Genomic DNA, 56,794 nt, shown 5'->3' on the forward strand with positions numbered 1-56,794 from the left:
CATCGCCGCGATCAACCAGGACTACGGCTGCCGCTGCACCTTCGAGACCAAGTTCACCGAAGTGCTGATGGCGCAGGACGCCGCGCTGGATGCGGTGAAAAAACTGAAGAAGTGGATCAAGCCGCAGAAGCGCCACCTCGATCCTACCCAGTTCCCGCTGGCCAAGGCCTGGACCTTCCCGCAGCCGGTCGGCGTGATCGGCATCGTGGTGCCGTGGAACTTTCCCCTGGCCATGGCCATCCAGCCGCTGATCTGCGCCTTCGCCGCCGGCAACCGCGCGATGATCAAGATGTCGGAGAACTCCAACCACCTGGCCCTGCTGCTCAAGGAAGTCTCGCCCCGCTACTTCCCGCTCGACAAGCTGGCGTTCTTCGAGGACGGCAACGGCCGCGGCCCGGTGTTTACCACCCTGGCCTTCGACCACATCTTCTTCACCGGCTCGCCGGGTACCGGCAAGGCGGTGATGGCCAATGCCGCGAAGAACCTGACCCCGGTGACCCTCGAACTGGGCGGCAAGTCGCCGTGCATCGTGGCCCCCGATTTCTCCGCCAAGACCGCCGCCGAGCGCGTGCTCTGGGCGAAGATGCTGAATGCCGGACAGATCTGCACCAACGTCGATTACCTGCTGCTGCCGGCGAACAAGGTCGAGGAGTTCGTCAGCGCGGCCCGCGCCCTGTTCAACCAGCGCATTCCGGACATCAACAGCGGCGACTACACCGCGGTGATCGACCAGCGCTCCTACGACCGGCTGGAGGCCACCCTGGCTGACGCCGTGGCCAAGGGCGCCCGCGTCATCGACCTGTACCAGGGCCCCGCGCCGAAGGACGGCATGCGCCTGATGCCGACCCGCCTGGTGCTGGATGTAACCGATGACATGCTGATCATGCAGCGCGAAATCTTCGGCCCGCTGCTGCCGATCCGCACCTACCAGAGCAAGGAAGAAGTCTGCAGCTACATCAACGAGCGCCCGCGTCCGCTGGCCCTGTACATCTACAGCAACGACAAGGCGCTGCAGGACTACTACCTGAACAACACCATCTCCGGCGGAGTCGGCATCAACGAATCGGTGATCCAGGCCGGCCTGCACGACCTGCCGTTCGGCGGTTCGGGCAACAGCGGCATGGGCCACTACCACAGCCTGGAAGGCTTCCTGACCTTCTCCAAGCTGCGCCCGGTGTTCAAGCAGGGCCCGGTGCGCGGCATCGACCTGTTCCTGCCGCCCTACGCCGGCTGGTCGACGCGCATCCTCGACTTCATGCTCAAGATGAAAAGCTGAGGCCGCAGCCTGCCTGAGCCCGGTCGCTGAGCAGGAGCCTGCGGCGCATGCCTGAAAACACCCGCTTCGATCACGACTACCTGATCATCGGCTCCGGCTTTGGCGGCTCGGTCGCCGCGCTGCGCCTGGCGGAGAAAGGCTGGAAGGTCGCCGTCGCAGAACAGGGCCGGCACATCGGCCGGCCCGAGATCGAGGCCGGCAAGCGCAGCCTGCGCAAGCTGCTGTGGCTGCCGCAACTGGGCCTGCGCGGCTACTTCGTGCAGCACCTGTTCCGCCATGTCGCCATCGTCGGCGGGGTTGGCGTGGGCGGTGGCAGCATCGTCTGGGCCGCGGTGATGCTTGAGCCCAAGGAATCGTTCTATAACGATCCCTGCCTCAAGGCCCTGGGTCTGGACCTCAAGACTGAACTGGCACCGCATCTGGCCACCGCAACCCGCATGCTCGGTGTCACGCTCAATCCGCGGCAGTCCGAACAGGACCATTTTCTGCGCCAGACCGCCGAACGCATGGGCGTGGCAGATACTTTTGCTGCCGTTCCCAACGCCGTGTATTTCGGTGAACCGGGGGTTACGGCAGCCGATCCATTCTTTGCCGGCGAAGGCCCGCCGCGTGAAGGCTGCACTTTTTGCGGCGGCTGCCTGACCGGTTGCCCGACTGGCGCGAAAAACAGCCTGTACTGGAACTACCTGTACCTGGCGCAAAAGCGCGGCGTGAACATCCTTGCCGAAAGCAAAGCCGAGCGGATTGAACCCTTACCCGCGGGTGGCTATCGCGTAACCCTGGTCGATGCCGTCAGTGGCCGCGAACTGCGCACACTGACTACCCGCAATCTGGTGCTGTCTGCCGGCGTGGTCGGCACCCTCGAACTGCTCTACAAGAACCGTGACCACTACCGCACCCTGCCCAACGTCTCCGCGACCCTCGGTCAGCTGGTACGTACTAATTCCGAAGCCGTAACCGCCGTGCTGCACCCGCTCGGCAGTGACATGACGCGCGGCACCGCGATTTCCACCGATTTCCACCCGGACGCATCCACCCACGCCACGCAGAACCGCTTAGACCGCGGCTACCGCTTCATGCGCAGCTACATGGGCCCGCTGGTGGACGACCCCCTGCCCTGGCGCCGTGCGCTGAAAACCGTCGGAGCCATCCTCTGCTCACCGCGCCTGCTGGTCAGCAACCTGTTCGCCAGGGATTGGGAGAAACGCATCACCGCCTTCACCATCATGCAGGACCTCGACAACCATATCGGTTTGCAGTTTCGCCGGCCCTGGTACTGGCCGTTTCGCAAGACGCTGGTCAGCGTTGCCAATCCTGGACACGAAGCGCCCAGCTATCTGCCGATTGCCAACCGGCTGACCCGCGAATACGCAGCCGTCAGCGGTGGCACACCGATGAATGTCATCCTCGAATCCATCGGCGGCCTGTCCACCACCGCGCACATTCTCAGTGGCTGCCCGATGAGCAGCTCGGCGGAGGATGGCGTGATCGGCACCGACCATCAGGTGCATGGCCATCCGGGGCTGTTCGTTGTGGATGGCGCGAGCATTCCCGGCAATATCGGCGTCAACCCGAGCCTGACCATCACCGCCATGGCCGAACGCTTCGCCGCCCTGCAACCGGCCGCCAGCGACGTTTCGCCGCCGCCAGCGGCAGCACGCACAACCTGACTGCGCCGCGGCTTAACAGTTATCCTTGCCGGCACCACCGCCGAGCCGAGCAATCCATGAGTGCACCTGACCAGTCAGTGCCGCCGCTGCGCCCTCTCGAACGCCTCTGGCTGTGCGAGGCCATGCGCCTGCGCGAGGCCCGCGGCGAACGCCTGGACGACCGCGAAGCCAACCGCCTGGCGCGCGCCGGCGGTGGCGACCTCGCGCAACGCATCCAGCGCCGCGCGCTGTGGCTGGCCACGCGCGATGGCCAGCTGCAGGCCTTGCACGGCTACCGCCATGCCGCGCGCCTGGCACTGCTGCTGCTGGCCCTGGTCGCCCTGCTCTCCGGCGGCGGACTGGCCTTCGCCGCCCTGGGTGACGGCAGCCGCCCGGTGAATGTGTTCTGGGCCCTGGGCAGCCTGCTGGGGATCAACCTGCTGATGCTCCTGCTGTCGCTCGCCAGCTTCGCCCTGGGCCGCGACAACGGCCTGCCGCTGCGCCTCTGGCACTGGCTCAGCGACCGCCTGGCGCGGGATGCACAGCAGGCGCAACTGGCCCCGGCGCTGCTCCTGCTGCTGCAGCGCCAGCGCCTGGCCCGCTGGGGCATGGCCCTGCTCGGTAACGGGCTGTGGTCGCTGACCCTGCTGGCCGCGCTGGCCATGTTGCTGTTGCAGCTGAGCACGCGGCGCTACGGCTTCGTCTGGGAAACCACCCTGCTCGGCAGCGACAGCTTTGCCCGGCTGATCCACGCCCTCGGCGCGCTGCCGGGCCTGCTCGGCTTCGCCCAGCCGGACAGCCTGCAGATCCAGGCCGGCGGTGACCTCGCGCAGGGCGACCCGGGGGCCCGGCAGGTCTGGGCCGGCTGGCTGCTGGGGGTGTTCGTGGTGTTCGGTTTGTTGCCGCGCCTGCTGCTCGCACTGGGCAGCCTGCTGGCCTGGCAGCACGGCCTCAAGCGCCTGCGCCTGGACCTGTCACTGCCGGCCTACCAGCTGCTGCGCGGCGAACTGCAGCCGGACAGCGAACCCCTCGGCATCATCAGCCCGGCCCCCGAACTGCCCGGCCTGCAGGCGGGCGGCCACGCCGAAGGCGGCAGCGGCGCGCTGCTGGTGGCCATCGAGCTGGACGGCCAGCGCCCCTGGCCACCTGCGTTGCCGGCAGGCGTGGCCGACGCCGGCAACCTGGACAGCCGCGAGCAACGCCAGCACCTGCTCGACCAGCTCAGCCGCTTTCCGCCGGCACGCCTGCTGATCGCCTGCGACCCGCGCCGCTCGCCCGATCGCGGCAGCCTGGCGCTGCTCGGCGAACTGGCCCGCAGCGCCGCGGCCACACGCATCTGGCTGCTGCCCGCCGAACCCGGCGCGAGCCTGGACCCCGAGCGCCTCGGCGACTGGCACGCGGCGCTGCAGGCATTGCAGTTGCCCTGCGCCGACCGCGCGCCCTGGCACTGGCTGGAGCACGGCGATGACTGAGCCGCTCAAGCTCGCCGTGGTCGGCCACACCAATGTCGGCAAGACCTCGCTGCTGCGTACCCTGACCCGCGATGTCGGCTTCGGCGAGGTGTCGCACCGCCCGAGCACCACCCGGCACGTCGAAGGCGCGCGGCTGTCAGTGGAGGGCGATGCCCTGCTCGACCTGTTCGACACCCCCGGACTGGAAGATGCCATCGCCCTGCTCGACTACCTGGAACGCCTGCAGCGCCCCGGCGAACGCCTCGACGGCCCGGCGCGCATCCAGCGCTTTCTCGCCAGCAGCGAGGCGCGCCAGCGTTTCGAGCAGGAAGCCAAGGTGTTGCGCCAGCTGCTCGCCAGCGATGCCGGGCTGTACCTGATCGACGCCCGCGAGCCGGTGCTGGCCAAGTACCGCGACGAACTGGCAGTGCTTGCCGACTGTGGCAAACCGCTGCTGCCGGTGCTCAACTTCGCCAGCGCCGGCCAGGCCCGGGAAGACGCCTGGCGCGCGGCCCTGGCCCGCCTCGGCCTGCATGCGCTGGTGCGTTTCGACAGCGTGGCACCGCCGCTGGACGGCGAGCGCCGCCTGTACGAGAGCCTCGCCCTGCTGCTGGAACGCTCGCGGCCGCAGCTGCAGCGGCTGGTCGACGACCACCAGGCCAAGGCCCTGGCGCGCCGGCACAGCGGCCGCCAGCTGATCGCCGAACTGCTGATCGACTGCGCCGCCTGCCGCCAGCAGGTGGCCAGCGGCGCGGCGCTGGAAAGCGCCGCCATCGCCGCCCTGCACGACGCCGTGCGCCAGCGCGAACAGCGCTGTGTCGAGGCGCTGCTGCGGCTGTACCGCTTCCGCCCCGAGGATGCCCGCGCCGGCCACCTGCCGCTGCTCGACGGGCGCTGGGGCGACGACCTGTTCAACCCGGAAACCCTGCGCCAGCTCGGCCTCAAGCTGGGCAGCGGGGTGGCGGCCGGTGCCGCCGCCGGCGCCGGCCTCGACCTGCTGGTCGGCGGCCTCAGCCTGGGCGCCGCGACCCTGCTTGGCGCAGTGGCCGGCGGCGGCGTGCAGACCGCGCGCAACTACGGCGCACGGCTGCTCGGCAAGCTCAAGGGCCGGCGCGAGCTGAGCATCGACGACGACATCCTGCGCCTGCTCGCCGTGCGCCAGTTGCACCTGCTCGACGCCCTCGGCCAGCGCGGACACGCCGCCCTGCAGCCGCTGCGGCTGGACACCGGCAGCGCCGGCCTGCGCGAGTGGCAGCGCCTGCCCGCCGCCCTGCACAAGGCCCGCGCGCATCCCGAATGGTCGTCGCTCAACCCCGGCCGGCAGCTGGACAGCGCCGAACGCCAGGCGCAGATCAGCGCGCTGACCGTGGCGCTGGAACAGGCTCCGCAGAGCGGCTGAAGCCCTGGCGCCGGCCAGCTGGCGGGTTGCACCCGCCCTACAGGAACCACCCGAAAACACGCCCCCGCTCCTCGCATAGGGCGGGTATAACCCGCCAGAGGCGGCACCCTCGCGCCAACTGCTAGACTCGCCCGCCATTCTCCCCACCTGCAGCCGGAGCATTTCGTGACTACCCGCCACCACACCCATGCCGGCGTCGCGGCCCTGCTGGCCATGACCATGGCCCTCGCCCCGCTGGCCATCGACACCTACCTGCCGGCCTTCCCGGTGATCGCCGGGCACCTCGGGGTCAGCGTGCACCAGGTCTCGCTGAGCATTTCGGTGTACGTGTTCATGCTGGCGCTGGGGCAACTGGTCGGCGGCACCCTGTCGGACCATCACGGCCGCGCGCCCATCATGCTCAGCGGGCTGGCCATCTTCGCCGTGGCCAGCCTGCTGATCAGCCAGGTCAGCGCATTGCCCGAACTCCTGCTGCTGCGCGCCCTGCAGGCCTTTGGCGGCGGCTGGGCGGCAGTCTGTGTGCCGGCGCTGGTGCGCGACCGTCTTTCCGGCCGCGAGGCCGCGCGCTTCTTCAGCCTGATCGGCCTGCTGATGGTCGGGGCACCGGCCCTGGCGCCCTCCATCGGCAGCCTGCTGCTGGGCCAGTTCGGCTGGACCAGCATCTTCCTGTTCACCGGGGTCTACGCCCTGGTCGTGCTCGGCCTGCTCAAACGGCTGGTGTTCCGCCATTACCAGCGCCCGCTGCCCGCCGAGCGGGTGAGCACCCTGGCCCGCTACCGGGCGGTGCTCGCCACCCGCCCGGCGCTGCGCTTCATGCTCACCGGCGCACTCGCCTTCTCGGTGATGATGCTGTTCATCACTCACGCCTCGTTCATCTACCAGGAACACTTCGGCGTCGGCCCGACCCGCTTCGCCCTGCTGTTCGGCGCCAACGTCATGCTGATGCTGGTGATGAACCTGCTCAACCGCCGGCTGCTGCACCGGCACGCGCCGGAACGCATCCTGCGCTGGGCGCTCACCGCCCAGGGCGGCGGCATCATCCTGCTGCTGGCGGTGCTGGCGCTGCGCCCGGAACTGGCGTTCTTCGTCCCGGCCATGGTCATCGCCGTCGGCACCCTCGGCGCCGTCTCGCCGAACATCCAGGCCTGCTACATGGAATTCTTCCCGCAGAACGGCGGCACCGCCGCCGCGCTGATGGGTGCCACCCAGTTCTCCCTGGCCGGGCTGATCTCCGCCGCCTCGGCCCTGCTCCAGGAAAGCGTCACCGCCATCGTGCTGGCCATGGGCGGCTGCTCGCTGCTGTGCCTGCTGCTGGTCTGGACGCACAAGCTGCCGGAGCCACCGACGGCGCGATGAGAGGGCCGCTCGGCCCCGCTATGGCGGCCAAGCTGCGCGTTGACCATCCTGCGCACACCCACGCAGCGATTGGCCAGCGATGCGCGGGTTGCCCAGCCCGGGCCTGGCAGATTGTCGCACCCGCTGTACCGGGTGCATGATCCGCCAACCTGCCTGCACCAGACCAACCCGTGGAGAAGAAGCATGATCAAGGTAAGCGTGATGTACCCGAACACCCCCGACGCCCGATTCGACCATGAGTACTACCGCGACAAGCACATGCCGATGGTCAAGGCGCTGATGGGCGCCAACTGCGCGTCCTACAGTGTCGACAAGGGCCTCGCCGGAGGTGCGCCGGGCACGCCGGCAACCTATGTCGCCATGTGTCACCTGTTCTGCGACTCGCTGCAAACCTTCCAGGCCGGCTTCGGCCCGCATGCAAAGACGATCGCCGCGGACGTCGCCAACTACACCGATATCGCGCCGGTGATGCAGATCAGCGAGGTGGTGGTTGGCTGAGGGTGGTTGAGCGTCGGCCACCCAGCCTGCGCCGTAGGCTGGATAACGCCGAAGATCCAACCCACCGCCAAAGCGCAGAGCGCAATGCAGAGTGCAATAAAGAATAAAGGGGTGGAGTGATTAAAAATAAATCACCGCCCCCTTTTAGTTGATCCCTTTGATTATTATCTGCTGAATTCAGCTGAAGTGGCCGTTGATTATGCAATCGTAGAATGATATTTTCCGCGCCCTAATAATAATCAGGAAACCACATGAAACAGTCAAAATCTTTTCTCACAATCTCCCTAGGAATCGCCCTGATTTCTGGTTGCGCGACCATCATTGATGGAAAGTCCGAACCGGTGACGTTCAACTCCGAACCTGAAGGGGCGACAGTGAATGTGGCCGGACGTGTGATGGGAAAGACCCCAGTAACCGTTCAAGTTGAGCGTGATGAGAATCTAGCCGTCACTTTTACGAAGGATGGCTACAAGCAGTACCAGACCCAACTAGGCACAACTACGAATGGCTGGTTCTGGGGGAATATCGTGCTTGGTGGTGTCTTCGGATCAACTACCGACGCCTCGACTGGCGCAATGTATGAGTTCTCGCCAAATCAATACTTCGCCACGCTCAGTCCAGACACTCCGCTGGGAGTATCAACGTCAAAACCACGCCAGATTAAGGAAATTATTGTGGGTGATGGCGCGAAGTTTCGCCATGAGTTGGCTACCGGTGGTGGTGAGACTACCGAAACTGTTTTGTTCCTTATTGGTGTGAACCCCACCGATAAGCCAACCACAATAAAATCTCTAGCCAAGATTTCAGAGAACACCCCGAACGACCTCGAATTTGCGAACTCGATTATCGCGGTCTACGAAATTAAGTAAGGCTGGATAAAGAGCAGATAACAGAAATAAAGGAGTCTAGAGAAAAAATAATGGGGTCGGAGTGAATAAAACAAAATCACTCCGTCCCCTTTGGTTTTTTCGTTTCAGTCCCCGCTCATGCCCGTTGCCTGGATGACCAGTCGCCCCTGGTCATCCACCAGCAGCCGGTCCCGGCAGGTGTAGCGCCGGCTCAGTGACACATCCCAATAGGATTTCTTTTGATGGTAGATGACCCAGTCGGTCCCCTCTTCATCACGGATCACGCTGTGGTGCCCGGGACTGAAGATGCCGGGCTTGCCATCTGCCGCCGAGGTGGTGCGCAGGATCGGGTTGTCCGAGTGCTTGGCAAAGGGGCCCAGCGGACTGCTTGATGTTGCGTAACCCAGTGCGTACTCGCCGAACATGGTCTCGCCGCCTGAATACATCAGGTAGTAAGTGTCGGCGTGCTTGTACATCCATGCGCCTTCCGTGATATCCAGGAAAAAGCCCTGCTCCCAATCATCCGTCGGTTCCAACAACAGTTGCGGCGCGCCGACTTTGCTCAGCGGCGAACTCATTCTCTGCACAAGAATGTTTTCCTTGCCTTTATTTCCGGTTAGCCGGGCCATAATTATATCGAGCAGGCCGGATTTGTAGTCCACCGACGAATAGTACAGATAGTACTGGCCATCTTCGGAGTACATATGCGCGTCAATCGCGTTCTCGATCAGTATGCCCTTGTCCTCGAACGGGCCGGTTGGGCTGTTCGAAGTTGCAATGCCGATATCCAGCTGATTGGAATAGTACAGATAAAACATTTTCGACAACGGATCGTAAAACACATCCGGAGCCCAGAGCGTTACTGAATCTGCCTGGAAGATATTCTCGACCTTGTCCCATGTGTGCATGTCTGCGGAGACATATGCGTCGTAATGATCCGAGCCCGCACTCATGCTGCCGTCAAGATACGTTCCATACAGATAATACTTGCCCTGGTAGCGAAGCATGTGCGGATCTGCCAGATTTTCCGCGGCAAGAATTGGATTACTGACTTCCTCAGGTACTTCCATTGCGCTCAGCACAGATGTATTGAGCGCAAGCAGCGTTATTAGCGTTATATATGCGAAAGTACGTTTCATCATTTCTCTTCCTGAGTTTATGCTGAAAAGCAAAGGGGTCGGCGTGATTAAAAATAAATCACGCCGACCCCTTTTGATTTTGTGTCTTGTTTGATTTGCGCAAACGCCTCAGGCTTTTACCCGTGACGCGCCGAGCAGTATCACGTTGACGTTGCCCCTGGCCTGAATACTTGCATAAAGAAGATAGGGCGCGAGAAACATCATCCCACCGAAAAACGCGACAACAGCCAACGCGATACCGGTTCCAGAGAACTGATTCCTCCACGCGACCCACAGGGCGGACAGCATCAGGAATGTCGTGAAATCAGCGTTGAACTGCCCAGGCCAGGTCATCGCAAGCAGATCATGGAAGAACACCGGCAGAAGATTCCAGCCGTGATTGACGCCAACCATCATCGTGTAAGTGCCCAGGCACACAACCACCACCACCAGATAGATACGAAATGCCTGCATAACGCCTCTCCTTTGAGTTCCTGCACACGCCAGATTTTGCCGCCCGGGGACCAGTCAGCCTAGAGGGCGCGGAGTGAATATACATCAAGTGCTGCGGCCCCTCGGCTGGTGCCGAAGCGCTGGATGACTCCGGCCAGCCACCCTGCAAAACCGGGCAGGTGCAGGATGGCCGCGGGGTTCAGGCCAGGCTCTTGCTCACCACCTCGAAGACATCGGCCGACAGCCCGCCGTTGCCGAGAATCCGCTCCAGTTCGGCGCGCATCAGTTGCTGGCGATCGGCGGTGTATTTGCGCCAGCGCGTCAGCGGGGCCAGCTGGCGCGCGGCGATCTGCGGATTGAAGGCGTTGAGGGTGATCACCTGGTTGGCCAGGAAGTGGTAGCCGGCGCCGTCGGCGCGGTGGAAATTCACCAGGTTCTGCCCGGCGAAGGCGCCAATCAGCGCGCGCACCTTGTTCGGGTTCTTCAGGGTGAAGGCCGGGTGCGTCATCAGCTGCTGCACGCGCTCCAGGCCGCCCGGCAGGGTGCTGGCAGCCTGCACGCTGAACCACTGGTCCATCACCAGCGGGTTGTCCTGGAAGCGTTCGGCAAAGCTGGCCAGCGTGGCGGCCTTTTCCTCCGCGAACGGTGAATTGACCAGCACGGCCAGGGCTGCCAGGCGCTCGGTCATGTTGTCGCAGGCTTCATATTGCTCAAGGCAGGCCGCCAGCACCTGGGGCCGCTCGCTGAGCATCAGGTAGGACAGCGCGACGTTCTGCAGGGCGCGCCGGGCAAAGTGCGCCGCTTCGGCCAGGTAGGCATTCTCGCGGGACTGCACGCGGGCATCCTGGTAGCGCTGCCAGAGCGGCTCGAACAGTTCGCTGGCCAGGCGCTGGCGGGCGAATTCGCGGGCCGCGTGGATCGCGTCGACATCCGCCACCTCGCTGATCTCGGTGAGGTAGGCCTCGCTGGGCAGGCTGAGCATTTCCGCGACCATCGCCGGATCAAGCCGTTCGTTGGTCAGCAGCGCGCGCAGGGCCGTGACCAGGCGCTCATCCAGCACCAGTTGCGCGCCGCGCTGCTGCTGGCCGATCAGTTCCTGCAGGACCTGCACCGCGAGCTGCTGGCCGGCTTCCCAGCGGTTGAAGCCGTCGCTGTCGTGCTGCATGAGGAACATCAGCTGGTCGCGGCTGTAGGGAAACTGCAGTTTGACCGGCGCCGAGAAGCCACGCAGCAGCGAGGGCAGCGGCTGCTCGGCGAGGTCGACGAAGGTGAAGCTCTGCTCGGCGGCGGTCACCGACAGCACGCGGTTGCTGCCAACCGCGGCGGCTTCGCCCTGCAGGCGCAGCGGCAGTTCGTGGCCACGGGCGTCGAGCAGGCCGAGCTCGACCGGGATCACAAAGGGCAGCTTCTCGCTCTGCCCCGGGGTGGCCGGGCAGCTCTGGCGGAAGCTCAGGGTGTAGCTCTGCGCCGCCGCGTCGTAGCTGCCGCTGGCCTCCAGGCGCGGCGTGCCGGCCTGGCTGTACCAGCGCTTGAACTGGGTGAGGTCCTGACCGCTGGCATCCTCCATGGCCTTGACGAAGTCGTCGCAGGTCACGGCCTGGCCATCGTGGCGGGCGAAGTACAGGTCACTGCCTTTGCGGAAGGCCTCGGCGCCGAGCAGGGTGTGGATCATGCGCAGCACTTCCGAGCCCTTCTCGTAGACGGTCAGGGTGTAGAAGTTGGAGATTTCGATAAAGGAATCCGGGCGGATCGGGTGGGCCATGGGGCCGGCGTCTTCGGCAAACTGGTGGGTGCGCAGGTAGGCCACGTCCTCGATGCGCTTGACCGTGCGCGAGTTCATGTCGGCGCTGAACTCGGCGTCGCGGAACACCGTGAAGCCTTCCTTGAGCGACAGCTGGAACCAGTCGCGGCAGGTCACCCGGTTGCCCGACCAGTTGTGGAAGTACTCGTGCGCCACCACCGCCTCGACGCGCTGGTGGGCGGCGTCGGTGGCGGTCTCGGCATGCGCCAGCACGCAGCTGGAGTTGAAGATGTTGAGGCCCTTGTTCTCCATGGCGCCCATGTTGAAGTCGTTGACCGCGACGATCATGAAGATGTCCAGGTCGTACTCGCGGCCGTAGACCTGCTCGTCCCAGCGCATGGACTTCTTCAGGCTGTCCATGGCGTGCTGCACCTTGTCGATGTTCTCCGGCTCGACGTAGATGCGCAGCGTGACGACGCGCTGGCTCATGGTGGTGAAGTGGTCTTCCACGCACCAGAGGTCGCCGGCAACCAGGGCGAACAGGTAGGCCGGCTTCTTGAACGGATCTTCCCAGGTGGCCCAGTGCCGGCCGTCACCCTCGCTGCCGCTGGCGATCGGGTTGCCGTTGGAGAGCAGTACCGGGTAGCGCTGCTGTTCGGCCGTCACGGTGGTGGTGAACCTGCTCATCACGTCCGGACGGTCGAGGTAGAAGGTGATCTTGCGGAAGCCTTCGGCCTCGCACTGGGTGCAGAACATGCTGCCGGACTTGTACAGGCCTTCCAGCGCGGTGTTGCTTTCCGGGTGGATGCGTACCGTGCTGTCGATGACGAAACGCTGGCTGTCCGGCTGCAGCGTCAGGTGGCTGTCATCGAGCTGGTAGTCGCCGGCGTGCAGTTGACGATCATTCAGGCTCAGTGCCAGCAATTCCAGCTGCTGGCCGTCCAGCACCAGCGGCGGCAGGCCCGCCCCGCGTGCGGGATTGCGCTGCATCACCAGCTGGGCATGCACCAGCGTGTGGTCCTCGAACAGCTCGAAGGTCAGGTGGGTCTCGTCGATCAGGTACTCGGGCGCCTGATAGTCCTTGAGATGGATGACTTTGGGTTGTTCGGTACGCATGCTGATGTCCTTGTTCCGCGCTGAAAATGATGGGACTGCATTTCACAGGATGGGTTGAGACGTTTGCGCCGATCCCCATCCCGGGGTAGTCGATGGGTATCGTTGCACTCAACCCATCCTACCGGCTATCGCCAGCAAGCTGGCTCCTACAGAAGAATTCAGGCCGAGATGGCGACCTGGTAAGCCGTGTATTTGCGCAGGTTGATCACGCCGGTGTCGAGGATCAGGTACTGGCCCTTGATGCCCAGCAGGGTACCCTCAACTCGCGGGGTCTTGTCCAGATCGAGGCTGGCCACCTTGCTCGGGTAAGCCTGCACCGGGTAGCTGATCTCCAGCACTGCGCTGTCCGCCAGCGGCTGGATGGCCTGCAGGCCGAAGCGCTGCTGGAGTTTGCCGATGCCCGCGGCAAAGCGCTGCAGCAGTTGCTCGCGCAGCGCCGGCAGGTCGACCGCGACGGCATCGCCCTTGAGCAGCGCCCGCCAGTTGGTGCGGTCGGTCACTTCGGCGCGCAGCAGGTCCTCGACCAGTCCGGACTGCTGGCGGGTAGCCACCCGCAGGATCGGCAACGCCTGGCTGGCGCCCTGGTCGATCCAGCGCGTCGGCACCTGTGAGGCACGGGTGATGCCGACCTTGGCTCCGGACGAATTGGCCAGGTAGACGATGTGCTCGGTCATGCAGAACTGCTCGCCCCAGGCCGGCTCGCGGCAGGTGCCGGCGGCGTAATGGCAGCGCTCGGGGCTCATGATGCAGCTGTCGCATTGCGCCAGCTTGGTGAAGCACGGATAGCAGTAACCCTGACTGAAACTCTTCCTGGTCTTGCGTCCGCAATGGGTGCAATGGATGGCGCCGAGGAACTCGATGCACAGGTGCTGGCCGAGCAGCGGATTGACCGGCAGCACCTGCTCGTCCAGGCGAAAGGCATAACGCACCGGGGCATCCAGCTCGGCGCTCATCTTGTGCAAGGCGCCCTGCCCGAGCAGCGCCATCAGTGCAGGGTGTCCGCTTTGCTGCTGAACAGGATATTCGGCACTTCCATGGATTTCGACTTGCACGCCTGCGTACCCATGTAGCCGGTGTGCTGGTCTTCCGGCAGGTGCTTGAGTTCATAGGCGATCATTGCCTGCAGGCAGAGCTCCTTCTGCTCGCGGCTGAGCTTGCGGCCATCCGGCCACTTGCCGAGCTCCACCGCCAGCTTGAAGCTCTCGTAGACTTCAGCGCTGATGGTACTGGCCACTTCAATAAAACCGGACATGGGTGACTCCGTAACAGCCATTCAATTTCAGGGTGGTGCCCCCAATCAGGCACCCGCTTGCCGCGCTTTTGCAGGAGCGTCGCCCCCGGCGCGAGCTTTTGTCCCCTCGCCCCTTTGGGGAGAGGGTTAGGGAGAGGGGCTACGTCATATCAGGCTAAAAGCCCCTCTCCCCAGCCCTCTCCCGCGAGCGGGAGAGGGGGTAATCCATGCAGATTAATCAGGTGCCCATTCTACCGGCGCCAACGCGCCAGCGCACCGCCGAGCAGGCCGGTCAGACAGCCGGCGAGCAGGCCGCCAAGGTGCGCTGCATTGGCGATCGCCGCCAGCTGCACCAGTTCGAAAATGCCGGTCATGCAGATCAGCAGCCAGAGCAGCATCATCCCGACCACCCCCGGCGGCAGGCGATAGGCCGCATTCGGCGCCAGTTTCTGGTAGATCCAGCAGTGCCCGAGCAGGCCGTAGAGGACCCCGGACAAGCCGCCAAACAGGCCCGGGCCGCTCCAGAGGAATTGCGCCAGGTCGCTGACCAGGCCGTAGAACAGCAGCAGGCCGAACAGCGCCAGCCCGCCCTGGCGCAGCTCGATGCGCCGCCCCAGTTCCCACCACCACAGGCTGTTCATCGCCAGGTGCAGCAGGCCGAAGTGCAGCAGCACCGGTGACACCAGGCGCCACCACTGGCCCTGGGCGAGGCTGCTCGCCAGCGGGTAGAACTGCAGGTAATCACCCTGCACGCTGAAGTCGAGGAAACTCAGCCAGCGCACCGCCTGCAGGTTCTCCCCGCCCCAGGTGACCAGCGCCACCAGCAGGGTCAGCAGCAGTACGGCACTGGTCAGCGGGCTGCCACGCAAGCGCGCCAGCAGGCTGCCGGCAGCATTGTGCGGGGGCACGGCCAGCGGTTCGCCGGCATCCCCCTGCGGATAACGCGCATACAGCCCGCGAACCTGCTCGGCCACTGGTTCGGCAGGGACCCACAGCACTTGTTCGCCGGCATCTTCGGTCACCCGGTGCTGCACCTGCAGGCGCTGCAGCAAGGCGATGAAGCCGGCCAGATCGACCTGCACCGGCAAGCGCAGGGCCACCACGGGCCTCACAGCGGAGCCTCCGGTTGCTCAACCTCGACCCAGACGAACTTGTGCGGCTCCAGCCGGGTTTCTGCATCCAGCCGGTAGGCCACCAGCTTGCCGTGCAGCACCGCGCTGTAATCCAGGCAGGCCAGGTTCGGCCGCAATGGCGCCGGCTGGCCGCGCCGCCAGTAGTGGCCGACGAACAGCAGCGGTTCGTCGCTGGCATAGCGCAGCAAGCCGGCTTTTTCCGCCGCGGGCAGCGCTTGCCCGACCACCTCCTCGGGCAGCGCATCCGGCTGGAAGACGATGTCGCCATAGGTCTGCGGGTCGTCTTCCCAGAACTTGCTGCGGAAGAACGAGCGGGTCAGGCCGTCGTCGCCGGTCAAGGCCAGCCCGCCGGGCAGGCGCATGTTCAGGCCGCGCAGCAGGCGATCGAAGACCCGGTGCGGGAAGCTGCCGGGAATCGCCGCGCGCTCGACGAAGGCCTGGTCAACCCGCGCATCGGCATGCTCGCTGCGCAACTGGCGGATCAGCTCGGCATCCCAGCAGGCATGCACCACGCGAAAGCGCCCGCCATCCAGCAGCAGCGGCAGTTCGTAGAACCAGCCGAGGAAGTCCTGCCAGTCCCGCGGATGCTCGGCGAACTGCTGATGGGTCTGGCCCAGCTGATGGGCGTTGCGCGGCGTGTGTTCGCGCACGAACTGGCGACCGCTGCCGGCCGGCGCCGGGGTATTCCAGCCGAGCGCGTTGAACTCGTGGTTGCCCATGATGCACTGCGCCTGACCCGCCTCGACCATGCCGTGCACCAGGTGCAGTGCTTCGCGGATGCGCGGGCCGCGGTCGATGATGTCGCCGAGAAACAGCGCCATGCGCCACGGATGCCGCCAGACACCGCCCTGCTGGCGATAGCCGAGCGCCTCCAGCAGGCGCTCGAGGGTATGCGCGCAACCATGCACATCGCCAATCAGGTCATAGCTGCGCTGCGGATCAAGGAGCATTATTCACCCCCGTCCAGGCGGCTCCCCCAACCCAGCTTGGTTCGGCAAACCTCGTAGTAGTTATGCTCCAAGGGGTGGATCAGCTGCAGTTTGTGCGGTTTCTTGGCGATCATGATGTGATCGCCGGGTGAACAGGTCACGTGATTCTGCCCGTCGCAGGAAATCAGCGGATAGATCTGCAGGTTCTGCGACACGACGATTTTCAGCTCGCTGTTGCCATCCACCACGATGGGCCGCCCGGACAGGGTGTGCGGGTACATCGGCACGATCACCATGGCGTCCAGCTTCGGGTGCATGATCGGCCCGCCGGCCGACAGGGCATAGGCGGTGGAGCCGGTCGGGGTGGCGACGATCAGGCCGTCGGCCTTCTGGCTGCAGACGAACTGGCCATCGATAAACAGCTCGAATTCGATCATCCGCGTTGATTTGCCCGGATGCAGCACCACGTCGTTCAAGGCATCCGCCGTGCCGATCACCTGCCCCTGGCGGCGCACCTCGGTATCCAGCAGGAAGCGGCTCTCGACCAGGTACTGGCCATCCAGCACTTCGGCCACCTTGGTTTCCAGCTCGTCCGGGCGGATATCGGTCAGAAAGCCCAGGCTGCCGCGGTTGATCCCCAGCACCGGAACCTTGTACTGCGCCAGCGAGCGGGCGGCACCGAGCATGCTGCCGTCGCCGCCGACCACGATCACCAGATCACAGATTTCACCCATGATCTTGCGCGAGGACACCTGCAGGCCATGCCCGGGCAGGACCTCGGCAATGCTGTTCTCGAGAATCACGTGCAGGTGACGATCCTGGAGAAAGCGTTTCAGGCGGCGAATGGTATCGAGGACCTGGGCGCTGCCCAGTCGACCGATAATGCCGATATTGCGAAATTGCTCCATGGGAGTCTCTGTGCCGGGCGTGAGTGGCCGATTATGGGTGAAAGCCTGGTGCAGCGGCAAACCGCAGTCGTCTATGCTCGCTGCATGCTTAGCGACCACCTGCTCGATGAATGCCTAGCGCGCCTGCAGCACCCCGCCGTGCGTGACCTGGCGTGGACACTGCTGGCTGCGCCACTGCTGGAAACGCTGCCCTGTGCGCAACGGCATCCGCTTGCCGGCAGCCGCTGGGCACGCCAGCCCGGACTGCTGGCCGACTGGCTGCTGCAGCAGGAGCAGCACCCGGGCGCCCTGCTCGACTGGCTGGCCAGGGCGCGCAGCCAGCGCCTGGGCATCCACTACGAACAGCTCTGGCAATTCGCCCTGCAGCAGGCCCCCGGAGTCCAGTTGCTGGCCGCCAACCTGCCGGTCCGCGCCGGTGCCAGGACCCTCGGCGAACTCGATCTGCTGCTGCGTGACGCCGATGGCGTGCACCACCTGGAACTGGCGATCAAGCTGTACCTGGGCCCCGCCGGCGGCGACGGCCGCCTGTACTCGAGCTGGCGTGGCGCCGGGCGGGCGGACAACCTGCAGCGCAAACTGCGGCACCTGAGCCGGCAGCAGCTGCCCCTGGCCGCGAGTCCACAGGCCCGGCAACTGCTGGCCGAGCATGCCGTGAGCACTGTGCACTCCGCGTTATGGATGAGCGGCTACCTGTTCTATCCGTGGCCGGACGGCTGTGCGCCACCGGCGGGCAGCCATGCCGGGCACGCGCGTGGGCACTGGCTGCGGCACAGCGACTGGCCAGGGTTTTGCCAGCACGCGCGCGCGCAGCACTGGCAGCCCGTGCCGCGCGAGTGCCGGCTGGCACCGCTTAGTTTGCAGGAAGAACAACGCTGGCCGGGCCGGCAGCTGCAGGACTGGCTCGACGCACTGGCCAGCAGTGCACCGCCCATGCTGCTGGCAGGCTTTGCGCAAGACACCGATGGCCGCTGGTACGAGCGCACGCGGGTGATGTTGCTGAACAATCAGTGGCCGGCAGGCCACGACGGCTGAGCGCAGTCAGCGGCTGCGCACGGTGCGGCCACCCGGCCGGGTCAGATATCCGGCACCGCGCTCGCACAGCAGGCCATCACGCACCACCGGCGGCAGCGCATCCATGCCATCGCGCAGGGCATGTACCCGGTAACCCTGCTGGGCCAGCAGGAAGGCCGCAGTGGCGCTGCGCTTGCCAGTGTCGCAGTAGCACAGATAGCGGCGCTGGGGGTCCAGCAGGCGCGCCTTGAGGCGCAGCAGGTGCAGGGGCATGTGCAGCGCATCCAGGGCATGCGCCTGTTCGTATTCATCCTGCAGGCGCACGTCCAGCCATTGCGCACCCTCGTTGAACAGGCGCGCCGCCTCGCTGAAGGGCACCTCGGCAACCAGCGGCGCCTTGAGCAGGGAGAGGAAGTCCTGGCGCTCCAGGCGCAGCAACTGTCCCGCCTCAAGCATGCTCACCGTGGCATTGCGCGGCGCCTCGCTGAGCAGGGCCTCCTCACCAAAGCAGGCACCCGCCTGCAACTCGGCGATTAGCTGCGGCTCCGGGCCGGCACCCCGAACCACCGCGGCCCGCCCGCTCTTGAGGAAATAGCAGCAGTCGCCGGCGTCGCCTTCGCGCAGCACCGCCGTGCCAGCCGCCAGCTCCAGCACCTGCAGGCAATCGAACAAGGCCCGCACATTCGCCGGCGGCACCCGGGCAAACAACGGGTTCTCCAGCAGGCATTCCAGCCACTCGAGATCATTGCCCTGCTGGCCCAGATCGAGCAGCAGGTTCTGGCAGGTCGAGCGCCAGGCCAGCATGCTGGCCAGCTGCTCGCTGTCCAGAAGCAACACGCTGACATCGCTCAGCGCCCGGGCCTCGTGCTGGCGCGGCGATGCCGGCGACAGCGCATGCAGACTCGCCGGCGAGCCGGCGTGCAGGCGCACCTCGCTGCCATCGGCGGCCGTGAGCAGGACCTCGCCACTGAGCAGGAAACAGCTCTGGCTGGCTGGATCACCGCGACGAAACAGCCACTGGCCGGGCAGCACTGGCTGGGCCAGCAACTGGCTGCGCAATACGCCCCACTGCGGTGCAGACAGCCCATTCAGCGGAATGAAACTGCGCAACTGTTCAGGCTTGAGTGGCTCTCGCATCGGCTATTTCCAGACGGTTACAAGCGGATTAGGTTGACTGGCAGGCTGCTCACAACAGCGCGCGCAGGGTCTGTTGCTGGGCACGCCGGCCCTGCATGCCGCCCGTGTGCAGGAACACCAGGCGGGTACCGCTGGCAAAATAACCGTCCCTAACCCTGGCGCGCAATGCCAGCAATGCCTTGCCGGTATAGCAGGCCTCGACCGGCAGTTGCCCGTCGGCGTCGATTTCAGCGATGAACTGCGCCAGTGGCCGGTCGATCCGTGCGTAGCCGCCGCGACTGGCATCCACCAGGCGATAGCCCTGGTCCGCCACGCCGGCCTGCTGCAGCAGCTGGCTGACCTGCGTTTCCACGCCATGCCCGGCCGGTACCACCCGCGCGCCATACAGCAGGTGCGCGCCGGCCTCGGCGATGACCAGCCCGGCCAGCGAAGTGCCGGTCCCGGCGGCCAGCCAGCAGCCGTCGTAGTCCGACCAGCCCAGCTGCGCCAGCTGCTGCCTGAGCAGCGCGGGGATTGCAGCGAAGCCTGCTGCGCCGGGCAGGCCGCCGCCACCTTCGGGAACCAGATAAAAACCGGGATAACGTTGCTGCCACTGGCGGGCAAAGCCTGGCTGATGGCGGGCGCGGTAACCGCCATAGCCGAGCCAGTGCAAGTGCATGCCGAACGCCTGCAGATCGGCGACGGTTGGCGTGGCCTGGGGCTCGCCCCGCAGCAGGCCGACCGTGGCAAAGCCGCCGCGCTGGCCAGCGGCGGCCAGGGCATGCAGGTGATTGGAGTGGGCACCGCCCAGGCTCAGCAGGCCGCGGGCCCCGGCCGCTTGCGCCGCCTGCAGGTGCCCTTGCAGCTTGAACCATTTGTTGCCGCCGAGCAGCGGGTCAAGCAGATCCAGGCGCAACACGGCCAGCCTGATGCCAGCCTGCTCGGACCATTCGAAAGCCAGCGGCTGCAGCGGCGCCAGCGCTGCCCCCACAGGCCCGGCTAGCCCCACAGGCCCCTAGGCACGCTTGCTCGCGCGGTGACGCGCACAGCAATTGGATTCGCCGGGTACGAAGCGACTCGGCGTATCCACTCGGTCTACCGGCATGCCGCAGCGCTCGCCGCTGGGCAACAGGGCCACGCAACCGGGCTGCTGGTAGTGTTCCAGCCAGCCGCTGTACTGCTCTTCGGAAACAAAGCACTTGGCAGCAACGTACGCCATCGGGTTGTCCTGATAGCGGGCGATATCCTGCAGCGGGATGGTCAGGTGCCCGGCTCCCGGGTGATACACCACGAAGACCACGCCGAGCGCCGCCAGCCGCTGCAGAATCTGGTCAGTGCCCTGCCCGGCCAGTTTCTCGTGCTCCGCCTGCAGCCGCTCCAGGTCCTGCTGCAGGTGGATTTCGCGCTCCTTGTGATAGGCCAGCTCGACTTCGCGAATGGCGATCTGTTCCTTGTAATCCATCACCGCCGCGCTGATTTTGGCCTGCAGTTCCTTGTCGAACTGGCCACGCAGCAATTCCGTGGCCGACTGGGCATGCCGCTCGGCCGCCTTCAGCTGGCTGGTCATTTCCTCGCGGACATTGCTCAGATTGGCCGCATGCCCGCTCAGGTCCGCCTTCAGGTTGAGATTGAGCTCCTCCTGCTGCTGCAGCGCATGCTGCAGGCTCTGGATGCGCGCGTTGAGTTCACTGCTCTGCTGCTCGGCAGCCAGTTTGAGCTGGGCCACTTCATCGTCATTCTGCTGGGTCAGGCTGGTGATGCGCAGGCGCAGCTGCTTGATCAACTGGGCGGTTTTCAGGCGCTGTTCCTGATCTTCCTGCTCGGCCTGCAGCCTCGCCTGCTCCTGCTCGGGATCCGGCGGGGCATGCCATTTCTCTTCGTGCGCCATCTGCAGGCGCTCCAACTCGACGGGCGGGCTCTCCTCTTCAACCAGCATGCCCAGCCGGTTGACCTTGACCGCATCGCGCAACAGCGACAGCTCGTTATGGCCAGGGGCCAGGTCAGGATCCCACATGTGCATCTGGTGCCAGGACACCGGGCACTGGCTGCGACAAGCCAGGCGAATCGGGCCGGCACCCAGGTCCGGCCCCCTGCCGGCCTTTTCGGCAAGATGGCGCAGGGGCATGTTCCAGCCGGTATCCGCCTTGCCCCGCTCATCGAAGTCCAGATAGAAGAACACCGCCGAACGGATCAGCAGACGCGGATTGATCAGCACATAAGCCGCCCTGACCTGCTGATCGGCGAACTCCGGCATATCCACCACGCCGTCGAGCACCGCCTCGAACTCGGCAAAAAACATCGCCTTCTGGATGATGCCATCACCGAAAAACATCACGGCTTCGACCAGTTGAGGCTTTTTCTGCATGCTCATTCGCCACTCCCGCCCCCGGCAAGCGCCGACCGGCCAATATAATCCCTTGATCTTCAGCCAGTTGGCAGTTCAGGCCAGCCAGATTGGCGTGCCTGAATACGCGCTGATGAAAGAAAGCACCTTGATTGCTGCCAGCCGCACTCGGCCTATTGTGCCAAAGTTTAGGGGAAAACAACTTGCCGGCAATGTGACCGGGTTGGCAGTCACTCTTGCAGTACCGGCAGGAGACGCGCGCCACAGCGTGAAACTGTGACGCGGTAGCAGCCTTCAGGCGGGCCGGGCGGCCAGCAATGGGGCCAGGCGCCGGCCCATTTCCTCGCCGAGCGCCTGCAATCCGCTCAGCGGGCGGATCATCACTTCGAATTCGACAATCTTACCGGCTTCGTCGAAGCGGATCATGTCGATCCCCTTGAGCTCACGCCCGGCGACCCGGGCACTGAACTCCAGCACCACACTCTGGCCATCGGCAGTAACCAGTTCGCGGTGGTAGGTGAAGTCCTCGAACACCTTGAGCACCGTGTTCAGGATCAGCGAAACCAGCGGCGCGCCGGCGTATGGCTTGAACGCCACCGGCGAGCGAAACACTGCCTGCGGATGCAGCAGTTCCGGCAGGCTGCCGAGGTCGTTCCGGGCCACCAGAGCGTGCCAGCAGGCCAGCGTCGCGGCAGCCGCGGGGTGTAGCGAGAGTGCGGTCATAGCGTAACCTCCGGGGCAGCAGGAGAGAACGCTGCCCTCGACGGGCAGCGCCGGGTTCAGAGTGCGGCCGCCAGGCGCGAGCCCTGGTCGATGGCACGCTTGGCGTCCAGTTCGGTCGCCACATCGGCCCCGCCGATCAGGTGTACCTTCTGCCCGCCAGCTTCCAGCCCGGATTGCAGCTCGCGCAGCGGGTCCTGGCCGGCACAGATGATCACCGTATCCACCGGCAATAGCTGTGGCGCGCCTTGGCCGATGCGGATATGCAGCCCGGCATCGTCGATCTGCAGGTACTCGACGTTGTTGAGCATCTGCACGTGCTTGTTCTTCAGGCCGGTGCGGTGGATCCAGCCGGTGGTCTTGCCCAGGCCGTCGCCGACCTTGGACTTCTTGCGTTGCAGGAGGAACACCTGCCGCGCAGGCGCATGCACTTGCGGCTTGATCCCGGCGACACCCCCGCGCGCATTGAGGCTGGTATCGATACCCCACTCCTTCCAGAAGACATCCCGATTCAGGCTGCTGGCCTCGCCCTGATGGGTGATGAACTCGGACACATCGAAACCGATACCGCCGGCACCGATCACCGCCACCTTGTTGCCGACCGGCTTGCGCTGCAGGATGGCATCCAGGTAGCTGATCACCTTGGGATTGTCGATGCCGGGAATGCCCGGGGTGCGCGGCACGATCCCGGTGGCCAGGATGACTTCGTCGAACCCGCCCTCGAGCAGGTCATTCGCGCTGACCCGGGTATTCAGGCGCAGATCGACACCGGTGGTCTCCAGCTTGCGCTTGAAGTAGCGCAGGGTTTCAAAGAACTCTTCCTTGCCCGGGATTCGCTTGGCCACATTGAACTGGCCACCGATTTCCGCGGCCGAATCGAACAGGGTCACGCGGTGGCCGCGCCCGGCTGCCACGCTGGCCGCCGCCAGGCCGGCAGGGCCGGCACCGACCACGGCGATCTTCTTCACCCCGGTGGCGGCAAGGTAGTTCAGCTCGGTTTCGTGGCAGGCCCGCGGATTGACCAGGCAACTGGTCAGCTTGCCGCCAAAGGTGTGGTCCAGGCAGGCCTGGTTGCAGCCGATGCAGGTGTTGATTTCGTCGCTGCGCCCCGCGGCCGCCTTGTTGACGAACTCCGGATCGGCGAGGAACGGCCGTGCCATGGAAACCATGTCGGCATCGCCCTCGGCCAGGACCTGCTCGGCCACTTCCGGGGTATTGATGCGGTTGGTGGTGATCAGCGGGATCTGCACTTCGCCGCGCAGCTTGGCGGTGACCTTGGTGAACGCCGCGCGCGGCACCTTGGTGGCGATGGTCGGGATACGCGCCTCGTGCCAGCCGATGCCGGTGTTGATCAGGGTCGCCCCGGCCTGCTCGATGGCCTTGGCCAGCAGCACGATCTCGTCCCAGCTGCTGCCGCCCTCGACCAGGTCGAGCATCGACAGGCGGTAAATGATGATGAAATTGCGGCCGACCGCCTCGCGCACGCGGCGCACGACTTCCACCGGCAGGCGCATGCGGTTCTCGTAGCTGCCGCCCCAGCGGTCGGTGCGCTGGTTGGTATGCGCCACCAGGAACTGGTTGAGGAAATAGCCTTCGGAACCCATGATCTCGACACCGTCATAACCGGCCACCTGCGCCAGGCTGGAACAGCTGACGAAATCCTGGATCTGCTTCTCGATGCCTTCCTCGTCCAGTTCATGCGGCTTGAACGGGTTGATCGGCGCCTGGATCGCGCTCGGTGCGACCGACTTGGGACTGTACGCGTAGCGCCCGGCATGCAGGATCTGCATGCAGATCTTGCCGCCGGCCTCGTGCACCGCCCGGGTGACGATCTTGTGCTTTTCCGCTTCCTCCGCCGTGGTCAGCTTGGCCGCTCCGGAATACACGCCGCCCTCGACGTTCGGGCCAATCCCGCCGGTCACCATCAGCCCCACCCCGCCACGGGCACGCTCGGCGAAATAGGCGGCCATGCGCTCGAAGCCATCAGGCTTTTCTTCCAGACCGGTATGCATGGAGCCCATCAGCGTGCGGTTGCGCAAGGTGGTGAAACCAAGGTCCAGCGGCGCCAGCAGATGAGGATAAAGGGCATTGGTCATTGGGGTGCTCCGCTACAAGGTTCAGGTTCAGGTTCAGGTTCAGGCAGGCCGCAACTGTCAGCCGCGGTGTTGGGTGAAACAGACAATAATCAGCACCCGGACAGGTCTCAATGCCCAAAAGTGACAAATTACTGATCGTAATGAACAGCACGACTTGGCAATCCACCCCGCCTCCCCTACCCTGAGCGACTGCCAAACCGGGAAACCCATGACCATGCGCAAAGCCGTCAAATACCTTTTCAGCAGCCTGCTGCTGGCCGCCGTGGCCGGCTATGCCGGCTGGACCCAATACCGCCCGGAAAGCCTGTTCCTCTCCGACCTGCGCAGCGAGGTCGCCCTCGATCTTGGCGTGCCGGGCGAGCGCGGCAACCTGCTGGGGATCCAGCCGGAACTGTTCGCCAACGATTACCGCAGCGCCGAACAATTGCGCCTGAAGTTGTCCGCCTACCTGGACAAGGCCCGCAGTGCCGGGCTGCTCAACGGCAAAACGATTGTCGTGCTGCCCGAGCACGTCGGCACCTGGCTGGTCGCCAGCGGCGAGAAGAACCAGGTCTACAGCGCCGCCAGCGTCAGCGAGGCAATGGCCTGGCTGGCAGCCAGCAATCCGTTGCAACTTCTGCGCGCCCTGCCCTCGGCCAAGGGCGCAGACCGCCTGGCCGATGCGCTGTTTCGCATGAAGGCTGCGCAGATGGCCGCCGACTACCAGGCCCTGTTCGGCGGCCTGGCGAAGGCCTATGGGATAACCCTGGTGGCCGGCTCGATCGTGCTGCCGGAGCCACGGGTGGAAAACGGCGTGCTGCTGCCCGGCGACGGCCCGCTGTACAACGTCAGCCTGGTATTTGCCGCGGACGGCCAGCCGCTTGGCCAGCCACAGCGCAAGGTGGCGCCGATAGTCGACGAACAGGGCTTTACCGCCGCCGCGCCCGCCAGCGCCCTGCAGGTGGTCGATACCCCGGCCGGCCGCCTGGGCGTCCTGATCTGCGCCGACAGCTGGTTCCCGCAAACCTACCAGGCCCTCGCCGGACAGCAGGTCGAACTGCTCGCGGTACCGGCCTTCCTCACCGGCAATGGCGGCTGGGACAAGCCCTGGCGCGGCTACAACGGCCTCCCGACGCCGGCGGATGTCCGGCTGAAAGCCGGCGAGCTGACCGAGGGCGATGCCTGGCAACGGATGGCCATGGCCGGACGCATCGGTCAAAGCGGCGCCCGTGCCGGCATCACCGTGTTCATGCGCGGCCAGTTGTGGGACCTGGGCAGCGCGGGGCACAGCCTGGTCGCCGACCAGACGCAGCATGTCCTCGCCGCAGATGAATCCGGCGCGCGCCTGATCAACCTCTGGCTGTAGCAGGATGAAACCGGTTCGTCTGGGCGACCTGTCGGTCGGTTCGCTGCACAGCCTGGCGGCAGCCGTGCGCAGCCACAGCAAGGATGCGGACGCGCTGCTGCAGCACTACGGGCTGGACAGCAGCCGCCTGGCCACCCCGCACGGTCGCCTGTCGATTCCCCGCTATATGCGCCTGGGCCATGCGGCGATCCAGCTGACCGGTGATCCGGCGCTCGGCCTGCTCATGGGCCGTCATGCCCGCCTCGCGCACTACGGGCTGGCCGGCGTGACGGCGGCCCAGGCACCGACTGTGCGCGAGGCGGCACGCTGCCTGGCGAAGTTCGAGCGGCTCTATGCGCGCAACTATCGCGGCCAGTCGAGCTTTCACGAGGACGCCCGCGGTGGCTGGCTGCGCTTCTATTCGATCAGCCCCTACAACGCCTACAACCGCTTTGTCGTGGATTCCGTGCTGTCCGGCTGGCAGGCCCAGTTGAGCCTCCTGTGCGGGCAAGCGCTGGCCGTCGAAAAAGTTGAAATCGAGTTCCCAGCGCCGGCCTATGCCGAGCGCTACAGCGAGATATTCGGCTGTCCGGTGGAGTTCTCGGCGCAGATCAATCAACTGCGCCTGTCAAATGCGACGCTGGCGCTCCGAGGCGCCGAGCACTGTCCGCACTCCTGGCACGAATTGCTGCTGCTGTGCGAGCGCGAACTGGAACAGATAACCCGTACCCACAGCCTGCACGAACGCATCAGCCTGCTGCTCGGGCCATTGCTGCACGGGCGGGAACCGGACCTCGAAGAAATTGCCCGACGCCTGCAACTGCCAACCTGGACCCTGCGGCGCAAGCTGGCCGAAGAAGGCACCCAGTTCCGCACCATTCTGAACGACACCCGCCGCGACCTGGCAATGGCCTATATCCGCGACACCGAACTGAGCTTCGGCGAAATTGCCTACCTGCTCGGCTTTGCCTCGGCTGAAGCCTTCCAGCGTGCTTTCAAGCGCTGGAGCGGCAACACCCCGGGGGAGTTCCGCAGAAGCCGCCGGCAGGCCGGCTGAGCCTCACAACTCCGCCGCGTCATCCAGCAACTCCGGGCTGTCCGGATCACTGGCGTGGCTTTCCAGCACTTCTTCCTGGTACTCGTCCATCTTGCTGTCTCTCTCGCTCATCAGTTCATGCCAAGACTGCAAGAGGCTAGAAAAGTTGCATGACAAACAGATGAATCCCGCGCATTGAGTTTGGTCCAGCGGCATGTGCCTCTCGACAGAAGCAGCGCACCACGTTTATCTTGCGCGCCATGGTCACCGCAGTGGCCAGCGTCGCTCGGACGGTTCCGGGCGCTTACGTTTCGAGGCATCCATGACTGAACCACGTTCAGCGCGCCGTTTTGCGCGCATCGACAGACTCCCCCCCTACGTTTTCAACATCACCGCCGAACTGAAGATGGCCGCGCGTCGACGCGGCGAAGACATCATCGACCTGAGCATGGGCAATCCCGATGGGGCTACCCCGCCGCACATCGTGGAAAAGCTGTGCACCGTCGCCCAGCGCGAGGACACCCACGGCTATTCGACCTCGCGCGGCATTCCGCGCCTGCGCCGGGCCATCGCCAACTGGTACAAGGAACGCTATGCGGTCGACATCGACCCCGAGCGCGAAGCGATCGTCACCATCGGTTCCAAGGAAGGCCTGGCGCACCTGATGCTGGCCACCCTCGACCAGGGCGACACCGTGCTGGTGCCCAACCCCAGCTATCCGATCCACATCTACGGCGCGGTGATCGCCGGCGCCCAGGTGCGCTCGGTGCCGCTGGTGCCCGGCGTGGATTTCTTCGCCGAACTGGAACGGGCCATCCGCGAGAGCATTCCCAAGCCGAAGATGATGATTCTCGGCTTCCCCTCCAACCCCACGGCCCAGTGCGTCGAACTGGATTTCTTCGCCCGCGTGGTGGCCCTGGCCAAGCAGTACGACGTGCTGGTGGTGCATGACCTGGCCTACGCCGACATCGTCTACGACGGCTGGAAAGCCCCCTCGATCATGCAGATCGAAGGCGCCAAGGATATTGCCGTGGAGTTCTTCACCCTGTCCAAGAGCTACAACATGGCCGGCTGGCGCATCGGCTTCATGGTCGGCAACCCGGAGCTGGTGAATGCCCTGGCGCGCATCAAGAGCTACCACGACTACGGCACCTTCACCCCGCTGCAGGTGGCCGCGATTGCCGCACTGGAAGGCGACCAGCAGTGCGTGCTGGACATCGCCGAACAATACCGGCAGCGCCGCAACGTGCTGGTCAAGGGCCTGCACGAGCTCGGCTGGATGGTGGAAAACCCGAAGGCGTCGATGTACATCTGGGCCAGGATTCCCGAGCCCTACGCCAAACTGGGCTCGCTGGAATTTGCCAAGAAACTGCTGGCCGAGGCCAAGGTGTGTGTCTCGCCCGGCATCGGCTTCGGCGACTACGGCGATGACCATGTGCGCTTTGCCCTGATCGAAAACCAGGACCGCATCCGCCAGGCGATTCGCGGCATCAAGAGCATGTTCCGCGCCGATGGCCTGCTGGCGCCACCCGCCAGCCCGCGCAAGGCAGGTCAGGACGAGTAACCGCGGTCGCGGCTCGGCATGAGCATTTGCCGAGCCCGGCAACCCCAGTGCCCCGGGGAAGTTGAGCCCGCCAGCCGCCAGAACGACTGGACTCTGATGACGCTTGGTCGCGCAGCGTGCCGAAACGCCAGCAGACCCTGGCTACACGAGGAAAATCGTCGCCAGGCCGAGGAAAATGAAAAATCCGCCGCTGTCGGTGACGGCGGTAATCATCACGCTGGCACCCATCGCCGGGTCCCGCCCCATGCGCACCAGGGTCATGGGAATCAGCACGCCCATCATTGCCGCCAGCAGCAGGTTCAGCGTCATCGCCAGGGTCATGACCAGGCCAAGTGCCAGGTTGTCGTAGAGCCAGAAGGCTACGCCGCCAATCACCCCACCCCAGACCAGGCCATTGATCAGCGCCACACTCAGCTCCTTGCGCACCAGCCGCGTCGTATTGCCGATGCCCACCTGATCGAGCGCCATGGCCCGCACGATCATGGTGATGGTCTGATTGCCGGAATTGCCGCCGATCCCGGCCACGATCGGCATCAGCGCCGCCAGGGCGACCAGTTTCTCGATGGAGCCGTCAAACAGGCCGATCACCCGCGATGCGACAAAGGCCGTGATCAGATTGATCGCCAGCCAGGACCAGCGGTTCTGCAAGGACTTCCAGACCGAGGCGAAAATATCTTCCTCCTCGCGCAAGCCCGCCATGTTCAGGACTTCGGTCTCGCTTTCTTCGCGGATCAGGTCGACCATTTCATCGATGGTCAAGCGGCCGATCAGCTTGCCGTTGGCATCGATCACCGGCGCCGACACCAGGTCATAGCGTTCAAACGCCTGGGCCGCGTCGTTGGCTTCGTCGTTCGGGTGGAAAATCACCGGATCGGTAGCCATCACCTCGGCCACCTGCTTGTCCGGATCATTCACCAGCAGGCGCTTGATCGGCAGCACCCCCTTGAGCACACCGTCATAATCGACCACGAACAGCTTGTCGGTATGTCCTGGCAACTCCTTCAAGCGGCGCAGATAGCGCAAGACGACTTCCAGGCTGACGTCTTCGCGGATGGTCACCATCTCGAAGTCCATCAGGGCGCCGACTTGATCCTCGTCGTAGGACAGCGCCGAACGCACGCGCTCACGATCCTGGGCATCCAGGCTTTCCATCAGTTCGTAAACGACGTCGCGCGGCAGTTCCTGCGCCAGATCGGCCAGCTCGTCGGCGTCCATGTCCCTGGCGGCAGCGAGGATTTCCTCGTCATCCATGTCCGCGAGCAGGGATTCGCGCACGGCATCGGACACTTCCAGGAGGATGTCGCCATCACGCTCGGCTTTCACCAGTTGCCAGACAGCCAGGCGCTCGCCCAGCGGCAATGCCTCGAGAATGTGCGCGATATCAGCCGGGTGCAGCTCGTCCAGCCGCTGTTGCAGTTCGGAGATGTTTTGCCGGTGGACGAGGTTTTCCACCAGCCCCTGGTTACGGCCTTCCTGGCGGTGCGCCAGGCTTTCCACCAGGCGATGGCGATGCAACAGGTCGATCACCTGGGCCAGGCGATCCTGCAGGCTTTCTTGAGGCTTCTTGGTTTCCAGATCAGTCATGGCGTGCTCCACCCCAGTTGCGGCGCACGCAGCGAGGGTCAATCAGTCAGTACGCGATTGCAAAAATGCGTGTGTGGGTAACTACTGGGTAAGTCCATGGGCTGGGTCCATGAGCCCCGATGGGGCGGATAGGTGAAGCATAGCACTGCAATCAGCAGTTGCGCCTTACAAAATTGCGCCAGAACAATCAGTTGCAAGGCAATGCTGAGTCCGCTTCTACAGCAGACTGAGTCCCGCGAAAGTTGCCTTCTTGCACTGGTTAATCCCCCGGCTAAGCTGAACAGCACACGTCAAGGAGGACGCCATGATGCACGGATTGCCTGGATTTTCTGGCTGCGCACTTGCACTGCTGGTCGCCGCTGCCCCACTTGAAGCTGCCGATGTGTTTCGCTGTGTCGACAGCAACGGGCACATCACCTTCACCCAGCTGGGCTGTCCTGCCGAGCAGGTACTTGAGGTACAGAGTGCCTATAACCCCTCCCCGGGAAGCGGCCGGCCCGTGGCCATGGCCAACAGCACAAAGCGCACAACCAGGCATCCCGCCCGGCCCCGGCCAGCGGCAGAATTGCAGGTAGTTGCGGAAAAGCAGGATGGCTGCGGCAATCGGGTTACCGGCAGCCAGCGGCGCACGGCAATCATCCGCAAGCAGATCCAGGCAGGCATGACCCGCGCGGATGTCGAAAGCGCACTGGGAAAGCCCGATGAGCGCACCTCGCGCAATGGCGAAACCCGCTACACCTACGCGGATGCCGACGGAGGCAGCCGACAGGTCAGCTTTGACCAGAGTGGCTGCGTAAAGAGCAAGCGCTAGATCATCTGTGACCAGAAAAGCGCGGCCAAAAAGAAAGGGGCATATCCCGCAGGAGATGCCCCTTTCTTTGGTATTGGTGCACTCAGGAGGATTCGAACCTCCGACCGCCCGGTTCGTAGCCGGGTACTCTATCCAGCTGAGCTATGAGTGCAAAAGGTGGTTTTAAACCAGGTCACCACTGGCTGAAGCAAATGATCCGGAAAACCCGGATCACTCGAAAATGGTGCACTCAGGAGGATTCGAACCTCCGACCGCCCGGTTCGTAGCCGGGTACTCTATCCAGCTGAGCTATGAGTGCAGCAACGCGCATTTCCAACCGGATTTCCAGACACTCATTTCACCAGACATCCGCGAATTGATCTGCCGGAAAACCTTGCACCCTCAGAGGATGCAAATGGCGGAGAGGGGGGGATTCGAACCCCCGACACCCTTTTGAGGTGTACTCCCTTAGCAGGGGAGCGCCTTCGGCCACTCGGCCACCTCTCCGCAACACGGGGCGCATAATACCCATGTTTGCCCTGCTTGGAAAGCCAAAAATCAGAGATAAATTAGTGGCTTGGTTCCGGATCTTTCTCTTTCTGAATGCGCTGGTAAATCTCTTCGCGGTGCACTGCAACATCCTTGGGCGCGTTAACGCCTATGCGCACCTGATTGCCCTTCACACCCAGCACTGTGATGGTGACGTCATCGCCTACCATCAGGGTCTCTCCGACCCTGCGAGTCAGAATTAGCATTCCTTAATCCCTCATTTTTTCAATTCAATGTACCTGCAACCACGAATAAGACGACCGAGAACAGCACTTGTCCAGCGGAGAACCCTTACCTCGAGTTTCAACAATGCAATCAAATGCAGCAGATAGCATCATCATGCGAAAACCGGACAAAGCAAAGCATTAAAGAAGCCGCGTTCATTCACCCTGGCGGGCAGGTGCATCCAGTTCGAAAGCCGTGTGCAACGCACGCACAGCCAGTTCCAGATATTTCTCCTCGATCACCACGGAAACCTTTATTTCCGAGGTCGAGATCATCTGGATATTGATATTTTCCTTGGCCAGCGCTTCAAACATCCGGCTGGCGACACCGGCGTGAGAGCGCATGCCAACGCCGACGATCGACACCTTGGCAATCTTGACATCGCCGCCAGCCTCGCGAGCACCAATACTGGCCGCTGTTGCCTGGAGGATTTCCAGTGCGCTGGCGTAATCATTGCGGTGCACGGTGAAAGTGAAATCCGTGGTGTTATCGTGGGAAACGTTCTGCACGATCATGTCCACTTCGATATTCGCCGCGCTGATCGGGCCGAGAATCTTGAACGCCACACCGGGAGTATCCGGCACCCCGCGAATGGTCAGCTTGGCCTCGTCACGGTTAAAGGCGATACCGGAAATGATTGGCTGTTCCATGGATTCCTCCTCATCAAGGGTAATGAGGGTGCCCGGCCCCTCCTGGAAGCTGTGCAGCACGCGCAGCGGGACATTGTATTTGCCGGCGAACTCCACCGAACGAATCTGCAGCACCTTGGAACCCAGGCTGGCCATTTCCAGCATTTCCTCAAAGGTGATCTTTTCCAGACGCTGCGCCTGCGGAACAACCCGCGGATCGGTGGTGTAGACGCCATCCACATCGGTATAGATCTGGCATTCGTCGGCCTTCAGCGCGGCCGCCAGAGCAACCCCCGTGGTATCCGAGCCGCCCCGACCAAGGGTGGTGATGTTGCCCTGCTCATCCACGCCCTGGAAGCCGGCCACCACCACAACGCGACCCGCCTTGAGGTCGGCACGCAGTTTCTGGTCATCAATGTGCAGGATGCGCGCCTTGGTATGCGCACTGTCGGTAAGAATGCGCACCTGGTTGCCGGTATAGGACACGGCCGGCACACCCAGCTTGATCAGGGCCATGGCCAGCAGGGCAATGGTCACCTGCTCGCCGGTGGAGACCATGACATCCAGCTCGCGGCCCACCGGCTGGCCGTCGCTGACTTGCCTGGCCAGCTCGATCAGGCGATTGGTTTCGCCACTCATGGCGGAAACCACGACAACGATGTCATCACCGTTCTCGCGGAATTTCTTCACCTTCGCCGCCACCTGCTGGATACGCTCGACGGTACCGACCGACGTGCCACCAAATTTCTGTACGATCAAAGCCATATCAAAGCCGCCTGATTCCTCGAAGGGCGCCCATTAGACCCACATCGGGTCCCGCTGCCAAGGTCTGCCGGACGCACTACCGACCCTGGGTTCTATCGGATTACAGGCCGCTTTCGGCAAAACCGGCCGCCAGGGCCAGCGCTTGATCCAGCTGGCTGGCGTCAGTACCACCGCCCTGCGCCATATCCGGACGCCCGCCTCCCTTGCCGCCCACAGCCGCAGCGACCTGACGCATCAGGTCACCGGCCTTGAGCTTGCCCGTCAGGTCCTGGGTCACGCCGGCAACCAGCACAACCTTGTCGTCCTGCACGCCGCCGAGCAGGATCACCGCGCTGCCAAGCTTGTTCTTCAACTGGTCGACCATGGCCAGCAGCGCCTTGCCATCCAGGCCATCAAGACGCGAAGCCAGCACCTTGATGCCTTTGACCTCGACAGCCGCACCGGCCAGATCGTTGCCCGCAGCACTGGCCGCCTTGGCCTTGAGCTGCTCGAGCTCCCTTTCCAGCTGCCGGTTGCGCTCGATCAGGCCAGACAGCTTGTCCAGCACGTTATCGCGACTGCCCTTGACCAGGGCGGCAGCTTCTTTCAGTTGCTCTTCCGCACCATTCAGCCAGGCCAAGGCCGCGGCCCCGGTAACCCCCTCGATACGCCGTACACCGGCGGCCACGCCGCCTTCGCTGGTGATCTTGAACAGACCGATGTCCCCGGTACGCGACACGTGGGTACCGCCACACAACTCGACGGAGAAATCACCCATGCTCAGTACGCGCACCTCATCGCCATACTTTTCGCCGAACAGCGCCATGGCGCCCTTCCGCTTGGCGGTTTCGATATCGGTTTCCTCGGTCTCGACGACCAGGTTCTTGCGAATCTCGGCATTGACCAGCTCTTCCAGGGCTTTCAACTGGGCCGGTGCAATCGCCTCGAAGTGGCTGAAGTCAAAACGCAGGCGCTGGCTGTCAACCAGCGAGCCTTTCTGTTGCACGTGCTCGCCGAGGATCTGGCGCAATGCGGCGTGCAGCAAGTGGGTCGCCGAGTGGTTCAGCGCAGTGGCCTGGCGTACGGACGCGTCGACTGCGGCCTGCAACTCGGCACCGACCCTGATCGCGCCCCGGGTGACAACGCCATGATGCAGGAAGGCACCACCGGCCTTGCTGGTGTCACGCACATCAACGCGCACGCCGGCGGCGCTGAGGTAACCGCTATCGCCGACCTGGCCACCGGACTCGGCATAGAACGGCGTGCGATCGAGCACAATCACGCCCTCCTCACCCTCATTCAGGCTGCCCACCGCCTCACCGGCCCGGAACAGGGCGACCACCTTCCCTTCACCGCAAGTGCTCGTGTAACCGGTGAAAAGCGTGTCCACATCCACCTTGATCAGGCTGTTGTAGTCCAGGCCGAAGTTGCTGGCAGAGCGCGCCCGCTCGCGCTGGGCCTCCATTTCGCGTTCGAAGCCCGCCTCGTCCAGCGTCAGCTCGCGCTCACGGGCGATATCGCCGGTCAGGTCCACCGGAAAACCGAAGGTGTCGTACAACTTGAACACCACATCGCCAGGAATGACGCTGCCCTGCAACTCGGCCAGATCCTGCTCGAGGATCCGCAAGCCCTGCTCCAGAGTCTTGGCGAACTGTTCTTCCTCGGTCTTCAGTACCCGTTCGATATGCGCCTGCTGCTGCACCAGCTCGGGAAAGGCAGCACCCATTTCCGCCACCAGCGCTGCAACAATCTGGTAGAAGAAACTGCCCCTGGCGCCCAGCTTGTTACCGTGACGACAGGCACGCCGGATGATCCGGCGCAGCACATAGCCACGCCCTTCATTGGACGGAGTCACGCCATCGGCGATCAGGAAGCCGCAGGAGCGGATATGGTCGGCCACCACCTTCAGCGATGCCTGCCCCTGGTTTTCGCAGCCGATGGCCTTGGCCGCGGCATTCAGCAGGCTCTGGAACAGATCGATCTCGTAGTTCGAGTTGACGTGCTGCAGCACTGCACTGATCCGCTCAAGGCCCATCCCCGTGTCCACGCTCGGCGCCGGCAGCGGGTGCAGCACGCCGTCCGCGGTGCGATTGAACTGCATGAACACGTTGTTCCAGATCTCGATGTAGCGATCGCCATCTTCCTCTGGCGAACCCGGCGGGCCGCCCCAGATATGCTCGCCGTGGTCGAAGAAGATCTCGGTGCACGGACCACAGGGGCCGGTATCGCCCATCGCCCAGAAATTATCCGAAGCGTAAGGCGCGCCCTTGTTGTCACCGATGCGAATCATGCGCTCAGCGGGAACACCGACTTCCTTATTCCATATCTCATACGCTTCGTCGTCGGTTGCGTAGACGGTGACCCAAAGCTTTTCCCGGGGCAGGTTCAGCCACTTGTCCGAGGTCAGGAATTCCCACGCGTAGTGGATGGCTTCGCGCTTGAAATAATCGCCGAAGCTGAAGTTGCCCAGCATCTCGAAAAACGTGTGATGCCGCGCGGTGTAGCCAACGTTTTCCAGGTCATTGTGCTTGCCACCGGCACGCACGCACTTCTGGCTGGAAGTGGCACGGGTGTAGGCGCGCTTTTCCAGGCCAAGGAAGCAGTCCTTGAACTGGTTCATCCCGGCGTTAGTGAACAGCAGGGTCGGATCGTTCGCCGGGATCAGCGAACTGGAAGCGACACGGGTATGCCCCTTTTCTTCGAAGAAGCGGAGGAAGGCTTCGCGGATTTCAGCACTTTTCATGGAGTCTTCTCGGAGTTCAAACGATCGCGGATCGCCGGCAAAGGGCCGCATTATATAGGCCTCGGGAAATCCTTGTAATGCTTTCTATGTGCGCTCTGTGCAGCTCGCCCGCGGCACCTTTCCAGGCCTCATCCAGGCAGCCGCATAGCGCAGGTATTCCGTGCTCACTCAACGCCTTGCAGCAAAAGCTGAACCAGCAAGTCACACTTAGACCTGCTGCCGAGAAAAACCGGCCGAATCACTCGCCGCGGCCAGGGCGGACAGCTATAATCCGGCGCCGTCATAAGCCCCAGCCGCGAACCAATCCGCTGGCGGATTATTGCCCCCGTCTCTTCTCCTATCGAGTTATTGCACCATGAGTCTGTTCTCTGCTGTCGAAATGGCTCCGCGCGACCCCATCCTGGGGCTGAATGAAGCGTTCAATGCCGACACTCGCGCGCACAAGGTCAACCTTGGCGTGGGCGTCTACTACAACGAACAGGGCCGCATTCCACTGCTGCATGCAGTCGCCGTCGCCGAGAAAGCCCGCGCAGAAGCGCAGACGCCGCGCAGTTATCTGCCTATCGAGGGCATCGCCAGCTACGATCAGGCAGTACAGAAACTCCTGTTCGGCGCTGACTCCGCCCTGCTGGCCGAAGGCCGGGTAGTCACCACGCAGTCGCTCGGTGGCACCGGTGCGCTTAAGGTTGGCGCTGACTTCCTCAAGCGTCTGCTGCCCGATGCAGTGGTTGCGATCAGCGACCCCAGCTGGGAAAACCACCGTGCACTGTTCGAGTCAGCCGGGTTTCCGGTACAGAATTACCGCTACTACGATGCACCGTCGCACGGCATCAACCGTGCCGGCCTGCTGGAAGACCTGAAAAGCCTCCCCGCCCAATCCATCGTCGTGCTGCATGCCTGCTGCCACAACCCGACAGGCGTGGATCTCGATGCCAACGACTGGCAAGCGGTGCTCGATGTCATTCGCGAGCGCGAGCATGTTCCATTCCTCGATATCGCCTACCAGGGATTTGGCGACGGGATCGAGGAGGATGCTGCTGCGGTCAGGCTGTTTGCCGAGTCCGGCCTGAGTTTCTTCGTTTCCAGTTCGTTCTCCAAGTCCTTCGGACTGTATGGCGAGCGTGTTGGTGCGCTGTCGATCGTCACCGAATCCCGGGAAGTCGCCACCCGCGTGCTTTCCCAGGTCAAGCGCGTGATCCGCACCAACTATTCCAACCCGCCCACCCACGGTGCCAGCGTGGTCGGGGCCATACTGGCCAGCGCGGAACTGAAAGCCATGTGGGAGCAGGAATTGGGGCAAATGCGCGAGCGTATTCGCAACATGCGCCTGGCCTTTGTCGCCAGACTGGCCGAGAAAGGTGCCACTCGGGACTTCAGCTTCGTGACCCGCCAGCGCGGCATGTTTTCCTATTCCGGACTGAACGCCGAACAGGTTGAGCGACTGAAGAACGAGTTCGGAATCTATGCCGTCGGCACCGGCCGCATCTGCGTAGCCGCCCTGAACGAGAACAATCTGGATGCGGTTACCCAGGCCATAGTCGAGGTAGTCTGAACCTGCACAGCAGGATGGACTGCCTGACATGAGCATCCGCGGGAAAGCGGGCTAAAATTCATTCAGGCAATCTTGACTTCTTTTTCCCGATCATTAGGATGCGCATCGAAATTCCGCGATAGCTCAGTCGGTAGAGCAAATGACTGTTAATCATTGGGTCCCTGGTTCGAGTCCAGGTCGCGGAGCCAGACTGAAAGCCCTCGGTGCGAACCGGGGGCTTTTGCTTTGCCCAGGACTCTCACCAGGGACTGCGTCCCAGGTTATTCGGCCTGCGGCCTCACCCTGCGGGCCGCGCTGAAGCGCGTTCAGCTGACGCTGTCGAGTCCAGGTCGCGGAGCCAGACTGAAAGCCCTCGGTGCGAACCGGGGGCTTTTTCTTTGGTTATGTACGCGTTATGGGTTGAAGACCCGCTTGTCGTAGGGTGGGCTTCAGCCCACCGCAACGGGTGCAAGACATTGGTGGGCTAAAGCCCACCCTACGCGGGAAAAAGCACGTTCAACCACTAACGCAGACATTGCTTTTTCTTTGCACGGGATTCCTACCGCTGCGGCCGCCCAAAATAAAACTGGCTGCCACACGGCAGCCAGCTTCCTACACTTGCACGATACTCAGTTGATGCTTAGCCGGTCGCGATTCTTGTCCAGCGTGGCCGCTCCGATCCCCTTGACCTCCAGCAACTCATCCACCGAACTGAACGGGCCATTGGCCGCCCGGTATTCAACGATCGCCTTGGCCTTGACCGCGCCCACGCCAATCAACTCGCGTTCCAGCGTGGCCTCATCGGCCGTATTCAGATTGACCACACCGGCCTGGGCGGCAGCCGGTGCTTGTGCCGGCTGCACCGACTCGGTGCTGGCAGCTTGCGCGGCGCTGCCAGTCGCAGCAGTGGCTGCAACAGAAACACCCGACAGAAGGGAACAAAGCAGGTAAGCGAATGCGAATTTACGCATGATCAACACTCCATGTTATTGAGGACGCACGTTATTCCATGACCGTGCAGATTCCAAAATAGCCGGAGTTTCGAGACTGTCAAACTGGTCCGGGAAAAAGGAGTTTCTCGGTACGCCTGTTGCGCAACCCTCCCCTTTTGCTATCCAGGAAAGAGTGCCGCTTCCCGATCTTTCTGATTGATGACCAGGGGTTCCATTTCCGGCCACTTGATCGCCAGTGTCGGATCGTTCCAGCGCATTGCTGCCTCGCAATCCTTGGCATAGTAATCGGTGGTTTTGTAAAGAAAATGCGTGTTGTCTTCCAGGGCCAGGAATCCATGGGCAAAACCTTCCGGCACCCACAACATCTTCTGATTGCGACTGTTCAGCTCCAGACCAACCCACTGACCATAAGTCGCCGATTCCTTGCGGATATCCACCGCCACATCAAAGGCAGCCCCCTGGATAACGCGCACCAGCTTACCCTGGGCATGCGGCGGTAACTGGTAGTGCAGGCCGCGCAGTACGCCCTTTTTCGAACAGGAGTGATTGTCTTGCACGAATGGACGAGGAACGGGCAAGCCGAGGTTTTGCAATCCTGCATGGAACCGTTGCTCGTTGAAGCTTTCCATAAACCAGCCGCGATCATCTTCGAACACTTGCGGTTCGATGATTACCACATCAGGAATAGTGGTTTGTATCAGCTTCATACCATCGTCCCCTTGAGTAATCCCAGCAGGTACTGGCCATAGCCAGTCTTCTTCAGCCGCTCGGCCTGCTCCTTGACCTGCGCCGCACTGAGCCAGCCATTGTGGTAGGCGATCTCTTCCAGGCAAGCGACCTTGAGGCCCTGCCGCTGCTCGATGGTATGCACAAAATGGCTGGCTTCGAGCAAGGACTCGTGAGTGCCGGTATCCAGCCAGGCGAAGCCACGCCCGAGCATTTCCACATTGAGGTTTTGCTCTTCCAGATAGACGCGGTTGACGTCGGTGATTTCCAGTTCGCCACGCTCGGAGGGTTTGATGCCTTTGGCGATTGCAACCACACGATTATCGTAGAAGTACAGCCCGGTGACGGCGTAGTTCGACTTTGGCCTGGCCGGTTTCTCTTCGATGCTGATTGCCCGCCCGCTGGCATCGAACTCGACCACGCCGAAACGCTCGGGGTCCGACACATGGTAGCCAAACACCGTGGCCCCCTGCTCACGGGCATTGGCGGCCTTGAGATTGGCGGAAAAATTCTGGCCGTAGAAGATGTTGTCACCGAGGATCAGGCAGCAGTTATCCTCGCCAATGAACTCTTCGCCGATGATGAAGGCTTGCGCCAGGCCATCCGGCGAGGGCTGCTCGGCATAACTCAGCCGGATGCCGAACTGGCTGCCATCCCCCAGCAGCTTCTGGAAGTTGGGCAGGTCTTCCGGCGTTGAAATCACCAGAATCTCTTGAATGCCGGCCAGCATCAGCACGGACAGCGGGTAATAGATCATCGGCTTGTCGTAGATCGGCAGCAGCTGCTTGGACACGCCAAGAGTGATCGGGTGCAGCCGGGTGCCGGAACCGCCGGCGAGGATGATGCCTTTGCGCTTCATTCAGTTTCCTTGCAGTTCATTGAGCATGCGTACCACGCCCGCCTGCCAGTCGGGCAGCTGCAGGTCGAATGCACCACACAGTTTATGGCAATCGAGCCGCGAGTTCAGCGGACGCGGGGCCGGGGTTGGGTAATCGCTGCTTGGGATCGCGGCAATGGCCCTGACCGCCAGTTCCCGGCCAGCCTGCCGGGCCTGGTCGATGACGAAGGCCGCATAGCCGTGCCAGGAAACCTCGCCGGCCGCCGCCAGATGATAGAGACCGGCAGCTTGCGGATTGCCCCGCGCCGTGCGCAGGGCGTGCGCGGTGACATCGGCGATCAGCTCGGCACCGGTAGGCGCGCCGAACTGGTCGGCGATCACGCTTAACTGCTCGCGCTCGGTCGCCAGGCGCAACATGGTCTTGGCAAAGTTGCCACCGCGCGCAGCATAGACCCAGCTGGTGCGAAAAATCAGGTGCTGGCAGCCGCTCTGCGCAATGGCCTGCTCGCCGTGCAGCTTGCTCAGGCCATAGTGATTGAGCGGTGCGGGCTGGTCGGTTTCCCGCCACGGCTGGTTGCCGCTGCCATCGAAGACATAGTCGGTAGAGTAATGCACCAGCCAGCCACCGCATTGCTGCATTTCCTCAGCCATTACCCGCGGGGCCCCGGCGTTGACCTGCTCCGCCAGTTCCGGCTGGCTTTGCGCCTTGTCCACGGCTGTGTAGGCGGCGGCATTGACGATGACGTCCGGCTGGACACTGCGAATGGTCTGGCGCAAGCGCTCGAGATCGGCCAGGTCCCCGCACAGGCCCGCCGCACCCTGGCGATCCAGTGCAACCAATTCCCCAAGCGGCGCCAGCGCCCGCTGCAATTCCCAGCCGACCTGGCCGTTCTTGCCCAGCAGGAGAATTTTCATGGCTTCGCACTGCGCCCGGCATAGTGCTTGTCCAGCCACTGCTGGTAGGCACCACTCTTGACGTGAGCGACCCAGTCGGGATTGTCCAGATACCACTCGACCGTCTTGCGGATGCCCGACTCGAAGGTCTCCTGCGGCACCCAGCCCAGCTCGCGCTGGATCTTCGAGGCATCGATCGCGTAGCGCAGGTCGTGGCCCGGGCGATCCTGCACGTGGGTGATCTGCACCCGGTAGGAGTTACCGTCAGCCCGCGGGCGCAGTTCATCCAGCAGGTCGCACAGCGTGTGCACCACCTGGATATTCTGTTTTTCGTTGTGCCCGCCGATGTTGTAGGTCTCGCCGACCGCCCCCTCGGTGACCACCCGGTACAGCGCGCGGGCATGATCCTCCACATACAGCCAGTCACGCACCTGATCGCCCTTGCCATAGACCGGCAAAGGCTTGCCCTCCAGCGCATTGAGAATCACCAGCGGGATCAGCTTTTCCGGGAAATGGCAGGGACCGTAGTTGTTCGAACAGTTGGTGACCAGCGTCGGCAGGCCATAGGTGCGCAGCCAGGCCCGCACCAGGTGGTCGGAGCTTGCCTTGCTGGCCGAATACGGTGAACTGGGCGCATAGGGCGTGGTCTCGGTGAACAGCTCTTCCGGACCATGCAGGTCGCCATACACCTCGTCGGTGGAGATATGGTGGAAGCGAAACGCTGATTTGCGGCCATCATCCAGCCCAAGCCAATACTGGCGGGCCGCCTCCAGCAAGGTATAGGTACCAACGATATTGGTCTCGATGAACGCCGCCGGACCATCGATCGAGCGATCGACATGGGATTCGGCCGCCAGGTGCATGATCCGGTCCGGCTGATGCTGGGCAAATACCCGGTCCAGCTCCGGACGATTACAGATGTCCACATGTTCGAAGGCATAGCGCTGGCTATCACTTACACCCGCCAGCGACTCCAGGTTACCGGCGTAGGTCAGCTTGTCCAGATTGACCACGCTGTCGGCGGTATTGCCGATGATGTGACGAACAACGGCCGAGCCGATAAAGCCGGCGCCGCCAGTAACTAGAATTTTCATCCCGAAGTCCTGCTTACCCTGGGTACTGAATTGAACACCACCGCGGTGCTACTCCGCTGCCGGTAGCTTGCGCTTGAACGGCGCCAGACCATCGGCGCTGATCAGCTTGGAGGGTTGTTTGCGCTTGGCCGCAGTCTTGGCCGAAGGCTTCTTGGTAGCGCCCTTCTGCTCGGCAGTCTTTTTCTTCTTGACCCCGACCGCCTTGCCGGAAGCCTTCAGATTCTTCGGCCCCTGATAGGTGCCCTTGAGTTCCTTGATCACCCGGCGCTCGAAGCGCTGCTTGAGGTAGCGCTCGACACTCGACATCAGGCTCCAGTCGGTATGGCAGATCAGCGAAATCGCCAGGCCGTCACCCCCGGCACGACCGGTGCGGCCGATACGGTGCACGTACTCGTCACCGGAACGCGGCATGTCGAAGTTGATCACCAGATCCAGGCCGTCCACATCCAGCCCGCGCGCCGCGACGTCGGTAGCCACCAGCACCCGGCTACCGCCAGTACGGAAACGTTCAATTGCAATCTTGCGGTCTTTCTGATCCTTGTCGCCGTGCAGCACGAAGGCTTTTACTTCCGCAGCCACCAGACGCCCGTAAAGACGGTCAGCCTGGGTGCGCGTATTGGTGAAGATAATGGCTTTCTGGAAGGTTTCATTGGCCAGCAACCACTGCACCAGGCGTTCTTTGTGCGTCAGGTCGTCAGCCGTAATGATCTGCTGACGTGTGCCCTCACTGAGGTCACTCACTGCATTCAACTTGAGGTGCAATGGATTGCGCAAGACCTTGCCAACCACCTCGCGCAGGCCGTTGCCGCCACTGGTGGCGGAGAACAGCAGGGTCTGCTGGCGGTTGACGCACTCCGCGGTGAGCCGCTCGATGTCCTCGGCGAAGCCCATGTCCAGCATGCGGTCGGCCTCATCCAGCACCAGCAACTCGACTTCCTTGAGGTTCAGCGTAGCGGCATTCAGGTGCTCGATCAGCCGCCCCGGCGTGCCGATCAGCACATCCGGAACCTTGCGCAGCATGGCACCCTGGACCTTGAAGTCCTCACCACCGGTAATCAGCCCGGACTTGATGAAGGTGAACTGAGCGAAACGCTCCACCTCGCGCAGGGTCTGCTGGGCCAGTTCGCGGGTCGGCAGCAGGATCAGTGCACGGATGCGCACACGCTGCTGAGATGCGCCATCGCCGAGCAGGCGATTGAGCATTGGCAGCACAAAGGCCGCCGTCTTGCCGCTACCGGTCTGCGCGGTGACCCGCAGGTCACGGCCTTCCAGCGCCGGTGGAATGGCTGCCAGCTGCACGGGAGTCGGCTCGGTAAAGTTCTGCTCGGCCACGGCCTTGAGCAGACGTTCGTGCAGGGCGAATTGGGAAAACACGGGGATACCTCGATGAAAATCAGCAAATCAGGTGCATAGGTTACCGTCTGCCGGCCCGAACTGCCGAATTTCTTGTACGCGCTCGCCTGATCCGGCAGAAGCCCCAGGAGCATTTCTTCATTGATCCATGACAGGAAAACCCTCCCTGGAGGCTTGCACAATCAGACGAGAACGCCACAAGGATTCTCCATGCCCCCAGTCATCAATAATCGCGGCGAACTGCTGGATTACCTGAAGCATCGTCGCCCGCTGACCGACTGCAATCAAAGCCTGGGCATGCTCCTGCTGGAAAGCGGGGATATCAGCCTCGAGCAGTTGCAGCAGGCCCTGACCCATCAGCACAGCCACCCTAGCCGGGCGCGGCTGGGCCAGACCCTGATCGAGCTCGGCATGCTCAGCCGCGAACGCTTGAGCCAGACGCTGGCCGAGCAACTGGGCATTCCGCACATCAGCCTGGAGCAGTTTGACCTGGACCCTGCCTGCACCCGGCTCTTGCCGGAAAGCCTTGCCCGGCATTACCAGGTCGTGAGCCTGTTGCTGGATGGCGAGCGCCTGGTGGTGGCCACCACCGACCCGACCGATCAGGACCTGCAACACCTGCTCGGCTTTGCCACCGGCAAGACCATTGAACTGGTGCAGGCCCGGGCCAGCGAAATCGAGCAGGCCATCAATCGCACCTTTGCCAACTCCACCGTGGAGGACTTGCCGGAGAACGAAACAGGCGAAGTTCCGCTCAGCGTGGACGAGATGAAGCTGCTGGCCGAAGACCGACCAACGGTGCGTTTCGTCGACAACCTGCTGGAGGAGGCCATCAGCCGGCGCGCTTCGGATATCCACCTGCGTCCCGGCGAGCATGACGTCAGCGTACTGTTGCGCGTCGACGGCCGGCTGCAGGAACTCCGCCGGATCAAGCGCGGCCATCTGTCTGCCATTGTCAGCCGGATCAAGATCATCGGTGGCATGAATATCGCTGAACACCGCCTGCCGCAGGATGGCCGGCACATGGTGCGCACCGCCGAACGCAGCATTGACCTGCGCCTGTCGATCATGCCGACCGTCCACGGCGAGAGCGTGGTGATCCGCGTGCTCGACACCAGCCAGAGCCTCAAGGGCCTCGACCAGATCGGCTTCAATGCGCAAGACGTGGCGCGCTTCCGCAACCTGATCAGCCACAACCAGGGCATCATCCTGGTCACCGGCCCTACCGGCTCCGGCAAGAGCACCACGCTGTATGCCGCACTGAACAGCATCAAGGCGACCGGGGTGAACATCATCACCGTGGAAGACCCGGTGGAGTACCAGATCGACGGCATCCGCCAGATCCAGGTCAAGCCGCAAATCGGCTACACCTTCGCCCGCGCCCTGCGCCACATCCTGCGGCATGACCCGGACGTGATCATGGTCGGCGAGGTGCGCGACCAGGAAACCGCGCTGATGGCCACCGAAAGCGCCCTCACCGGCCACCTGGTGCTGAGCACCCTGCACACCAACAGCGCGGCCACCACCGTGACCCGCCTGCTGGAGATCGGCATCGCGCCCTACCTGCTCAACGCCAGCCTGCTCGGCGTGCTTGCCCAGCGCCTGGTGCGACGCAACTGCCCGCACTGCCTGAAGCAGGAGCTGGTTCCCGGGCACGTTCGCCAAGCCCTTGGGCTGACTGCCGATGAGCGTTTCTATGTCGGCAGCGGCTGTTCGCGGTGCCATGGCAGTGGCGTGGTCGGGCGCGTGGCCGCCTACGAATTATTGGAAGTCACCCCGGCACTGCGGGTGCTGATCGAACCCTCGGTTTCAGCGCAAAAGATCGAGCAGCAAGCCATCGCCGACGGAATGCGCCCATTAACGCAAAGTGCCCTGCAACTTGCGCGGGAAACAACGGTCTCATTGGCTGAGGTATATCGCGTACGGCTGGAGTAAAGTTACTGCTGTAGGCAACCCTGCAAACCCAAGGAGAATTTACATGCCCAGATTTCCCATCGCCCTGCTTACCGCAGTTTTTCTGATCGGCGGCCAGAGTGCCCTGGCTGACGCGAACAAGCAGAAGAACACCAGCGGCCAAGGCCAAGGCGGCCAGCAGCAGAGCAAAGGCAAAAGCGGCGGCCAATCGCAGAAAGGCAACCAGCAAGGCGGCAGCTATGACCAGGATGACGACGACTACTCCGGCAGCCAGAACAAAGGCAAGCACAAGAATGGCAACTACGAGCAGGACTACGACGAAGACTATTCGGAGATCCAGCGTGCCTACCGGGAAAACAAGGGCAAGGGCGTTGGCAATCAAGGTCTGCCGCCCGGTATCAGCAAGAACCTCCAGCGCGGCAAGCCGCTGCCACCGGGGATTGCCAAGCGCTTCAACTCCGACATCGAACGCCAGCTGCCCTACTACCCTGGTCGTGAATGGCGGCAAGTCGGCACTGATGCCGTACTGATCGACAGCTCGACCCAGGTGGTCCAGGAAGTGATGCGCGGCGTCCTGCAATAACAGGCCGTTGAAAAATGTAGGCTGGCCCGCAGGGCGAGCGTAGCGAGTCAAGCAGGCGAGAAAGCGCAGTTTACAAGTGGTAAATGAGCATTTCGAGCCTGTTTTCAACGCCCCCTTTCTTTAATCAAGAGGGGCAACGCAGGTAGTTTTTCAGCGGCCTGATAATCCGGCAAGCCGCACCCCCTGAGCGCTCGCTCTCCAGCGGCCGCTCAGAGGTGCCCGCGTTTGACGTAGACCAGGCAGCCGCCCGCGGAAAATGGCGTATGGCTGGAGCCGCGCGGGCTGCGTATCCAGGTGCCTGCCGGGTAATCACCATGTTCGTCCTGGAACACCCCTTCGAGCACCAGGATCTCCTCACCGCCGACCGGCCGGTGCGCCCCGAAATGCGTCCCCGGAGCCCAGCGCTCCAGCGCCGTATGGACTGTGCCCACGCTGTCCAGCGGCAACACCTGCAACCCCTCGACCTGGCCCGGCAACCATGCGGCGGCGCGCGTATCGACTACGCAGGTCTGGGTATCGGCAGCACTCAGATGGCAAAGCTTGACGAACAGCAGACAGCCATGCGGACTGCAGGGCGCATGCCGGCTACCCGGCGGATTCTTCAGCCAGGTTCCCGCCGGGTAGCTGCCGTGCTCGTCGGCGAATGTGCCCTCCAGCACCAGAATTTCTTCGCCCTGCGGGTGCGCATGCGCCGTGAAGGATGACCCGGCGGCGTAGCGCACTATCGAGGTTGCCCGCCCGCTTTCGGCTGCCAGGCGTTCCAGCGGTCGCCGCTCGACCCCCGGCAAAGGCGATGGCTGCCAGGGCACCGCATGGCTATCGATGACCACTCGCTGTTGCATGTCCGGATTGATCTGCATGGCCTGCCCCTCCGTTACAGCCCTTGTCGAGCCTGCTTGCGCAGCAGGCGCCCGCTGTCGAAGCCGGTCAGCAGTACCGCCAGCCAGATCGGCGCGTAGGTCCAGAGCTGGCCGAGGCTGAAGGCCTCGCCGAGAAACACCACCGCCACGGCAAACAGCAGCACCGGCTCGACGTAGCTGAGAATGCCGAACAGGCCCATCGGCAACAAGCGGCTGGCAGCCATCATCGCGCCAAATGCCAGCGCACTGAGCACCCCCAGGCCGGGTAAGAGCAGCCACAACTGCGGTGCCTGGACAAACAGATCGGGCGGCCCGAAGCGGGCAATCAGCCAGATGGCCAGCGGCGCCATCCACAGCACTTCAAAGGTGAACCCGGACAGCGCATCCACGCGCATCCAGCGGCGCAACATGAAGTATGGCGGGTAGCCCAGCGCGGCAACCAGCGTCACCCAGGAAAACGCCCGGGTCAGCCACAGCTCATGAACAACCCCGACCAGCGCACAGCCGACCGCCAGCAGCTGCAGCGGCCGCAAGCGCTCGCCATAGAACACCCGGCCGACCAGCACCATGGCCAGCGGCAAGAGGAAATACCCCAGGGACAGATCGAGCACCCTGCCGTTCAGCGGCGCCCAGACAAACAGCGCCCACTGCACGCCGACCAGTGCCGCCGAAAGCGCAAAGGCCAGCACCAGCAGTGGCTCGCGAGCGAGGCGGCGTAGTGTGTCGAGCAAAACCGTGGTTTGCCCGGCGAGCAGCACCAGCAGCAGCACCGCAGGGATCGACCAGAGCACGCGCTGGGCAAACACCTGCACGCCATCCAGCGGCGCCAGCCATTGCACATAGCCGGGAAACAGGACGAACAGCACGGAAGCGCCGATCGACAGGGCCACCCCGCGGCCGGAAAGCTTCATGGCTGCATGATTCCTGCTTGCTTCACGTGAACGCTCATCCCGTGCAAAAAGTCGGCGAGCCTAGCTGCCAGTTCACCCGTTGGCCAGCAAAAGCTCAAACCGGCGGTGCTGCAATGCGCCAGTGTACGACGAGAGCCATGCGCTGCAGCGGAAAAACAGCGGGTATGTGACGAACTGCCATGAACACGCCGCTAGCGGCTTTTCCCGCAGTGGCTGCCTTTACTGGGGCATGGCCCGGCTTTGCACTGCCCCCTTGCGAGAAGCATAAAAAAGGGCGACCAAAGTCGCCCTAAAACCAACCACGCAATGAACAGGTGAAAATCATTTGCCCTTGGGCTTGTGCGCATCCTTCCAGATAAACGTACCGAAACCCGCCACGAACACCACGCACAGGCCAACAATCAAAATGCCGGAAATAACCACTTCATCAAAAAACATGGGGGCCTCCTTAGGGCGGGGCAATGAACTTGGACTCAGTAGGCCACAGGCCGGAGGGAAAAAATTGACTCTGGTCAATTACCCGCCACGGGCCTGGCCGGGGCACATGGATTGCTTGATCCAGATCAAGCAAAACCGCCTCAGCGCTTCTTCGGCTTGCCCTTGCCTTTGCTCTTTTTCGCCTTGCCCAGCGGCAACGCCTGCTCGAACGCCTTGCGCATCTCGTCCAGGCGCTTGTCGTGCAGGTCGTGGATGCGCTTGTCGCGCTCGCTGCCGAAGTCGATCAGCTTGTCGTCGTTGTGCATGCTATCCAGCGAAAAGTCAGGTTGATCCGCGGCTCGCAGGGGCGCCGGGTTTTCGCCACCTGATGCTGCCAATGATGCTGTGTCCGGCCGCGCATGACCAGTAGCGAGCCATGTTCGAGGTTCAGCGAATGTTCGATGCGCCCCCGGCCCTTGCGCCGCAGGTCGAACCGCCGTACGCCACCGAGGCTGAGCGAGGCAATCAGCGGCTCCGGCCCCAGCTCGGCCTCGTCATCGCTGTGCCAGCCCATGGAGTCCTGGCCGTCGCGGTACAGATTGAGCAGCACCGCATTCAACGGCGCGCCCACCTGCGCCGCGACCCGCTGGCGAATGCCGGCCAGCAGTGCGGTCCATGGCAGGGGTTGATGCTGCAGGCCGGAATAGCCGTAGCTGGCCTGTGGATCGCCATACCAGGCGGTCCGCCGCGGCACCGGATAATCGCGCCCGTGCAGGCGCACCAGTGGCTGCTCCCAGGGCGTTTCCGCCAACAGTGTCTGCAACCACTGATCGGCGATCACCGCCGGCTGCCAGTGCGGCAGGTAGGTGAGATCAGCGTCCGCCAGTTGCAGCGGCAGGTCATCGAACAGTGGCATGCTTGATCCCGCCGGCACAGCGCCGGCATTTGTTAAAGAGGGCAATTTGCCGCGGCCAAGTCTGATACCTGAATCCGTCGGACTACACTGCAAAAGCGCGTTCATCGGGCCGCCGTCGTCGCCCCGGACGCGACGTTCCGTTACCATAGCCGGCTTTTTTGCCAGCTGGAGACACGCATGACGCAAGAATACCAACCGGGACAACGCTGGATCAGTGACAGCGAAGCCGAGCTTGGCCTGGGCACCATCCTGCTGACCGAAGGACGGCTGCTCACGGTGCTCTACCCGGCGACCGGCGAGACCCGCCAGTATGCATTGCGCAATGCCCCCCTGACCCGCGTGCGCTTTGCGCCGGGCGACGAGATTACCCATTTCGAAGGCTGGAAGCTGACCGTGCAGACGGTTGAGGATGTCGATGGCCTGTTGATCTATCAGGGTTTCAACGCACAGCACGAACCCTGCGTGATGCCGGAAACCCAATTGTCCAACTTCATCCAGTTCCGTCTGGCCAGCGACCGCCTGTTTGCCGGGCAGATCGACCCCCTCAACTGGTTCACCCTGCGTTACCACAGCCTCGAACACCTCAGCCGCCAGCAGCAGTCGACACTCTGGGGACTCGGCGGCGCGCGCGCACAACCGATTGCTCACCAGTTGCACATTGCCCGCGAAGTGGCGGATCGCATCGCCCCGCGCGTACTGCTCGCCGATGAAGTGGGTCTGGGCAAGACCATCGAGGCCGGCCTGGTGATCCATCGCCAGTTGCTCAACGGCCGTGCCAGCCGGGTGCTGATTCTGGTGCCGGAAAACCTGCAGCATCAGTGGCTGGTGGAAATGCGTCGGCGCTTCAACCTGCAGGTAGCACTGTTCGATGCCGAACGCTTCGCCGAGAGCGATGCCGGCAACCCGTTTGAAGACTGTCAGCTGGCACTGGTATCTCTGGACTGGCTGAAGCGCCATGAGCGCGCCCAGCAGGCCGCGCTGGAGGCGGGCTGGGATCTGCTGGTGGTCGATGAAGCACACCATCTGGTCTGGCATCCGGAAATGGCCAGTCCCGAATACCGCCTGGTCGAGCAACTGGCCGGACAAATTCCGGGCGTCCTGCTGCTCACCGCCACCCCCGAGCAGCTGGGGCTGGACAGTCACTTTGCGCGGCTGCGCCTGCTTGATCCGAGCCGTTTCCATGACCTGCAAGCCTTCCGCGCCGAAAGCGCCAACTACAAGCCGGTCGCCGAAGCGGTGCAGGAACTGCTCGATCACGGCAAGTTGAGCAAGGGCGCACGCAAGGCCATTGAAGGCTTCCTCGGCAGCGAAGGCCAGCAACTGCTGGACAGCATCGACGCTGGCGATGACGCCGCCCGCGCCCGTCTGGTGCGTGAACTGCTCGACCGGCACGGTACCGGCCGCCTGCTGTTCCGCAACACCCGTGCTGCCGTGCGCGGCTTTCCCGAGCGCGAACTGCATGCCTATCCGCTGGACAACCCCGACCAGTATCAGTTGCTGCCACCCGGCGAGCACGCTGACCTGTACCCCGAAGTCAGCTTCCAGGCCAGCCAGGACACTGGCGGCGAGCACTGGTGCCGCTTCGATCCACGGGTTGACTGGCTGATCGACACACTGAAGATGCTCAAGCGCTTCAAGGTACTGGTGATCTGTGCCCACGCGGAAACCGCGCTGGATCTGGAAGACGCCCTGCGCTTGCGCTCAGGCATTCCGGCATCGGTCTTCCATGAAGGCATGAGCATTCTCGAACGCGACCGCGCAGCAGCCTATTTTGCTGACGAAGAGTTCGGCGCGCAGGTGCTGATCTGTTCGGAAATCGGCAGCGAAGGCCGCAACTTCCAGTTCGCCCATCATCTGGTGCTGTTCGATCTTCCGGCCCATCCGGACCTGCTGGAACAGCGCATCGGCCGCCTCGACCGCATTGGCCAGAAGCACAAGATTCAGCTGCATGTGCCGTATCTGGAAGACAGTGCACAAGCACGCCTGTTCCAGTGGTATCACCAGGCGCTGAACGCCTTCCTCTCGACCTGCCCTACCGGCAATGCCTTGCAGCACCAGTTCGGCCCGCGCCTGTTGCCACTGCTGGAAGACTGCCAGCCAGCCGACTGGCAAGCGCTGATCAGCGAAGCCCAGGCCGAGCGCGAGCGCCTTGAAGGCGAGCTGCACAGTGGCCGCGACCGCCTGCTGGAGCTCAACTCCGGTGGTGCCGGCGAAGGTGAAGCGCTGGTTGCCGAGATTCTCGAACAGGACGACCAGTTTGCCCTGCCGCTGTATATGGAAGAGTTGTTCGACGCCTTCGGCATCGACAGCGAAGACCATTCGGAAAACGCGCTGGTACTCAAGCCGGGCGAGAAGATGCTGGATGCCGGCTTCCCGCTGGGCGATGACGAAGGCGTGACCATCACCTACGAACGCGAACAGGCGCTGGTGCGCGAGGACATGCAGTTCCTCACCTGGGAGCACCCGATGGTGCAGGGCGGCATGGATCTGGTGCTGTCCGGCTCGATGGGCAACACCGCGCTGGCGATGATCAAGAACAAGGCGCTGAAACCCGGCACCGTGTTGCTCGAACTGCTGTATGTCAGCGAAGTGGTCGCGCCACGCGCCCTGCAGCTGGGCCGTTTCCTGCCACCGCTGGCGCTGCGCTGCCTGCTCGACGGCAATGGCAACGATCTGGCCGCCAAGGTGTCCTTCAACACCCTCAACGACCAGCTGGAAAGCGTGCCGCGCGCCAGTGCCAGCAAGTTCGTCCAGGCTCAGCGCGAAGCCCTGACCAGGCAGATCAATGCCGCCGAAGGGAAAATTGCGCCGCGCCACACTGATCGCGTCGAGCAAGCACGTCAGCGCCTGATCGCCGAACTGGATGAAGAACTGGCACGCATGAGCGCCCTGCAGAAGATCAACCCGAGTGTGCGCGACAGTGAAATCAACGCCCTGCGCCAGCAGCGCGAAGACGGCCTGGCCTTCCTCGACAAGGCCGGCCTGCGCCTGGAAGCCATTCGGGTGCTGGTGGCCGGCTAGGCCTTCACTCACCCTCACCCGGTGGAAACGGCTTCGCCGTTTTCCACCCTACCCGGGGGCTGGATTGTGTAGGGTGGACAACGCGAAGCTTGTCCACCAAGACCTCGCTGGCTGCCGGGCATCTCGGCCCGGATCAGCTGCGCAAGTGATGCCACTGCTCCAGCCAACCCAGATGATCCGCGCCGGACGGCCGGTATTCAGCACCCAGCCAACCCTGATAGTCGCTGTCGGCCAATGCCCGCAGCGCGACGCCGAAATCCAGCTGGCCAGTGCCCGGTTCTCCACGGCCGGGGCAGTCGGCAAATTGCACATGGCCGATTTTCCCGGCTAGTTGAGTAATCACCTGTGGCAAATCCAGCCCTTGCCGGGCCATGTGATACAGATCCAGTTGCAGCGCCAGATTGGGGTGATCCACTGCTGCCAGCAGATCCAGCATCTGCGCTGGCGTATTGAGCAGGAAGCCGGGCATATCCAGTGGGTTGATCGCCTCACACAACACACCGATACCCAGCGTGTTGAAGGCCTGTGCCGTGCGGCGCAGGTTGTCGGTCAGACACATCCAGGCCTGCGCCTGAGTTACCCCGGGCACCAGCCTGCCGGCCAGCACATTGACGTAGCGCGGACGCGTCATTGCTGCATAGGTCAGTGCCTCGTCCAGCGCCAGATCGAATGCGGCCTGTTGCTGCGGAACGCAGGCCAGCCCTGCCCCACCGCTCATCAAGTCGCCTGCCGGCAGGTTGATCAACAGCAGCGGCAAGCCTGCACGCTGCAGGGCTTCCTCAAGTTGAATGGCGGGCACTGCGTAAGGGAACTGGATTTCCACCCCGTCGAAACCGGCCACCCGCGCCGCCCGCACCCGCTCCAGCAGGGGCATTTCGCCGAACAGCAGCGACAGGTTGGCGGCGATCTTCATTCGCGCGGCTCGAACAGCTCGATCAGGGTCGACGGGTCTTTTTCCAGCGCGCCCTGCTGCCCGTGCAGGCGCATCAGTTGCGCCGCCAGGCCGCTCATCGGCGTGGCCGTGCCGCTGCTGCGCGACAGCCGGACCGCACCATCGAGGTCCTTGAGCAGCGTGCGCACATGCCACTTGACCGGTTCAAAGCGGCGCTCGGCCATCTGCGGCGCGAGAATCTGCAAGGGTTTCGAGTCGGCAAAACCACCGGCCAGCGCATCCGCCAGCAGGCGCGCATCGACCCCGGAACGCTCGGCCAGGGCCACCGCCTCGGCAATCACCAGCGCATTGCAGGCAACGATCATCTGGTTGCACAGCTTGCTCACCTGCCCGGCCCCGACGGCGCCCATGTGGGTGACGCGCTGGCCCAGATGAGCCAGCAACGGGCGCAGGCGCTCGACATCCTCGAAAGCCCCGCCGGCCATGATCGCCAGGCTGCCGGCTGCAGCGCCCTGCACCCCGCCGGACACCGGCGCATCGACCCAGCGCATGCCACAGCGGGCTTCCAGCTCAGCGGCCATCTCGCGCGTGCGTTGCGGGTCCAGGCTGGAAAAATCGACCAGCAGCTGGCCCGGACGGCCATTGGCGGCCAGCCCATCGGGGCCGAATACCACCTCTGCCACGGCCTTCGTATCGGCCAGGCACAGCATGACGACTTCAGCCGCCGCGCAGAGCTCCCCTGGCGTACCTACCCGCCAGGCGCCCTGCTCCAGCAGCGGCAGGCACTTGTCCGCGGAGCGATTCCACACGGTCAGGGGAAAGCCGGCCGCCAGCAGGCGCCGGCACATCGGCAAGCCCATCAGGCCAAGCCCGGCAAACGCCAGCGACGGATAGGACTCGAGCATCGTCATGTCTCCCGCGGCAGGCCTTTCGGCATGTTCGGCTCAGAGGCCGTCTTTCTCCAGGTGATCGAGATCCACTGCCTCACCCGAATGCGCGCCGAGCTTGTCGCGGATATCGTTGAACATGGCGTCGTATTCCTGATGGTTGCGCATGATCGGGCTGACATTGGGCGGCAAGCCCTGCTTGGTCACGGCCTTGGCGACCAGGCTGGCAAAGTTGAAGGCCGTATCGCGGTGCATGTCGAATTCTTCGGTGAAGACCTTGCCGGCGATGTCGCCGACCACCTTGAAATGCATCAGCTGGCCTTCGGCCGGATCGTTGCGCACTTCGTAGAACACATCCATGGTGCCGTCGGGCATGCCCGGCAAACCGGTAAACGAGCGATGCAGATGACCTGGTTCGAACATGGGGAAGCTCTCCACTTGATTGGCGTATCGATTATTCGCGTATTGCCGAGCATCATCGAATTTCAACTGGCCGTCCAGCTGCCCGGAGACCTGCAGCGCTGACGCGGATCAATGCAACTGCGGCTTGCCGCTGCGTTCCTGAATCACCACCCAGGGCGCGACCACCACCGCCCACAATTCCGGATCGCGCTGCAGCCAGTCTTCCGCGCGCGGCGTGGCGACCACCGCCAGCTGGCTGCCGGCTAGCCAGGCAGCTACCTGGCTGCGGTCGTCCTGGGCGACCGCTTCGGCCACCGCGACCAGATCCAGCTCGGCGGCTACCCACAACAGCGCCCCGCGGGCGAAAAATGGCTGCAATTCCTGCCAGCGGATGCGCGCAGTTTCACCCAGCAGCTTGAGGTACAAAGGGCTTGGTTGTGTGGTCATGACGGTCACCGGATCCGAGGCGGCGCCATGATACCGCCGGCAAAATTCCAGGCAAGCAGCCATGCGAGCCGTTTTTCTGTACATTCATGTCGCTCAGGCGACAGATTGAGGCGCAGCCGGGAATTTACGTCTTTTCAAGCAGTAAAACGGCACACTAAACTGCAACGTGAAATTGCCGCGGCCAAAAACCGAAGGCCAAGAAGAACAACCAACAGCAGAGTGGAGCACCATGAATACATCAACCAGAAAGCTATCCGTACTGTTTACCGCCATCGCCCTGGCCAGTCTGGCCGGCTGCTCCGACAAGGACGACAAGACTGCAACTGCTCCGGCGGCTCCGGCAGCCAGCGAAACCGCGGCAGCCCCTGCTGCAACCGCGGATGCCTCGTCCAAAGTGATCAAGATTGCCCTGGCCGGCCCGAAAACCGGTCCGGTTGCCCAGTATGGCGACATGCAGTTCATCGGTGCCGAAATGGCCATCGAACAGATCAACAAGGCTGGTGGTGTCGACGGCATGCTGCTGGAAAGCGTGGTCTACGATGACGCCTGCGATCCGAAACAAGCCGTGGCCGTGGCCAACAAGGTGGTCAATGACAACGTCGACTACGTGGTCGGCCATCTGTGCTCCAGCTCCACCCAGCCGGCGTCGGACATTTATGAAGACGAAGGCATCCTGATGATCACCGCGGCCTCCACCAGCCCGGACATCACCGCCCGCGGCCACAAGCTGACCTTCCGCACCATCGGCCTGGACAGCCTGCAGGGCCCGACCGCCGGCAACTTCATCGCCGACCATGTCAAGCCGAAGACTGTCGCCGTGATCCATGACAAGCAGCAGTACGGCGAAGGCATTGCTACTGCGGTCAAGTCCACCTTGGAAGGCAAAGGCGTTAACGTGGCCGTCTTCGAAGGCATCAACGCCGGCGACAAGGACTTCTCCGCCCTGGTGGCCAAGCTCAAGCAGGCCAATGTCGACTTCGTCTACTACGGCGGCTACCACCCGGAACTCGGCCTGATCCTGCGTCAGTCCGCTGAAAAAGGCCTGAAGGCCAAGTTCATGGGTCCGGAAGGCGTGGGCAACAAGGAAATTTCCGCCATTGCCGGCCCGGCCTCCGAAGGCCTGCTGGTCACCCTGCCGAAGTCGTTTGACCAGGATCCGAAGAACCAGGCACTGGTTGCCGCCTTCAAGGCCAAGCAGCAGGATCCGAGCGGTCCGTTCGTGTTCCCGGCCTACGCCGCCGTTCAGGTGATCGCCGAGTCGATCGACAAGGCCGACAGCACCGACACCGCCAAGGTTGCCGCGACCCTGCGCGCCAACAGCTTCGACACCCCGACCGGCACCCTGGCCTTCGATGACAAGGGCGATCTGAAAGACTTCAGCTTCGTTGTCTACGAATGGCACCAGGACGGCTCCAAGACCGAAGCCAAGTAAGCCTCCGCAGTACCCAAAGCCCACTGCAACCGCAGTGGGCTTTGTTTATCCGAAAGTCACCCCTGTTTCAGAACATCCGCCACGCCCGCCGGGCGTGATGTTCCAGGAGTAAGGCAATGCCCGATCTTTTTCACTACCTGCAGCAACTGGTCAACGGTCTTACCGTGGGCAGTACCTATGCGCTGATTGCCATTGGCTACACCATGGTGTACGGCATCATCGGCATGATCAACTTCGCCCATGGCGAGGTCTACATGATCGGTTCCTACGTGGCCTTCATCGCCGTCACCGGCCTGGCCATGTTCGGCATCGACAGCCTGCCGCTGATCATCGGCGCGGCCTTCGTCGCCAGCATCATCGTCACCAGTGCCTACGGGTTCAGCATCGAACGGATCGCCTATCGCCCGCTGCGCGGCAGCAACCGGCTGATCCCGCTGATCTCGGCGATCGGCATGTCGATCTTTTTGCAGAATGAAGTGTTGCTGGCCCAGGACTCCAAGGACAAGGCCATCCCCAACCTGATTCCGGGGAATATCGTATTCGGCGAAAGCACCATGAATGGCGTGGTGATTTCCTATATGCAGATCCTGATCTTCGTCGTCACCTTCCTGGTCATGCTCGGCCTGACCCTGTTCATCTCGCGTTCACGCCTGGGCCGCGCCTGCCGCGCCTGCGCCGAGGACATCAAGATGGCCAACCTGCTGGGCATCAACACCAACAACATCATCGCCCTGACCTTCGTCATCGGCGCCGCGCTGGCCGCCATCGCCGCCGTGCTGCTGGGCATGCAATACGGCGTGATCAACCCCAACCTGGGCTTCCTCGCCGGGATCAAGGCCTTCACTGCGGCGGTGCTCGGCGGTATCGGCAGCATCCCCGGGGCAATGCTCGGCGGACTGGTGCTTGGCGTCGCCGAAGCATTCGGCGCCGACATCTTCGGTGACCAGTACAAGGACGTGGTGGCCTTCACCCTGCTGGTGCTGGTGCTGCTGTTCCGTCCGACCGGTATCCTCGGCCGCCCGGAGGTGGAAAAGGTATGAACGCCACTACCCTCAAGACCGCCTTCTTCAGCGCCCTGCTGGTACTGGCCGTGGCCTACCCGGTGCTCGGCCTGAAACTGACCACCGAAGGCATCGCGCTGC

General features: G+C 63.4%; 52 protein-coding genes and 4 tRNA genes (2 of these 56 running past the window's edge). 21 read left to right on the plus strand and 35 right to left on the minus strand.

What is annotated here, in order from left to right; genetic code table 11:
• From ISX93_RS04190 to ISX93_RS04220, 7 genes are all read left to right on the plus strand, one after another.
• A protein-coding gene (locus tag ISX93_RS04190; RefSeq protein ID WP_195777454.1) for a coniferyl aldehyde dehydrogenase crosses the window boundary here: on the plus strand, positions 1–1,276 show its 3' portion. The gene continues 167 nt to the left of window position 1, outside the view; only the last 1,276 of its 1,443 coding nucleotides appear in the window; the start codon falls outside the window, past its left edge; it ends in the stop codon at positions 1,274–1,276.
• Positions 1,277–1,323: 47 nt separating this feature from the next.
• Positions 1,324–2,946, plus strand: coding sequence for a GMC oxidoreductase (locus ISX93_RS04195; protein ID WP_195777455.1), 1,623 nt, complete (start codon positions 1,324–1,326; stop codon positions 2,944–2,946).
• Between the two features lie 56 nt (positions 2,947–3,002).
• Positions 3,003–4,397: a DUF2868 domain-containing protein gene (locus tag ISX93_RS04200; RefSeq protein WP_195777456.1), complete on the plus strand. Its 1,395-nt coding sequence runs from the start codon at positions 3,003–3,005 to the stop codon at positions 4,395–4,397.
• A complete protein-coding gene (locus ISX93_RS04205; RefSeq protein WP_195777457.1) occupies positions 4,390–5,775 on the plus strand; it encodes a GTPase/DUF3482 domain-containing protein in 1,386 nt (461 codons plus the stop codon). Before ISX93_RS04200 ends, ISX93_RS04205 begins: the two co-directional genes overlap by 8 nt.
• Positions 5,776–5,940: 165 nt before the next feature.
• Positions 5,941–7,131: a multidrug effflux MFS transporter gene (locus tag ISX93_RS04210; protein ID WP_219840986.1), complete on the plus strand. Its 1,191-nt coding sequence runs from the start codon at positions 5,941–5,943 to the stop codon at positions 7,129–7,131.
• Positions 7,132–7,314: 183 nt separating this feature from the next.
• Positions 7,315–7,629 carry an EthD family reductase gene (locus ISX93_RS04215; protein WP_195777458.1) on the plus strand — a complete coding sequence of 105 codons (315 nt, stop codon included), beginning with the start codon at positions 7,315–7,317 and terminating at the stop codon, positions 7,627–7,629.
• Positions 7,630–7,880: 251 nt separating this feature from the next.
• Positions 7,881–8,498, plus strand: a complete 618-nt coding sequence (locus tag ISX93_RS04220; RefSeq protein WP_195777459.1) for a PEGA domain-containing protein — start codon at positions 7,881–7,883, stop codon at positions 8,496–8,498.
• 104 nt (positions 8,499–8,602) lie between these two features.
• Here the strand turns inward: ISX93_RS04220 and ISX93_RS04225 are convergent, their stop codons facing one another.
• The 8 genes from ISX93_RS04225 to ISX93_RS04260 form a co-directional block, all read right to left on the minus strand.
• Positions 8,603–9,616 carry a glycoside hydrolase family 43 protein gene (locus tag ISX93_RS04225; protein WP_195777460.1) on the minus strand — a complete coding sequence of 338 codons (1,014 nt, stop codon included), beginning with the start codon at positions 9,614–9,616 and terminating at the stop codon, positions 8,603–8,605.
• Positions 9,617–9,724: 108 nt separating this feature from the next.
• Positions 9,725–10,069 (minus strand): hypothetical protein, encoded by a 345-nt coding sequence (locus tag ISX93_RS04230; RefSeq protein WP_195777461.1) that lies wholly within the window; start codon positions 10,067–10,069, stop codon positions 9,725–9,727.
• 178 nt (positions 10,070–10,247) lie between these two features.
• On the minus strand, positions 10,248–12,905 hold the full coding sequence (gene pepN / locus ISX93_RS04235) for an aminopeptidase N (protein ID WP_195777462.1): 2,658 nt from the start codon (positions 12,903–12,905) through the stop codon (positions 10,248–10,250).
• A gap of 158 nt (positions 12,906–13,063) precedes the next feature.
• Complete coding sequence (locus tag ISX93_RS04240; protein WP_195777463.1) at positions 13,064–13,891, minus strand: DUF2797 domain-containing protein; 828 nt, start codon at positions 13,889–13,891, stop codon at positions 13,064–13,066.
• Positions 13,891–14,157: a YeaC family protein gene (locus tag ISX93_RS04245; protein WP_195777464.1), complete on the minus strand. Its 267-nt coding sequence runs from the start codon at positions 14,155–14,157 to the stop codon at positions 13,891–13,893. Before ISX93_RS04245 ends, ISX93_RS04240 begins: the two co-directional genes overlap by 1 nt.
• 230 nt (positions 14,158–14,387) lie before the next feature.
• The gene (locus tag ISX93_RS04250; RefSeq protein ID WP_195777465.1) at positions 14,388–15,248 is read right to left on the minus strand and encodes a rhomboid family intramembrane serine protease; all 861 of its coding nucleotides are present in this window, start codon (positions 15,246–15,248) and stop codon (positions 14,388–14,390) included.
• Positions 15,245–16,219, minus strand: coding sequence for a metallophosphoesterase (locus ISX93_RS04255; RefSeq protein ID WP_195777466.1), 975 nt, complete (start codon positions 16,217–16,219; stop codon positions 15,245–15,247). The genes ISX93_RS04250 and ISX93_RS04255 overlap by 4 nt, the downstream gene beginning before the upstream one ends.
• Positions 16,219–17,106, minus strand: a complete 888-nt coding sequence (locus ISX93_RS04260) for an NAD(+) kinase (protein ID WP_195777467.1) — start codon at positions 17,104–17,106, stop codon at positions 16,219–16,221. The genes ISX93_RS04255 and ISX93_RS04260 overlap by 1 nt, the downstream gene beginning before the upstream one ends.
• 84 nt (positions 17,107–17,190) lie before the next feature.
• Here ISX93_RS04260 and ISX93_RS04265 point away from each other — a divergent pair, with 84 nt between their 5' ends.
• The gene (locus ISX93_RS04265; RefSeq protein ID WP_229732058.1) at positions 17,191–18,138 is read left to right on the plus strand and encodes a DUF1853 family protein; all 948 of its coding nucleotides are present in this window, start codon (positions 17,191–17,193) and stop codon (positions 18,136–18,138) included.
• Between the two features lie 6 nt (positions 18,139–18,144).
• Here ISX93_RS04265 and ISX93_RS04270 read toward each other — a convergent pair whose 3' ends face one another.
• The 3 genes from ISX93_RS04270 to ISX93_RS04280 are packed head-to-tail and all read right to left on the minus strand — an operon-like array spanning position 18,145 to position 21,604.
• Positions 18,145–19,254, minus strand: a complete 1,110-nt coding sequence (locus ISX93_RS04270; RefSeq protein WP_195777469.1) for a cyclic nucleotide-binding domain-containing protein — start codon at positions 19,252–19,254, stop codon at positions 18,145–18,147.
• Between the two features lie 49 nt (positions 19,255–19,303).
• Positions 19,304–20,224, minus strand: a complete 921-nt coding sequence (locus tag ISX93_RS04275; protein ID WP_308705299.1) for a 1-aminocyclopropane-1-carboxylate deaminase/D-cysteine desulfhydrase — start codon at positions 20,222–20,224, stop codon at positions 19,304–19,306.
• Positions 20,225–20,248: 24 nt separating this feature from the next.
• Positions 20,249–21,604 carry a chromosome partitioning protein ParA gene (locus tag ISX93_RS04280; protein WP_195777471.1) on the minus strand — a complete coding sequence of 452 codons (1,356 nt, stop codon included), beginning with the start codon at positions 21,602–21,604 and terminating at the stop codon, positions 20,249–20,251.
• On the opposite strand from ISX93_RS04280, the gene ISX93_RS04285 reads away from it, so the two are divergent.
• Complete coding sequence (locus ISX93_RS04285) at positions 21,597–21,857, plus strand: hypothetical protein (RefSeq protein WP_195777472.1); 261 nt, start codon at positions 21,597–21,599, stop codon at positions 21,855–21,857. The genes ISX93_RS04280 and ISX93_RS04285 overlap by 8 nt on opposite strands.
• A gap of 14 nt (positions 21,858–21,871) precedes the next feature.
• Here the strand turns inward: ISX93_RS04285 and ISX93_RS04290 are convergent, their stop codons facing one another.
• On the minus strand, positions 21,872–22,300 hold the full coding sequence (locus tag ISX93_RS04290; RefSeq protein WP_195777473.1) for a nuclear transport factor 2 family protein: 429 nt from the start codon (positions 22,298–22,300) through the stop codon (positions 21,872–21,874).
• Positions 22,301–22,356: 56 nt separating this feature from the next.
• Positions 22,357–24,393 carry an NADPH-dependent 2,4-dienoyl-CoA reductase gene (locus tag ISX93_RS04295; RefSeq protein ID WP_195777474.1) on the minus strand — a complete coding sequence of 679 codons (2,037 nt, stop codon included), beginning with the start codon at positions 24,391–24,393 and terminating at the stop codon, positions 22,357–22,359.
• Between the two features lie 214 nt (positions 24,394–24,607).
• On the opposite strand from ISX93_RS04295, the gene ISX93_RS04300 reads away from it, so the two are divergent.
• The 3 genes from ISX93_RS04300 (at position 24,608) to alaC (ending at position 28,317) form a co-directional block, all read left to right on the plus strand.
• Positions 24,608–25,738 carry a nitrilase-related carbon-nitrogen hydrolase gene (locus ISX93_RS04300; protein WP_195777699.1) on the plus strand — a complete coding sequence of 377 codons (1,131 nt, stop codon included), beginning with the start codon at positions 24,608–24,610 and terminating at the stop codon, positions 25,736–25,738.
• A 4-nt stretch (positions 25,739–25,742) separates the two neighbouring features.
• Positions 25,743–26,774: an AraC family transcriptional regulator gene (locus ISX93_RS04305; protein WP_195777475.1), complete on the plus strand. Its 1,032-nt coding sequence runs from the start codon at positions 25,743–25,745 to the stop codon at positions 26,772–26,774.
• A 301-nt stretch (positions 26,775–27,075) separates the two neighbouring features.
• Positions 27,076–28,317, plus strand: a complete 1,242-nt coding sequence (alaC, locus tag ISX93_RS04310; protein ID WP_195777476.1) for an alanine transaminase — start codon at positions 27,076–27,078, stop codon at positions 28,315–28,317.
• Between the two features lie 141 nt (positions 28,318–28,458).
• Here the strand turns inward: alaC and mgtE are convergent, their stop codons facing one another.
• Positions 28,459–29,901, minus strand: a complete 1,443-nt coding sequence (mgtE, locus tag ISX93_RS04315; RefSeq protein WP_195777477.1) for a magnesium transporter — start codon at positions 29,899–29,901, stop codon at positions 28,459–28,461.
• A gap of 304 nt (positions 29,902–30,205) precedes the next feature.
• Between mgtE and ISX93_RS04320 the strand changes: the two genes are divergently transcribed.
• Positions 30,206–30,712, plus strand: coding sequence for a DUF4124 domain-containing protein (locus ISX93_RS04320; RefSeq protein WP_195777478.1), 507 nt, complete (start codon positions 30,206–30,208; stop codon positions 30,710–30,712).
• A 74-nt stretch (positions 30,713–30,786) separates the two neighbouring features.
• On the opposite strand, the gene ISX93_RS04325 is transcribed toward ISX93_RS04320, so the two are convergent.
• The 6 genes from ISX93_RS04325 to alaS all read right to left on the minus strand — a co-directional run bounded on the left by ISX93_RS04325 (position 30,787) and on the right by alaS (position 35,581).
• Positions 30,787–30,863 (minus strand) — tRNA-Arg (locus tag ISX93_RS04325).
• A gap of 70 nt (positions 30,864–30,933) precedes the next feature.
• Positions 30,934–31,010 (minus strand) — tRNA-Arg (locus ISX93_RS04330).
• Positions 31,011–31,107: 97 nt separating this feature from the next.
• Positions 31,108–31,198 (minus strand) — tRNA-Ser (locus ISX93_RS04335).
• 62 nt (positions 31,199–31,260) lie between these two features.
• A complete protein-coding gene (csrA, locus tag ISX93_RS04340) occupies positions 31,261–31,446 on the minus strand; it encodes a carbon storage regulator CsrA (protein ID WP_195777479.1) in 186 nt (61 codons plus the stop codon).
• A gap of 174 nt (positions 31,447–31,620) precedes the next feature.
• Positions 31,621–32,859: an aspartate kinase gene (locus tag ISX93_RS04345; protein WP_195777480.1), complete on the minus strand. Its 1,239-nt coding sequence runs from the start codon at positions 32,857–32,859 to the stop codon at positions 31,621–31,623.
• Positions 32,860–32,959: 100 nt separating this feature from the next.
• Complete coding sequence (gene alaS, locus ISX93_RS04350; RefSeq protein ID WP_195777481.1) at positions 32,960–35,581, minus strand: alanine--tRNA ligase; 2,622 nt, start codon at positions 35,579–35,581, stop codon at positions 32,960–32,962.
• Positions 35,582–35,936: 355 nt separating this feature from the next.
• Between alaS and ISX93_RS04355 the strand changes: the two genes are divergently transcribed.
• Entirely contained in the window at positions 35,937–37,133 is a 1,197-nt protein-coding gene (locus tag ISX93_RS04355; RefSeq protein WP_195777482.1) for an amino acid aminotransferase, read from the plus strand.
• 112 nt (positions 37,134–37,245) lie between these two features.
• Positions 37,246–37,321 (plus strand) — tRNA-Asn (locus ISX93_RS04360).
• Between the two features lie 420 nt (positions 37,322–37,741).
• On the opposite strand, the gene ISX93_RS04365 is transcribed toward ISX93_RS04360, so the two are convergent.
• From ISX93_RS04365 to ISX93_RS04390, 6 genes are all read right to left on the minus strand, one after another.
• Positions 37,742–38,083, minus strand: coding sequence for a ComEA family DNA-binding protein (locus ISX93_RS04365; RefSeq protein ID WP_195777483.1), 342 nt, complete (start codon positions 38,081–38,083; stop codon positions 37,742–37,744).
• 140 nt (positions 38,084–38,223) lie between these two features.
• Positions 38,224–38,772, minus strand: a complete 549-nt coding sequence (rfbC, locus tag ISX93_RS04370; protein ID WP_195777484.1) for a dTDP-4-dehydrorhamnose 3,5-epimerase — start codon at positions 38,770–38,772, stop codon at positions 38,224–38,226.
• Positions 38,769–39,650, minus strand: coding sequence for a glucose-1-phosphate thymidylyltransferase RfbA (rfbA, locus tag ISX93_RS04375; RefSeq protein ID WP_195777485.1), 882 nt, complete (start codon positions 39,648–39,650; stop codon positions 38,769–38,771). The genes rfbC and rfbA overlap by 4 nt, the downstream gene beginning before the upstream one ends.
• Positions 39,651–40,544, minus strand: coding sequence for a dTDP-4-dehydrorhamnose reductase (gene rfbD, locus ISX93_RS04380; protein WP_195777486.1), 894 nt, complete (start codon positions 40,542–40,544; stop codon positions 39,651–39,653).
• Entirely contained in the window at positions 40,541–41,617 is a 1,077-nt protein-coding gene (gene rfbB, locus ISX93_RS04385; RefSeq protein ID WP_195777487.1) for a dTDP-glucose 4,6-dehydratase, read from the minus strand. The genes rfbD and rfbB overlap by 4 nt, the downstream gene beginning before the upstream one ends.
• A gap of 48 nt (positions 41,618–41,665) precedes the next feature.
• Entirely contained in the window at positions 41,666–42,991 is a 1,326-nt protein-coding gene (locus ISX93_RS04390; protein ID WP_195777488.1) for a DEAD/DEAH box helicase, read from the minus strand.
• A 189-nt stretch (positions 42,992–43,180) separates the two neighbouring features.
• On the opposite strand from ISX93_RS04390, the gene ISX93_RS04395 reads away from it, so the two are divergent.
• On the plus strand, positions 43,181–44,905 hold the full coding sequence (locus ISX93_RS04395; RefSeq protein ID WP_195777489.1) for a GspE/PulE family protein: 1,725 nt from the start codon (positions 43,181–43,183) through the stop codon (positions 44,903–44,905).
• A gap of 43 nt (positions 44,906–44,948) precedes the next feature.
• Positions 44,949–45,467, plus strand: coding sequence for an anti-virulence regulator CigR family protein (locus ISX93_RS04400; protein ID WP_195777490.1), 519 nt, complete (start codon positions 44,949–44,951; stop codon positions 45,465–45,467).
• 209 nt (positions 45,468–45,676) lie between these two features.
• Here ISX93_RS04400 and ISX93_RS04405 read toward each other — a convergent pair whose 3' ends face one another.
• The 5 genes from ISX93_RS04405 to ISX93_RS04420 form a co-directional block, all read right to left on the minus strand.
• On the minus strand, positions 45,677–46,327 hold the full coding sequence (locus ISX93_RS04405; RefSeq protein WP_195777491.1) for a cupin domain-containing protein: 651 nt from the start codon (positions 46,325–46,327) through the stop codon (positions 45,677–45,679).
• Positions 46,328–46,341: 14 nt separating this feature from the next.
• Positions 46,342–47,238, minus strand: a complete 897-nt coding sequence (rarD, locus tag ISX93_RS04410; protein WP_195777492.1) for an EamA family transporter RarD — start codon at positions 47,236–47,238, stop codon at positions 46,342–46,344.
• Positions 47,239–47,559: 321 nt separating this feature from the next.
• The gene (gene ccoM / locus ISX93_RS17290) at positions 47,560–47,676 is read right to left on the minus strand and encodes a cytochrome c oxidase subunit CcoM (protein ID WP_308705300.1); all 117 of its coding nucleotides are present in this window, start codon (positions 47,674–47,676) and stop codon (positions 47,560–47,562) included.
• A 140-nt stretch (positions 47,677–47,816) separates the two neighbouring features.
• Positions 47,817–47,981, minus strand: coding sequence for a hypothetical protein (locus ISX93_RS04415; protein ID WP_195777493.1), 165 nt, complete (start codon positions 47,979–47,981; stop codon positions 47,817–47,819).
• Complete coding sequence (locus ISX93_RS04420) at positions 47,960–48,571, minus strand: alpha-ketoglutarate-dependent dioxygenase AlkB family protein (RefSeq protein WP_195777494.1); 612 nt, start codon at positions 48,569–48,571, stop codon at positions 47,960–47,962. Before ISX93_RS04420 ends, ISX93_RS04415 begins: the two co-directional genes overlap by 22 nt.
• 177 nt (positions 48,572–48,748) lie before the next feature.
• Here ISX93_RS04420 and rapA point away from each other — a divergent pair, with 177 nt between their 5' ends.
• Positions 48,749–51,592 (plus strand): RNA polymerase-associated protein RapA, encoded by a 2,844-nt coding sequence (rapA, locus tag ISX93_RS04425; protein WP_195777495.1) that lies wholly within the window; start codon positions 48,749–48,751, stop codon positions 51,590–51,592.
• Between the two features lie 133 nt (positions 51,593–51,725).
• Here rapA and ISX93_RS04430 read toward each other — a convergent pair whose 3' ends face one another.
• The 4 genes from ISX93_RS04430 to ISX93_RS04445 all read right to left on the minus strand — a co-directional run bounded on the left by ISX93_RS04430 (position 51,726) and on the right by ISX93_RS04445 (position 54,220).
• Entirely contained in the window at positions 51,726–52,505 is a 780-nt protein-coding gene (locus ISX93_RS04430; protein WP_195777496.1) for a hydroxypyruvate isomerase family protein, read from the minus strand.
• A complete protein-coding gene (locus ISX93_RS04435; protein ID WP_195777497.1) occupies positions 52,502–53,389 on the minus strand; it encodes an NAD(P)-dependent oxidoreductase in 888 nt (295 codons plus the stop codon). The genes ISX93_RS04430 and ISX93_RS04435 overlap by 4 nt, the downstream gene beginning before the upstream one ends.
• 39 nt (positions 53,390–53,428) lie before the next feature.
• Positions 53,429–53,794, minus strand: coding sequence for a DUF5064 family protein (locus tag ISX93_RS04440; RefSeq protein WP_195777498.1), 366 nt, complete (start codon positions 53,792–53,794; stop codon positions 53,429–53,431).
• A 108-nt stretch (positions 53,795–53,902) separates the two neighbouring features.
• Entirely contained in the window at positions 53,903–54,220 is a 318-nt protein-coding gene (locus ISX93_RS04445) for a DUF2288 domain-containing protein (RefSeq protein WP_195777499.1), read from the minus strand.
• Between the two features lie 229 nt (positions 54,221–54,449).
• Between ISX93_RS04445 and ISX93_RS04450 the strand changes: the two genes are divergently transcribed.
• From ISX93_RS04450 to ISX93_RS04460, 3 genes are all read left to right on the plus strand, one after another.
• The gene (locus ISX93_RS04450) at positions 54,450–55,652 is read left to right on the plus strand and encodes a branched-chain amino acid ABC transporter substrate-binding protein (RefSeq protein WP_195777500.1); all 1,203 of its coding nucleotides are present in this window, start codon (positions 54,450–54,452) and stop codon (positions 55,650–55,652) included.
• Positions 55,653–55,768: 116 nt separating this feature from the next.
• A complete protein-coding gene (gene livH, locus ISX93_RS04455; RefSeq protein ID WP_195777501.1) occupies positions 55,769–56,692 on the plus strand; it encodes a high-affinity branched-chain amino acid ABC transporter permease LivH in 924 nt (307 codons plus the stop codon).
• Positions 56,689–56,794, plus strand: the start of a protein-coding gene (locus ISX93_RS04460) for a high-affinity branched-chain amino acid ABC transporter permease LivM (protein ID WP_195777502.1). 1,154 nt of this gene lie beyond the right edge of the window; only the first 106 of its 1,260 coding nucleotides appear in the window; the start codon lies at positions 56,689–56,691; its stop codon lies off the right edge, out of view. The genes livH and ISX93_RS04460 overlap by 4 nt, the downstream gene beginning before the upstream one ends.

This window comes from Pseudomonas sp. N040 (assembly GCF_015637705.1).
Classification (GTDB): Bacteria; Pseudomonadota; Gammaproteobacteria; order Pseudomonadales; family Pseudomonadaceae; genus Aquipseudomonas.

Coding starts and splice junctions, on each gene's coding strand:
- ISX93_RS04195 (WP_195777455.1), top strand. CDS start 1,324: ATGCCTGAAAACACCCGCTTCGATCACGACTACCTGATCATCGGCTCC.
- ISX93_RS04200 (WP_195777456.1), top strand. CDS start 3,003: ATGAGTGCACCTGACCAGTCAGTGCCGCCGCTGCGCCCTCTCGAACGC.
- ISX93_RS04205 (WP_195777457.1), top strand. CDS start 4,390: ATGACTGAGCCGCTCAAGCTCGCCGTGGTCGGCCACACCAATGTCGGC.
- ISX93_RS04215 (WP_195777458.1), top strand. CDS start 7,315: ATGATCAAGGTAAGCGTGATGTACCCGAACACCCCCGACGCCCGATTC.
- ISX93_RS04220 (WP_195777459.1), top strand. CDS start 7,881: ATGAAACAGTCAAAATCTTTTCTCACAATCTCCCTAGGAATCGCCCTG.
- ISX93_RS04225 (WP_195777460.1), bottom strand. CDS start 9,616: ATGAAACGTACTTTCGCATATATAACGCTAATAACGCTGCTTGCGCTC.
- ISX93_RS04230 (WP_195777461.1), bottom strand. CDS start 10,069: ATGCAGGCATTTCGTATCTATCTGGTGGTGGTGGTTGTGTGCCTGGGC.
- pepN (WP_195777462.1), bottom strand. CDS start 12,905: ATGCGTACCGAACAACCCAAAGTCATCCATCTCAAGGACTATCAGGCG.
- ISX93_RS04240 (WP_195777463.1), bottom strand. CDS start 13,891: ATGGCGCTGCTCGGGCAGGGCGCCTTGCACAAGATGAGCGCCGAGCTG.
- ISX93_RS04245 (WP_195777464.1), bottom strand. CDS start 14,157: ATGTCCGGTTTTATTGAAGTGGCCAGTACCATCAGCGCTGAAGTCTAC.
- ISX93_RS04255 (WP_195777466.1), bottom strand. CDS start 16,219: ATGCTCCTTGATCCGCAGCGCAGCTATGACCTGATTGGCGATGTGCAT.
- ISX93_RS04260 (WP_195777467.1), bottom strand. CDS start 17,106: ATGGAGCAATTTCGCAATATCGGCATTATCGGTCGACTGGGCAGCGCC.
- ISX93_RS04265 (WP_229732058.1), top strand. CDS start 17,191: ATGCTTAGCGACCACCTGCTCGATGAATGCCTAGCGCGCCTGCAGCAC.
- ISX93_RS04270 (WP_195777469.1), bottom strand. CDS start 19,254: ATGCGAGAGCCACTCAAGCCTGAACAGTTGCGCAGTTTCATTCCGCTG.
- ISX93_RS04285 (WP_195777472.1), top strand. CDS start 21,597: ATGCTCATTCGCCACTCCCGCCCCCGGCAAGCGCCGACCGGCCAATAT.
- ISX93_RS04280 (WP_195777471.1), bottom strand. CDS start 21,604: ATGAGCATGCAGAAAAAGCCTCAACTGGTCGAAGCCGTGATGTTTTTC.
- ISX93_RS04290 (WP_195777473.1), bottom strand. CDS start 22,300: ATGACCGCACTCTCGCTACACCCCGCGGCTGCCGCGACGCTGGCCTGC.
- ISX93_RS04295 (WP_195777474.1), bottom strand. CDS start 24,393: ATGACCAATGCCCTTTATCCTCATCTGCTGGCGCCGCTGGACCTTGGT.
- ISX93_RS04300 (WP_195777699.1), top strand. CDS start 24,608: ATGCGCAAAGCCGTCAAATACCTTTTCAGCAGCCTGCTGCTGGCCGCC.
- ISX93_RS04305 (WP_195777475.1), top strand. CDS start 25,743: ATGAAACCGGTTCGTCTGGGCGACCTGTCGGTCGGTTCGCTGCACAGC.
- alaC (WP_195777476.1), top strand. CDS start 27,076: ATGACTGAACCACGTTCAGCGCGCCGTTTTGCGCGCATCGACAGACTC.
- mgtE (WP_195777477.1), bottom strand. CDS start 29,901: ATGACTGATCTGGAAACCAAGAAGCCTCAAGAAAGCCTGCAGGATCGC.
- ISX93_RS04320 (WP_195777478.1), top strand. CDS start 30,206: ATGATGCACGGATTGCCTGGATTTTCTGGCTGCGCACTTGCACTGCTG.
- csrA (WP_195777479.1), bottom strand. CDS start 31,446: ATGCTAATTCTGACTCGCAGGGTCGGAGAGACCCTGATGGTAGGCGAT.
- ISX93_RS04345 (WP_195777480.1), bottom strand. CDS start 32,859: ATGGCTTTGATCGTACAGAAATTTGGTGGCACGTCGGTCGGTACCGTC.
- alaS (WP_195777481.1), bottom strand. CDS start 35,581: ATGAAAAGTGCTGAAATCCGCGAAGCCTTCCTCCGCTTCTTCGAAGAA.
- ISX93_RS04355 (WP_195777482.1), top strand. CDS start 35,937: ATGAGTCTGTTCTCTGCTGTCGAAATGGCTCCGCGCGACCCCATCCTG.
- ISX93_RS04365 (WP_195777483.1), bottom strand. CDS start 38,083: ATGCGTAAATTCGCATTCGCTTACCTGCTTTGTTCCCTTCTGTCGGGT.
- rfbC (WP_195777484.1), bottom strand. CDS start 38,772: ATGAAGCTGATACAAACCACTATTCCTGATGTGGTAATCATCGAACCG.
- rfbA (WP_195777485.1), bottom strand. CDS start 39,650: ATGAAGCGCAAAGGCATCATCCTCGCCGGCGGTTCCGGCACCCGGCTG.
- rfbD (WP_195777486.1), bottom strand. CDS start 40,544: ATGAAAATTCTCCTGCTGGGCAAGAACGGCCAGGTCGGCTGGGAATTG.
- rfbB (WP_195777487.1), bottom strand. CDS start 41,617: ATGAAAATTCTAGTTACTGGCGGCGCCGGCTTTATCGGCTCGGCCGTT.
- ISX93_RS04395 (WP_195777489.1), top strand. CDS start 43,181: ATGCCCCCAGTCATCAATAATCGCGGCGAACTGCTGGATTACCTGAAG.
- ISX93_RS04400 (WP_195777490.1), top strand. CDS start 44,949: ATGCCCAGATTTCCCATCGCCCTGCTTACCGCAGTTTTTCTGATCGGC.
- ISX93_RS04405 (WP_195777491.1), bottom strand. CDS start 46,327: ATGCAGATCAATCCGGACATGCAACAGCGAGTGGTCATCGATAGCCAT.
- rarD (WP_195777492.1), bottom strand. CDS start 47,238: ATGAAGCTTTCCGGCCGCGGGGTGGCCCTGTCGATCGGCGCTTCCGTG.
- ccoM (WP_308705300.1), bottom strand. CDS start 47,676: ATGTTTTTTGATGAAGTGGTTATTTCCGGCATTTTGATTGTTGGCCTG.
- ISX93_RS04415 (WP_195777493.1), bottom strand. CDS start 47,981: ATGCACAACGACGACAAGCTGATCGACTTCGGCAGCGAGCGCGACAAG.
- ISX93_RS04420 (WP_195777494.1), bottom strand. CDS start 48,571: ATGCCACTGTTCGATGACCTGCCGCTGCAACTGGCGGACGCTGATCTC.
- rapA (WP_195777495.1), top strand. CDS start 48,749: ATGACGCAAGAATACCAACCGGGACAACGCTGGATCAGTGACAGCGAA.
- ISX93_RS04430 (WP_195777496.1), bottom strand. CDS start 52,505: ATGAAGATCGCCGCCAACCTGTCGCTGCTGTTCGGCGAAATGCCCCTG.
- ISX93_RS04435 (WP_195777497.1), bottom strand. CDS start 53,389: ATGCTCGAGTCCTATCCGTCGCTGGCGTTTGCCGGGCTTGGCCTGATG.
- ISX93_RS04440 (WP_195777498.1), bottom strand. CDS start 53,794: ATGTTCGAACCAGGTCATCTGCATCGCTCGTTTACCGGTTTGCCGGGC.
- ISX93_RS04445 (WP_195777499.1), bottom strand. CDS start 54,220: ATGACCACACAACCAAGCCCTTTGTACCTCAAGCTGCTGGGTGAAACT.
- ISX93_RS04450 (WP_195777500.1), top strand. CDS start 54,450: ATGAATACATCAACCAGAAAGCTATCCGTACTGTTTACCGCCATCGCC.
- livH (WP_195777501.1), top strand. CDS start 55,769: ATGCCCGATCTTTTTCACTACCTGCAGCAACTGGTCAACGGTCTTACC.